General features: G+C 33.5%; 48 protein-coding genes and 9 pseudogenes (2 of these 57 cut by a window edge). 35 read left to right on the top strand and 22 right to left on the bottom strand.

From position 1 onward, the window contains the following. The 5 genes in view from AB1284_RS25475 to AB1284_RS25455 are tightly spaced (at most 59 nt apart) and all read right to left on the bottom strand, a layout consistent with a single transcriptional unit that may run on beyond the window. Nucleotides 1-339, bottom strand: the 5' portion of a protein-coding gene (locus AB1284_RS25475; protein ID WP_429761978.1) for a hypothetical protein. Its footprint begins 144 nt before the window's first position; 339 of the gene's 483 nt are visible here — the first part of the coding sequence; it begins with the start codon at nt 337-339; its stop codon lies off the left edge, out of view. Then, entirely contained in the window at nt 326-2,881 is a 2,556-nt protein-coding gene (locus AB1284_RS25470; protein ID WP_429761977.1) for an ATP-binding protein, read from the bottom strand. Before AB1284_RS25470 ends, AB1284_RS25475 begins: the two co-directional genes overlap by 14 nt. A 59-nt stretch (nt 2,882-2,940) precedes the next feature. Next, entirely contained in the window at nt 2,941-3,345 is a 405-nt protein-coding gene (locus tag AB1284_RS25465) for a TcpE family conjugal transfer membrane protein (RefSeq protein WP_429761976.1), read from the bottom strand. A 31-nt stretch (nt 3,346-3,376) separates the two neighbouring features. Continuing rightward, nucleotides 3,377-3,667, bottom strand: a complete 291-nt coding sequence (locus AB1284_RS25460; RefSeq protein WP_429761975.1) for a hypothetical protein — start codon at nt 3,665-3,667, stop codon at nt 3,377-3,379. Nucleotides 3,668-3,669: 2 nt separating this feature from the next. After that, the gene (locus AB1284_RS25455; RefSeq protein ID WP_429761974.1) at nt 3,670-4,776 is read right to left on the bottom strand and encodes a conjugal transfer protein; all 1,107 of its coding nucleotides are present in this window, start codon (nt 4,774-4,776) and stop codon (nt 3,670-3,672) included. 510 nt (nt 4,777-5,286) lie between these two features. On the opposite strand from AB1284_RS25455, the gene AB1284_RS25450 reads away from it, so the two are divergent. The 4 genes and pseudogenes from AB1284_RS25450 to AB1284_RS25435 form a co-directional block, all read left to right on the top strand. Further along, nucleotides 5,287-6,684: a hypothetical protein gene (locus tag AB1284_RS25450; RefSeq protein WP_429761973.1), complete on the top strand. Its 1,398-nt coding sequence runs from the start codon at nt 5,287-5,289 to the stop codon at nt 6,682-6,684. A 975-nt stretch (nt 6,685-7,659) separates the two neighbouring features. After that, entirely contained in the window at nt 7,660-8,808 is a 1,149-nt protein-coding gene (locus tag AB1284_RS25445) for a hypothetical protein (protein WP_429761972.1), read from the top strand. 624 nt (nt 8,809-9,432) lie between these two features. After that, nucleotides 9,433-9,837, top strand: coding sequence for a hypothetical protein (locus tag AB1284_RS25440; protein ID WP_429761971.1), 405 nt, complete (start codon nt 9,433-9,435; stop codon nt 9,835-9,837). Between the two features lie 166 nt (nt 9,838-10,003). Next, nucleotides 10,004-10,225 (top strand): annotated as a pseudogene (locus tag AB1284_RS25435) (XRE family transcriptional regulator); the annotation flags it as partial. 80 nt (nt 10,226-10,305) lie between these two features. Here the strand turns inward: AB1284_RS25435 and tnpB are convergent. Further along, a pseudogene (gene tnpB, locus AB1284_RS25430) lies at nt 10,306-11,433 on the bottom strand (IS200/IS605 family element RNA-guided endonuclease TnpB). Nucleotides 11,434-11,563: 130 nt separating this feature from the next. Here tnpB and AB1284_RS25425 point away from each other — a divergent pair. Beyond that, nucleotides 11,564-12,193, top strand: a pseudogene (locus AB1284_RS25425) (helix-turn-helix domain-containing protein); the annotation flags it as partial. 214 nt (nt 12,194-12,407) lie between these two features. Here AB1284_RS25425 and AB1284_RS25420 read toward each other — a convergent pair. From AB1284_RS25420 to AB1284_RS25400, 5 genes are all read right to left on the bottom strand, one after another. Then, nucleotides 12,408-12,866 (bottom strand): DUF2262 domain-containing protein, encoded by a 459-nt coding sequence (locus AB1284_RS25420; protein ID WP_429761970.1) that lies wholly within the window; start codon nt 12,864-12,866, stop codon nt 12,408-12,410. 457 nt (nt 12,867-13,323) lie between these two features. Then, nucleotides 13,324-14,067 (bottom strand): YwqG family protein, encoded by a 744-nt coding sequence (locus tag AB1284_RS25415; protein WP_429761969.1) that lies wholly within the window; start codon nt 14,065-14,067, stop codon nt 13,324-13,326. A 191-nt stretch (nt 14,068-14,258) separates the two neighbouring features. After that, on the bottom strand, nt 14,259-14,555 hold the full coding sequence (locus AB1284_RS25410; protein WP_429761968.1) for a hypothetical protein: 297 nt from the start codon (nt 14,553-14,555) through the stop codon (nt 14,259-14,261). 286 nt (nt 14,556-14,841) lie between these two features. After that, the gene (locus AB1284_RS25405) at nt 14,842-17,931 is read right to left on the bottom strand and encodes a type IV secretory system conjugative DNA transfer family protein (protein WP_429761967.1); all 3,090 of its coding nucleotides are present in this window, start codon (nt 17,929-17,931) and stop codon (nt 14,842-14,844) included. Then, nucleotides 17,897-19,453: a replication-relaxation family protein gene (locus tag AB1284_RS25400; RefSeq protein ID WP_429761966.1), complete on the bottom strand. Its 1,557-nt coding sequence runs from the start codon at nt 19,451-19,453 to the stop codon at nt 17,897-17,899. The genes AB1284_RS25405 and AB1284_RS25400 overlap by 35 nt, the downstream gene beginning before the upstream one ends. Nucleotides 19,454-20,021: 568 nt before the next feature. On the opposite strand from AB1284_RS25400, the gene AB1284_RS25395 reads away from it, so the two are divergent. The 3 genes from AB1284_RS25395 (at nt 20,022) to AB1284_RS25385 (ending at nt 23,091) form a co-directional block, all read left to right on the top strand. Further along, nucleotides 20,022-20,684, top strand: a complete 663-nt coding sequence (locus tag AB1284_RS25395) for a hypothetical protein (protein WP_429761965.1) — start codon at nt 20,022-20,024, stop codon at nt 20,682-20,684. Between the two features lie 523 nt (nt 20,685-21,207). Beyond that, nucleotides 21,208-21,621 (top strand): hypothetical protein, encoded by a 414-nt coding sequence (locus tag AB1284_RS25390; RefSeq protein WP_429761964.1) that lies wholly within the window; start codon nt 21,208-21,210, stop codon nt 21,619-21,621. An 18-nt stretch (nt 21,622-21,639) separates the two neighbouring features. Continuing rightward, entirely contained in the window at nt 21,640-23,091 is a 1,452-nt protein-coding gene (locus AB1284_RS25385) for a cell division protein FtsZ (protein ID WP_429761963.1), read from the top strand. Between the two features lie 35 nt (nt 23,092-23,126). Here AB1284_RS25385 and AB1284_RS25380 read toward each other — a convergent pair whose 3' ends face one another. Then, on the bottom strand, nt 23,127-23,864 hold the full coding sequence (locus AB1284_RS25380) for a terminase gpP N-terminus-related DNA-binding protein (RefSeq protein ID WP_429761962.1): 738 nt from the start codon (nt 23,862-23,864) through the stop codon (nt 23,127-23,129). Between the two features lie 1,293 nt (nt 23,865-25,157). Here AB1284_RS25380 and tnpA point away from each other — a divergent pair. The 10 genes from tnpA to AB1284_RS25330 all read left to right on the top strand — a co-directional run bounded on the left by tnpA (nt 25,158) and on the right by AB1284_RS25330 (nt 37,130). Further along, a complete protein-coding gene (gene tnpA, locus AB1284_RS25375; RefSeq protein ID WP_429761961.1) occupies nt 25,158-25,559 on the top strand; it encodes an IS200/IS605 family transposase in 402 nt (133 codons plus the stop codon). A 5-nt stretch (nt 25,560-25,564) separates the two neighbouring features. Next, nucleotides 25,565-26,644 (top strand): RNA-guided endonuclease TnpB family protein, encoded by a 1,080-nt coding sequence (locus tag AB1284_RS25370; RefSeq protein ID WP_429761960.1) that lies wholly within the window; start codon nt 25,565-25,567, stop codon nt 26,642-26,644. 1,391 nt (nt 26,645-28,035) lie between these two features. Beyond that, entirely contained in the window at nt 28,036-29,349 is a 1,314-nt protein-coding gene (locus AB1284_RS25365; protein WP_429761959.1) for a DNA primase, read from the top strand. A gap of 494 nt (nt 29,350-29,843) precedes the next feature. Continuing rightward, entirely contained in the window at nt 29,844-30,074 is a 231-nt protein-coding gene (locus AB1284_RS25360; RefSeq protein WP_429761958.1) for a hypothetical protein, read from the top strand. Nucleotides 30,075-30,099: 25 nt separating this feature from the next. Beyond that, complete coding sequence (locus tag AB1284_RS25355; RefSeq protein ID WP_429761957.1) at nt 30,100-31,071, top strand: sigma-70 family RNA polymerase sigma factor; 972 nt, start codon at nt 30,100-30,102, stop codon at nt 31,069-31,071. 325 nt (nt 31,072-31,396) lie between these two features. After that, complete coding sequence (locus AB1284_RS25350; RefSeq protein WP_429761956.1) at nt 31,397-32,941, top strand: hypothetical protein; 1,545 nt, start codon at nt 31,397-31,399, stop codon at nt 32,939-32,941. Nucleotides 32,942-32,961: 20 nt separating this feature from the next. Continuing rightward, the gene (locus AB1284_RS25345; RefSeq protein ID WP_429761955.1) at nt 32,962-35,283 is read left to right on the top strand and encodes an adhesin; all 2,322 of its coding nucleotides are present in this window, start codon (nt 32,962-32,964) and stop codon (nt 35,281-35,283) included. Nucleotides 35,284-35,703: 420 nt separating this feature from the next. Then, nucleotides 35,704-36,042: a DUF4257 domain-containing protein gene (locus AB1284_RS25340; RefSeq protein WP_429761954.1), complete on the top strand. Its 339-nt coding sequence runs from the start codon at nt 35,704-35,706 to the stop codon at nt 36,040-36,042. An 87-nt stretch (nt 36,043-36,129) separates the two neighbouring features. Next, nucleotides 36,130-36,339 (top strand): hypothetical protein, encoded by a 210-nt coding sequence (locus tag AB1284_RS25335; protein ID WP_429761953.1) that lies wholly within the window; start codon nt 36,130-36,132, stop codon nt 36,337-36,339. A gap of 422 nt (nt 36,340-36,761) precedes the next feature. Further along, nucleotides 36,762-37,130: a hypothetical protein gene (locus AB1284_RS25330; protein WP_429761952.1), complete on the top strand. Its 369-nt coding sequence runs from the start codon at nt 36,762-36,764 to the stop codon at nt 37,128-37,130. 127 nt (nt 37,131-37,257) lie between these two features. Here the strand turns inward: AB1284_RS25330 and AB1284_RS25325 are convergent. After that, nucleotides 37,258-37,341 (bottom strand): annotated as a pseudogene (locus tag AB1284_RS25325) (IS6 family transposase); the annotation flags it as partial. A 390-nt stretch (nt 37,342-37,731) separates the two neighbouring features. On the opposite strand from AB1284_RS25325, the gene AB1284_RS25320 reads away from it, so the two are divergent. After that, nucleotides 37,732-38,961 (top strand): NAD(P)/FAD-dependent oxidoreductase, encoded by a 1,230-nt coding sequence (locus AB1284_RS25320; RefSeq protein ID WP_429761951.1) that lies wholly within the window; start codon nt 37,732-37,734, stop codon nt 38,959-38,961. Nucleotides 38,962-39,195: 234 nt separating this feature from the next. Here the strand turns inward: AB1284_RS25320 and AB1284_RS25315 are convergent, their stop codons facing one another. Together AB1284_RS25315 and AB1284_RS25310 are read right to left on the bottom strand one after the other, a co-directional pair. Beyond that, nucleotides 39,196-39,405 carry a zinc ribbon domain-containing protein gene (locus tag AB1284_RS25315; protein ID WP_429761950.1) on the bottom strand — a complete coding sequence of 70 codons (210 nt, stop codon included), beginning with the start codon at nt 39,403-39,405 and terminating at the stop codon, nt 39,196-39,198. Nucleotides 39,406-39,429: 24 nt separating this feature from the next. Then, nucleotides 39,430-39,624 (bottom strand): annotated as a pseudogene (locus AB1284_RS25310) (nucleoid-structuring protein H-NS); the annotation flags it as partial. A gap of 8 nt (nt 39,625-39,632) precedes the next feature. Between AB1284_RS25310 and AB1284_RS25305 the strand changes: the two are divergent. From AB1284_RS25305 to AB1284_RS25295, 3 genes are all read left to right on the top strand, one after another. Then, on the top strand, nt 39,633-40,064 hold the full coding sequence (locus AB1284_RS25305) for a recombinase family protein (RefSeq protein ID WP_429762110.1): 432 nt from the start codon (nt 39,633-39,635) through the stop codon (nt 40,062-40,064). Between the two features lie 62 nt (nt 40,065-40,126). Further along, a complete protein-coding gene (locus AB1284_RS25300) occupies nt 40,127-40,399 on the top strand; it encodes an HU family DNA-binding protein (protein ID WP_429761949.1) in 273 nt (90 codons plus the stop codon). 87 nt (nt 40,400-40,486) lie between these two features. After that, nucleotides 40,487-41,835 (top strand): IS3 family transposase gene (locus tag AB1284_RS25295; protein WP_429761948.1). Its coding sequence is split into 2 segments (ribosomal slippage): nt 40,487-40,943 and nt 40,943-41,835, totalling 1,350 coding nucleotides; the frame shifts between segments, so codons are not numbered across the junction. 62 nt (nt 41,836-41,897) lie between these two features. On the opposite strand, the gene AB1284_RS25290 is transcribed toward AB1284_RS25295, so the two are convergent. From AB1284_RS25290 to AB1284_RS25280, 3 genes are all read right to left on the bottom strand, one after another. Beyond that, nucleotides 41,898-42,065, bottom strand: a complete 168-nt coding sequence (locus AB1284_RS25290; protein ID WP_429761947.1) for a hypothetical protein — start codon at nt 42,063-42,065, stop codon at nt 41,898-41,900. Nucleotides 42,066-42,433: 368 nt separating this feature from the next. Then, a complete protein-coding gene (locus AB1284_RS25285; RefSeq protein ID WP_429761946.1) occupies nt 42,434-42,823 on the bottom strand; it encodes a DUF2812 domain-containing protein in 390 nt (129 codons plus the stop codon). After that, nucleotides 42,810-43,130, bottom strand: coding sequence for a PadR family transcriptional regulator (locus AB1284_RS25280; protein WP_429761945.1), 321 nt, complete (start codon nt 43,128-43,130; stop codon nt 42,810-42,812). The genes AB1284_RS25285 and AB1284_RS25280 overlap by 14 nt, the downstream gene beginning before the upstream one ends. Nucleotides 43,131-43,486: 356 nt before the next feature. On the opposite strand from AB1284_RS25280, the gene AB1284_RS25275 reads away from it, so the two are divergent. Together AB1284_RS25275 and AB1284_RS25270 are read left to right on the top strand one after the other, a co-directional pair. Continuing rightward, a complete protein-coding gene (locus AB1284_RS25275) occupies nt 43,487-44,086 on the top strand; it encodes a hypothetical protein (protein WP_429761944.1) in 600 nt (199 codons plus the stop codon). Between the two features lie 109 nt (nt 44,087-44,195). Next, the gene (locus AB1284_RS25270) at nt 44,196-44,423 is read left to right on the top strand and encodes a hypothetical protein (RefSeq protein ID WP_429761943.1); all 228 of its coding nucleotides are present in this window, start codon (nt 44,196-44,198) and stop codon (nt 44,421-44,423) included. Between the two features lie 27 nt (nt 44,424-44,450). Here AB1284_RS25270 and AB1284_RS25265 read toward each other — a convergent pair whose 3' ends face one another. After that, on the bottom strand, nt 44,451-45,137 hold the full coding sequence (locus AB1284_RS25265) for an IS6 family transposase (RefSeq protein WP_429761942.1): 687 nt from the start codon (nt 45,135-45,137) through the stop codon (nt 44,451-44,453). Nucleotides 45,138-45,205: 68 nt separating this feature from the next. Here AB1284_RS25265 and AB1284_RS25260 point away from each other — a divergent pair. From AB1284_RS25260 to AB1284_RS25245, 4 genes and pseudogenes are all read left to right on the top strand, one after another. Next, nucleotides 45,206-46,784: pseudogene (locus AB1284_RS25260) on the top strand (RHS repeat domain-containing protein); the annotation flags it as partial. Nucleotides 46,785-47,286: 502 nt separating this feature from the next. Beyond that, nucleotides 47,287-48,186, top strand: coding sequence for a HEAT repeat domain-containing protein (locus AB1284_RS25255; protein ID WP_429761941.1), 900 nt, complete (start codon nt 47,287-47,289; stop codon nt 48,184-48,186). A 233-nt stretch (nt 48,187-48,419) separates the two neighbouring features. Then, nucleotides 48,420-48,527: a hypothetical protein gene (locus AB1284_RS25250; RefSeq protein ID WP_429762109.1), complete on the top strand. Its 108-nt coding sequence runs from the start codon at nt 48,420-48,422 to the stop codon at nt 48,525-48,527. Between the two features lie 186 nt (nt 48,528-48,713). Next, nucleotides 48,714-49,184 (top strand): annotated as a pseudogene (locus AB1284_RS25245) (WD40/YVTN/BNR-like repeat-containing protein); the annotation flags it as partial. Between the two features lie 65 nt (nt 49,185-49,249). On the opposite strand, the pseudogene AB1284_RS25240 reads toward AB1284_RS25245, so the two are convergent. Further along, nucleotides 49,250-49,642, bottom strand: a pseudogene (locus AB1284_RS25240) (Tn3 family transposase); the annotation flags it as partial. Between AB1284_RS25240 and AB1284_RS25235 the strand changes: the two are divergent. From AB1284_RS25235 to AB1284_RS25220, 4 genes are all read left to right on the top strand, one after another. Next, nucleotides 49,567-49,986 carry a hypothetical protein gene (locus AB1284_RS25235; RefSeq protein ID WP_429761940.1) on the top strand — a complete coding sequence of 140 codons (420 nt, stop codon included), beginning with the start codon at nt 49,567-49,569 and terminating at the stop codon, nt 49,984-49,986. The pseudogene AB1284_RS25240 and the gene AB1284_RS25235 sit on opposite strands and share 76 nt — an antisense overlap. 66 nt (nt 49,987-50,052) lie before the next feature. Continuing rightward, complete coding sequence (locus AB1284_RS25230) at nt 50,053-50,841, top strand: Imm26 family immunity protein (protein WP_429761939.1); 789 nt, start codon at nt 50,053-50,055, stop codon at nt 50,839-50,841. Between the two features lie 938 nt (nt 50,842-51,779). Further along, nucleotides 51,780-52,163, top strand: coding sequence for a glyoxalase superfamily protein (locus tag AB1284_RS25225; RefSeq protein WP_429761938.1), 384 nt, complete (start codon nt 51,780-51,782; stop codon nt 52,161-52,163). Between the two features lie 425 nt (nt 52,164-52,588). Beyond that, nucleotides 52,589-53,059, top strand: a complete 471-nt coding sequence (locus tag AB1284_RS25220) for a hypothetical protein (RefSeq protein ID WP_429761937.1) — start codon at nt 52,589-52,591, stop codon at nt 53,057-53,059. A gap of 191 nt (nt 53,060-53,250) precedes the next feature. On the opposite strand, the gene AB1284_RS25215 is transcribed toward AB1284_RS25220, so the two are convergent. After that, nucleotides 53,251-53,766 (bottom strand): DinB family protein, encoded by a 516-nt coding sequence (locus tag AB1284_RS25215; RefSeq protein WP_429761936.1) that lies wholly within the window; start codon nt 53,764-53,766, stop codon nt 53,251-53,253. Nucleotides 53,767-55,002: 1,236 nt separating this feature from the next. Then, a complete protein-coding gene (locus AB1284_RS25210) occupies nt 55,003-55,965 on the bottom strand; it encodes an AraC family transcriptional regulator (protein WP_429761935.1) in 963 nt (320 codons plus the stop codon). 296 nt (nt 55,966-56,261) lie between these two features. Between AB1284_RS25210 and AB1284_RS25205 the strand changes: the two genes are divergently transcribed. The 3 genes and pseudogenes from AB1284_RS25205 to AB1284_RS25195 form a co-directional block, all read left to right on the top strand. Further along, a complete protein-coding gene (locus tag AB1284_RS25205; protein ID WP_429761934.1) occupies nt 56,262-57,293 on the top strand; it encodes an SDR family oxidoreductase in 1,032 nt (343 codons plus the stop codon). 33 nt (nt 57,294-57,326) lie between these two features. Beyond that, nucleotides 57,327-57,383, top strand: a complete 57-nt coding sequence (locus AB1284_RS25200; RefSeq protein WP_429762108.1) for a hypothetical protein — start codon at nt 57,327-57,329, stop codon at nt 57,381-57,383. Between the two features lie 145 nt (nt 57,384-57,528). Then, nucleotides 57,529-57,671: pseudogene (locus AB1284_RS25195) on the top strand (hypothetical protein); its annotated part runs 70 nt beyond the window's last position; the annotation flags it as partial.

Here is a 57,671-nt window from a genome sequence, read left to right as displayed (position 1 = left end):
TTTAGGGGGTTTTTTTGAGATAAAGTTATACATAATTGTATCTTTATCAACTACATACTCTTTTACTTTATAATCTTTGTAAGATAAATTATTTTGTGGACCTTGATTTCGATCTAGGATAGTATCTTTATCACCATCAACTACAAGCTTACGTATTGTTTTATAATCATGTTGTAAGTCTGCTTTTACAAAGTCGATCATCACTTCTCTTGGTGTATGACCATTATTATCTTTTTGCTCCCCCATAGTTTCCACACTCTTTCCACATGCTGCACTCAACATAAGAGCGCCAGCACATAGACTAGTAAGTAATAATTTTTTAATATTAAACTTCAGCATATAAACTCACTCCCGCATTTATTTTTTCTCCCCCTTCTTCGACAAAGGTCGCATCACCTTCCTGCTTTTCATCCTTTTTCAAGCTTCTATAATTCTTTCTAGCATTCGGCCTTGTATCAAATGCATCGTATAGATCTTTGAATACAACATCCATAGTTACAACACCAGTTCTACCTTGAATGTCTTGGAATAAACATTGCCCTGTCTCAAGATTTGCGATAATTGCATGATTCTCTTCATTGTCTGGTAATCCAAAGAAATCCAATATAGATGAAATTTCCTTACTGTCTGTATTTCGGAAAGAAAACTTCATACCAATATTATTTTTAAATGTTTCATCACCTAAGTCACTCGCACTTTGTGTAGCAAAGTAAACCGCTGAGTTTAAGGCACGTCCTTCACGAACTAGCTTACGAGCCAACTCACGACCTTGGGAAGTTCCCATGATTGCCCACGCTTCATCAAGTAATACAATTTTGAATTTCGTTGGGTCCTTTTGAAAGAATTTTCTTGCAAAAGAAGATAGAGACATCAGCATACTAACTGATAAGTTTTCTTGTAATGTGTAATCTTTTGGGTCTTTACCGATATCCGGCATATCCAGATGTTGAATTTGAATAATGTTAACTGCAGTATCTAGTTCAATATCTCTATTTGTTCCATCACCGAATATTAGATGTGCAAATGACAGGTTTTCAAACGCTTGAATATGAGCTGCTAACTGATTATCGACTTTATCATCACTTTCTTCTAAATATTGAGATACAGCTGTTAAACAAGGTTCTTCCATTCCAGCTACAAACTCTACCGCTGATGCTAAACGAGGGAATTTTTCTGAGTTATCAGGTTTAATCCCCGTAAGGAATGTAAGAATCGTCATTGCTAGTTCTATTGCATCTTTCCGGCTATGTTTATGAATAATGAATGGATCCAGCTTTCCTTCATCTCGTATATCTGTTCCTAATGTAATGACATTAACCTTACCTTCTAATCCATGTAGATCTTCTGTCCAGTTACCACGTTCACCCTTAGGGTCAACGATAAGTGTTTGAGCCCCTCCAAGTACAGCAAGGTAAACGATTAAGTTAGTACCAAACGATTTACCTGAGCCGGTACTTCCAGTAACAGCAACTGAAAGTGCACTTGTTTTTTGATTGGCTACACTATTTGTTGCTGCTAGAGAAGGTGTCATATATACCGCCTTATTCAAAATACCCGTTGTTCCAATATAGAAACCAACGCTATCACCTAAATCTTGAGTTGCCCCAAACATTCCTGCTGCTAATACTCCTGGTTCCATAAAGTGTATATAGTCATTTACCAATCTTTTTGAACCAGGAATATGTTCATTAAATAACAAAAACTGATCCCCATATGGTCTAACAAGTTCAATCATCATTTCCCTATAGATTGAAATAAGTGAATTGGTATTTCGAAGCATTGTATCTAAATCTTCAGCGCATACACAAAAAGAAACGGATGTTTTCACTAAAGGCATACGTGTTTTTTGTATAAGTGCTTGTAATTCAGTAGCCTCTTGAACACCTTCATATACATTTAATCCCGCAATTTGAGCATTTTCCCTTGCATGTTGTTCTTGGTCTTCAAGATCCTTTTTCTTCTTATTTAATTTTGATAAAGCTTTACGATGATTGATGTTCTCCGTTCGAACACTTAGTTCAATTGGAAAGTCAATATTTTGAATCATGTACATCCATTCTTGATCTGGAAACTCTAGTGTATATGGTATCTTTGAAGCAGATAAGAAACTCATATATGCTGGGTATTCTAAACCATCTGTACCAATTTGAGACATTTCGATATGTCTTCCTTTAACGTCAAGTTCTGCTTCAGATAAACGTAGTAGACTTTCTTGATTCGGTAATATAGCAGAATCATCATCCATTATTGGTGGTGTCCACCCAGAAGTAACTGGTGCTTCAAGTGTACGGTAGAAGTTTCTCAATATAATCCATTGTGTCTCATTGGTTTCTAGACTTCTTACACTTAAGTGTTTTCTTATTTTATTTTTAAAGGCACTTGCTTCCCTTTTAAACATCTCTAAATCTGTTTTTAATATTTTGGTATCCCCTAACAGGCCAAACTGTTCTGCGGTGTTTTTAAAGGTGTGAAATGCGTTGTACAGCATTTCTTTAAACCCTTCTTGAATATGCCTGACTTTTAGTTTTATGCCAATAAAGTATCTATACTCTACAGCGTTTTTACCAAATTTTCGTTCTAGCTCATATACCACATCATCTGTATGATCAATTGCAAGGTCCCTTAATTCTCCGCTAACCGTTTCTTTAAATTCATCAGCTTTTTCTTGAAAATTTTGATAAACAGGAATCATTAAGAGATGTTTTTCTTCATCATAATTCCAAAATAAACCGAGTTGTCTCATGAATAACGTGTTCTTATCGTCATCTCCCCTAAATTCATAAGGGATACCATGTGCCTCGTAATACGCCCAGCAAGAACCATCTTGGTTAAAAATCAAATTATCATGAAAATACTTGACCGGAAATTCAACCTGATTCATTTGTTCCTCCTTAAAGAAGAATACGAATCCAAAATAATTCTTCTGTATAGATTAATTAATTATTTTTCCTTAACCGAATCATCCTTGAATCGTATTAAAGTTTTATATTGATAACTTCCGACATTACCAGTTGTATCTTTATAACGACTTATCTTTTTACTTTCAAACATAAAGACGAAAAATCGAAAAATAAATTTATGTGGGCTTTTTCCATCTAACTCTACATTTCCAAAGAAGTATGCAATTCCACCAGGTATAATTAGATATTTCAAAAAGACATTACTTCCTAATGGAATAATTTGTTCTAAAATGAAAACAAGAATTAAAGATCCAACAAAGAAGCCAAGTTGTCTATAGGGAACTGGGAAAGGGAGTGTTATATCCCTTATCCCATATAAACTTTTTGGTATATCCCATATAGAGTTATATGTCCTAACTTCCTTTCGAGTCGGTTTTGGATTCATTCATACCAACTCCCTTTTAAAAATTTTAGTTTTATTTAAATACAAGATTGTATAATTTTGTACCAAGATCTTTGATAATATCTGGTGTAAACACAAATACCGATAAAAGTGCGCCAATAAAGATCCAAGAAATTAATCCTGCCATCTGTCTTTTCACTGCAAGAAAGATAACCCCGATAATGAATACAACTAAAAAGATTGGACCTAATTGACCAACCAACCAGTTTTTAATGTTTTGTCCAAAGTTTATACTTCCCAAAGTCAGTGCATCCGAGATTCCAGGTAAATGTTGTGCTACTGAATCTAACCCCAAAAGTTCCATGATTATTTAACCTCCACTTTTTCTAATTTATTTTCAAACTGCTTCATAGAGCTGATTGAAAACTTCCCCTCTTTGTTTACTAAATTTAGATCATAGGTATATGTGTACTCTAAGCTGCTGTCATTATCTTTTAATCTTACATCTACTAAAACTTGATAACCTTTATCTTTATTTTCATAGATACGAAGGTTCTCTAATTTATTAAAAGTCATGATACCTTTTAACCCATTTGTTATATTGCTTTTTTCAAAGTAATATGCAATTTCTTCTGGAGTGCCTTCTGTGTAAACTTTGAATACAGAGTGTAAAAATTGCTCTACTTTTTTCACTTCTGTAGCATCAGTAATTTGTTGACCTTCTGGTTTAAACGTAGCTACTTTATATGCTGCTTTAACTTTCTCACCGTGAACAATAGTAGGATTATTAGGAACTATCATCTTTCCCTTTTCCATTAAAATTGGAATAGAAAAGTAACGTGTTACTTCCTTTGGTTCTTTTGGTGTATCAGGGGCTTGAGCTGTATCAGGAAGAGGATTATTTACTGGTTCCAGCTTTTGAACAATTTTTAGTGTTACCTCTGCTTGATTTCCTTTTTGACGAACCTCTACTGCTTCTGCTTTCACTAAAGTACTATTAACATTTTTAAGAGTATCTTTGTTTAGTCCACCTTGTTCATCTGATCCTTCTGCTAAATATTTTTCTAATCGTTTTTTACGAGCATCTGCTATGTTCATTTCTACTTTCCAATTAAAATAATCACTTGCGAAGCTATTGGCATAAGAAATTAATTCTGCTTCAGAAATCTTTATTGTTTGTGGATCTTCTTTTTTCTCTTGAACAGCAACTGCTCTTGGTGGACCAGCAAGCTGGATATATGAAAGTGAGCTTCCTAAGAACATAAATCCCATAGCAGACCAGAATGATACTTTGCCTATTTTTTTCCCTGTAATAGTAGGTACTTTTTCCCGTTTTTTGCGTTTTTTCTTTTCTTTAAGTGCTTCAGAGTTTTCTTGCTGCATATCTAATATTTCAGTTGTTTTACTTTTTGCTTTCTTAAAAAATTGAAAAGTCTTTTGTTTCGAATTCTTGGGAGATCGCTTTTTAACCATTGGTTCACCTCGCTTTAATGAATAATAGTGTTCATTTTATTTACTAGAAAACCATAAAATGATTTATCTACTTTAAGTATTATTTACTTTTCATGTAAATCTAAGGAAAATGAAAAAAATTTATATATTTTTATTAGTTGTTTTTTGAAAGTACTGAAGACATGAATGCAATATGTGTTTGATAAATAAAAAAAACCAATCTCATATCAAAATGAAATTGGTTTATACGCAAGAAGAGTGCTCTATATTAAATATAAAAAGAGACCTATAAACGTAGATACAATCAGGGGTCTGGAGAAATAGAACCATAAAAAAAGGTAGTTTCATGTAAATATTGTCTTGTTGCAAACATTGTAACGATTTAAGTTGTAAATTCTATGAGCTTATAGAAAATTTTTAAAAACGCTATTATTGGGCCGTTCCTTTTCATCTTCTTTCATTTCGAGTAAAATAATTGAATGGTATAATGCCGGAAAGAGGTGTTTAACATTGAAGGAGATAACATTACCTGTGCAACAAATTATTGATCAAATTACAAAAATGAACTTATTTAAAGTAATTGAAAAATATATAAGTATAGACTTGGAAGATTTAATTAATATAGTCTTCGAAAAATACTATAAAGATAAAGATATCAAAGACACACTTAATAAGTTAAAGCGAGACGATTTAAATCGCACTAAAAAAAGATGGTTTACCAATGCCATAAAGAATTATGAAGCAGAAAAAAAGAAAAAAAACCGAATAGAAATAGACGGTGAGGCTGAATTCTTATTAAGATTCTATGAGCAATATGGAGAAAATCTATTCGAACAGGAATTTAGTAAGTATAAATCACCTGAATCCATCATTTCATCACGTATTGCGGAAATTAAAGAATGGAGCGAGTCGGAAACCAAATTTCTAACTGATTATAGATATATAAATCAAAAAACTAAACTTCAAATTGAAAAAGCAATTGAAATTGACATAGCCATCTTAATCGGCAATTATTTAAAAAAAAGTAAAAGTAGTGGAGCGCAGGTATACGAAAACTCATTAGTAGACCTTGCTTTCTTCGGTAATACTAGAGGTAAAGTAAGCTTAGAGGAAGAAACCTATATGAATGAAGATAATGAGTACTACAGGCATAAGTATACACCTGATAAAAACATGGAAATTAATGTATTGGTAGACAAAGACTATGTCATGTCTAAGGAAAATAAAGTAAGTGACCTTGATCCAATGGATTATAAAATATTTTTAGAAGTTATGCGCCATCGCGATGAATTATTTGCAACACAAAAATTAATCATCGTGAAAATTGGTGATTTAGTAAGTAACATTTATAGTTCAGGCGGGATGAAAAACTATATGATAGTCGAGGAACGTTTAAAAAAAATGCGCCATTTTAGTATAACCAAACAAGATAATAAAGGTAACTGGTCGGCAATTGGTATATTTTCTGATGTAAATGTAATTGTTCAACCAAATGGTACTAAAGTCGCAGAAATTTATGTAACTGAAGCTATCTATAAAGACTACATCCAAAAACAAACAGTACGAATTTACAAAGAAAAAGTAGATAACCTAACTCAAAATACATCCCAACATCTAATTTTTATTATGCAAAAAGAACGTTTAATTTGTTACAAATCAGAAACTAATTATGCAGTTACTCGTGACTACACCTATTTTGCTGGCAAAATCCGATTTAAAAAGAAACGAAAAAACGAAAACCTTAAAGAACTTGAAGCAGCTTTGAGTGAATTAGTAGAACAAAACATTGTAGTAAAATCCTATAAACGTATTGGTGAAGTATTCCAAATTCAATTCCATCCTATTAACGAGCAAGAAGTACAAGATTTATTGGAAGGTAATTATGATTACACTCCATTAGAGAACTACTCAAATACTTTAATTAACTAACCATTTTACGATAGCTTAAAGTTTTTATTATCAAAGGGTATTATGTAAAAGATTTTTCAACATAATACCCTTATAATTTATAAAAATATCGCTATAATCTTTATATAATAATAAAAAGATTATATTTGATATTAATCAAAATTCATATAAGCTCTTCATGATAATAAATAACTATTTTATATTTTATATGGAATTACTCCTCAATACCTCCAAAATGATACCCATGCTTACATATGCTTTAACAAATACAAAGGCTATATCCTATTGTTCTTTTTGCACATATTCTTCGTACTCAAAATACACCAATTAAATGCTCACATCTCCTCTTTTTTAGAAATCTATGATTCCTTGTGAATTGGACACTATTTTTTGCACATAACTTTCGTACCCAAGGCGCTTTTTGCACATAACTTTCGTACCTACAGCACATTTTCTTATCTTTTTCGTAAAAAATAGCTAAAAACAAGCAAACTTTTTTCATTCTTTAAACAACACATAAAAAAATGCATGTTTTTTTGTGAACGTTTTGTGAACGAAACTTTTTGATTTTATGCTTTTTTGCACATATTCTTCGTACCTATAGTACTTTTTGCACACAACTTTCGTACCCAAGGTACTTTTTGCACATAAACCTCGTACTCACAGGACATCTTCTATAAAAATTTTATGAAACTTAAATTAAGAAATCAAATTTATTAAGTACACTCTTTCCCATTTCTTTTAGATTTACTATTAAAAAGACCTTTAAATCACGTTTATTTGCTCTTTTTGCACATAACTTTCGTACCTACAATACTTTTTGCACATATTCTTCGTACTTCTAGCACATCTTGAAACAATTCATCAAATCCTTTGATATACATGGTTTCTACAAAAAATTGCACATATTCTTCGTACTCACAGCACATTTGTCATTGTTTTCCTAGCTATTTATACTAATAGATAGAAAAATGTAGAAGAAAGGAGTGTACGTACATGAATAAGAAGATCCGCTGTAAAAGACATATCCTTATATCCAATAAACTATTAGCATTATTCTCTGGATTAAGCCGTAAAACAAAACATGAAGACGGTTACTTCTATGAGAAGCATGCTCTAGGGCTTGCTGATAACTTTACTAGTATTAAATGGAGCGCATCCTTAATCAAACAAATGCTTGCTTATAGCGCTTCTTGTGATAGTAAAGGTGAAATTACAATTATTTCTGAAGCAGAATTAGCATATACGATTGGTTGTTCTGTACGTACAGTCCAAAACAACAACAAATTATTAGAAGCACACGGGATTTTAACTTGGGATCGTTTATTCGATAACTACATTCAAGTTTCACTTTGTGATTACTTAGAATGCTTCTTAGACTTACACAAAAAAGAAGAAGCAGCAGAGCAACAAGCTTCTGCTACTTCCAATCAAGAAGATGACTTCTATGAAAACCCTGAAGTCTTAGAAAAGTATACTTCTAAAGCTGGTTATACATCTATTTCGGATGAGGTAATATACTTGTTATTCGAAGTAAAACAAGTTAATGTTTTACGCTTAGCAGCAAGAGCATTATACCTTTTCGAAAAGGAAGTAAACGTAAAGAAAGAATGTGAAGCACTTATTTCTTATAGTGAGATTAAACACATCCTGCCAAAATATATAGCATACAAATCAGCAATTCGAGATATGGCAAAGAAACTTAATAATGTTTTTCGTATTGAAGTATTAGAAAAAGCGGACTGTGTTTCTACTTTAGTAGAAGAAGTAAAACCAAAAAAATCCATTATCGAAAAAGTTCAAGACGGATTTGTACTTTCTTTTGATTTAGTAGGTGCATTTAATAGTAAAAAACATCAAGAGTTAGAAAAAATATACTCAGAGCAAGCTCTACGCAATTTTTCAAATTCTGTTAAAAAACATGCTGATCTTACTCTGAAACCATTCGAATTACATAGCCTTGTATATCAATACGGATTATCAATTGTGGAAAAATCTATGCAAGTTGTAGAACAGGAAATTGAGAACTGCTTCCACTCTGATGTACATGTATATACTTCTCTTCTTCAAGAGTTAAAGAATGATTTAGCTACATATATCCGAAAAATTGCAGCTGGGTATTATCAGGCGAAATTTGCAGCTTAGAATACCCCTGCTTTCTTATGCCCTTTTTTATTGGGCATTTTATTTTTGTTAATTTTTTCAATAAATCACCCATTTTTACTACTAAAAACCAATTTTAAAATCCTATTATTGATAATGATTATCGTTTTCGTGAAAAAAATCAAATTTATGCTGAAAGAAAACAAAAAATTTCTGAAAAAATTTTACTTATTTAGATATAAACAAAATTCCTAAGAACTTTTTATTGTTTATAATTAAAAAAAATCATGTGAGTTTCCGATATTTTTAAGTAGTCAAAAACAGCTTAAAACCCTTGATATATATAGGTTCATCAGCTACTGGATTTTCACAATGTTTTTAATGTCTTCAATGGTTATTTAATTATATTTTAATATTTATTAATTTTAATTAATCTTTTGCTCAAAACATAAATAAATTTAACCACCTTTGATAAGAATCTTTTTAATTCTTTCTCAGTTTCATCTTTTTTATTATTGCTCTTGTAGCATCTTTTACTTTCTTAAACTCTATTCTTTGGCTCGCTTTCTATTATTATTTCTACGTCTCTTAATTTATTGATAGAATAATATTATTTATAGTCAATTAATAATAGATATAAATATAAACATGTAATGAGGTGATTTCATGAATCTTACACCAGAAGAGCGCAGAATAGTCTTTGAACAAGAAAAAATGAGAAAAGAAGAAGAAATGAAAGTAAAACTCAATGCTTTAACAGATGATGAAAAAGAAAAAATCTTTAATGAGGAATTAGCAAAGAGCCAAGTATTTCTTAATTCAAATTCACTTAGGATACCCCTTTGTGATCAAAAAGCGTATTGGGTTATATGCGGTATACATGGCATTATATTTATGTTATTTGGTTTAGCAGCTTTTATCGTTGCTTTTATCTTAACAGCTATAATAGGTTTCTTTTGGGATCGTAACAGCCCCAATGCAATTATTAGTTATAAAGCTTACTTCTATTGTCCTAATTGTAAAAATAGCTTATGGATTATTGTGGCAAATACAAAAAAGGAACTTGATTAACCAATTGATTATCAATGGAATTGTGTTCACTGTAACCAGCCATTGGATATTCATTATAAAAAATAATTTTGACCATTATGTTACTACTGTTCTATTAATATAATTGGACAAAAAATAACCTGCTCCTGTTTTATATAAGTCAGAAGCAGGTTATTTTTTGTTTTGCACAAATGAAGCAGAAAGATCGTCAATTCTAGTTGATGGTGTAATAAGCAATATGGATGATCTTACAGCAGATTGTTTAGATACAATTACAATACAGTGGTTGAATCAAGCGACATCTCCGGATGATTTTATTGATTTCAGCTATGAAGATGTGCTAGAGATGTGTAACCTACCAAAAGCGAAGGCCAACGGTATAGAGTACTATCGTGCAGAGGATAAATTGAACTACTCACCACTTAACGTCCTTCGGACTGTTTGAAGTGGGAGATTCCTAAGTACAGAGTTCTATCGAATTCTAATGGATTAGGCTATCCCCGTAGTTCCTACGGTTAAGAGACGAATTGCTTCGTTTCTAAGATTGAGTGCTGCATTCTGATCTCTATCGTGATGTGTACCACAAGAAGGGCAATCCCACTCACGAATTGTTAGATTTTTAACATCTTTGTTTTTGTATCCGCAATTAGAACATAACTGACTAGAAGCAAATGTTTTAGATACCACAACAACTTATTTGCCATACCATTTTGCTTTATATTCCAACATCGTTCGAAATTGTGACCAAGATACTTCACTAATCGCTTTTGCAAGCTTTCCATTTTTGAGCATGTTACTGACTTGTAAGTCTTCCATACTGATGACATCGTGGTTTTTGATGATCTCAGTAGAGAGTTTATGTAAGTAATCCGCTCTGGAATTTGCAATATGTTCATGGATCCGTGCAACCTTTACACGCTGTTTATTCCAGTTCGAAGAACCTTTCGTTCTTCTGGAAAGGATACGCTGTGCCTTCGCTAACTTTTCTTCTAATATACGAAAGAATTTAGGGTTCTTGTATGTTGTGCCATCAGAAAGAGTGGCAAACTCTTTTAATCCAACATCAATTCCACAAGTGGATTCGGTTTTAGGCATTTCTTGCATTTTTGTTTCGACAAGTATAGATACAAAGTATCTACCACTTGGATTGCGTCGAATCGTTGCATTTAAAATACGCCCTTCTACTTCACGACTTTTGGCAAAACGGACAAGGCCAAGTTTAGGTAATTTCATTTTGTTGTCTACAATTGCAATATTTCCGTTCGTTTGCTTGGTTGTGTAGGATTGAACTTTATTCTTTTTAGACTTGAATCGTGGAATATCATTCTGTTTCTTAAAAAAACGTGAAAAAGAATCTGCGAGGTTTTTCAATGTTGATTGAAGAGCGATACTATCTACTTCCTTTAACCAAATCGTATCATGTTGCTTCTTTAATTGAGTTAGCTCGGCAGAGCAAGAAGGATAAGTTAGTCCTTTTCCTGTTTCTTTATAGGTATTATTCCAACGAGCAAGAAAATGGTTAAATACAAAGCGGCTGCAACCAATCGTTTTAGCAATTAATATTTCTTGTTCCTTATTTGGATAGATACGAAATTTATAAGCCTTATTTACTAACATGGGTTGCACCTCACTTTTTGGTAGGATGCTTAAAGTATACTAAAAAATGTAGGCTTACGCCTACCGACATTCATTTCTCACCTAAAATTGGTGTTTCACACCTTCACATTTTTGAGGAAGGAGTCTTCTGTCAAAAAATGATAAATTCCATAAGCGCTTGATCCGTTATTTATCATGACAATGGAGAATTCGCCAACAGTACAGTAACTTAAGAAGACCATATTCAATGGGTGGAGAAAAAGGCTTATTATCTGTAATGGGGATCAACGTGGATTCTGGACGTCCTCACCGTATTCGTGAACAATTAGAAAATGTTCTTATTGATTTAGAAAAAGAAAATGTCATTTCAAATTGCGCCTACGCTGAGGAAATTGATGAAGTAAAAATTGGGGAACGTAATTGGTTTAAGAATTACTACTCCAAATTAGGAATCATTATCTTACCACCTAATGAGCTAATGAGTAATATTGGTAGTTTAGTAAAGAGAAAACCAATTGATACATTGGAAAAGCAAGAAAATAATTTGAATACACATGTAGAAATTCAAACTACAGAAATCGCTGAGGATTTAATTAGAAATAAAATTTTGCACCAACATATGCAAAAAAATAGAACAATGCGCGAAATAGCAGATGAGATTGGATTATCTCCTGCCACCCTATCAAGATTTTGTAATAAGAAAATGAAACGTATTTCGAACAGTGTTAATGAAAAATTAACCAAATGGTATGAAAGACAAATGATAATTGAGTCTATGTAATTGGTAGAGATAATAATGTTATTCTTCTTTCAAAAACACAAAGGAGATACTACATTTCACGTAGTATCTCCTTTTAAAGCTCTTTAAAAATATTCATTTCTGCATAATTGTAGACATTGAAACAGATAATAAAGAATTGTATTTGTTACATATAACTAAAAGCTATGAATTAACGTAATCCCGCATTATTCTCGCAACTTTTCTCTAATTAATACTAGACCTCTGCACTTAATAACTTGTAATCATTATCAAAATAGGCATGTATTCTGTGTCCACCAAATAAATCTCCATCATGATATTCACAGTATATATCATTTGCTCTAATTTCGATGTCATAGAGAGTAATTGCTTTTTCAAAATCTTCTTTAGTTACATCATATTCTCCTGCATCTACAGCATCCCAATTTAAATGTTCATCATTCTCATCATACTCAGGCCAAAAATCATTTTTGTAACCAATCAATTTCTCTGCTATGGCTACTTTAGCCTTTTTATCAAATTCTTCTATGCATAAAAAAAGTTTTTCAGCTCTTTTTATCAGCTCATTAACATCTACATATTCATTTCCAATATCCAATTGCCAATGTATTTTCCCCTTATTTTGCTGATATGCTTTACAAGCCGCATTCAAGGTGAACACTCCAATTAATTCACTTTTTATTGATTCTTCCATCTCCTAATTTCCTTTCTATTAATACAATCTTCCAATGATTACATCAACATTTCCTTGCCTTTTTATCTCTAATTTGTTATAGAAACTTATTACTCTTTCTAAAACTAAACTGCATGTTAGTTTAAGAGAAACTTTCACAATTTCACTTAAACTTTAACATAGATATCCAATTTTCTTAAAAGGGATTGCTCAACCAAACAGCCTTTTAACTAAATAACATGACTGCTGTTTTTAACAGCTTTATTATCACTTAATATGTAAATAAAAAAGCAGAATACCTCAAAATGGTTTCCTGCTTCTTTTTTATTTAAAAAGGCTCATTGTTATTGGCATTTTCAATATATTGAGCGAGCTTCTTTCTAATCTCTTCACTTTCAGGTGTTACTTCTGCCACTTTTCTCCTCTGTAATCGAGTTCCCTCACCCTCTTAAAAGTGTCATAAACTATACCTTCCACACTAGCAACATTGCCAATCATACACTGCTTTTGAAAAATCCTTATTCTTCAAAGCATCCTTTGGAATAGAGAAAACACAGTTCCCAGAATCTCCAAACATAATGCCACATTCATCATCTATATCTAGCTGCAATAAAAGGAAATCATCATCATCAAAACCCAAATAATCATTCTGAACAAAATATGGATAACCACCAACTCTGCTATCACAACTATAGCAATCATCACTCAGTTTCTCATATTCTTCTTCTGAAAGCTTATTCTTAAAAATTTTATCAAATGAATCTAATGAAGAAGACATAGGCATTTCCCTTGTTTCAAAATACATTTTTCCATTATGTGAAAAAGGGAGGTTTCCCTTATATTCTTCATCATTTTCATAAGGATTTTTCTTTATTAAATGTTCTTCATTTTCTTCATAATCTTCTATATATTTTACTACAATAGGACTTTCCAAACCAAACATATCCTCATTTACTACAAAAAACTGCAATAACCCCGTTTGGGGTAAATCATCTAGTTTTTCAAGGTCTGTTAGATTTATCTGTGCTAAAAATAACATAGGTCTTCCATCTTCATCTACTGGATATTCTTCAATGTTTTTTAAATATGGACATCCACCTAATTTACTCTCCCATGGTTTTGTTTCTTCACATTTAAAACTTATCTCATTACTATATCTAAAAGTTCTTTTTATTATATTTTCATGTTCTTTTAAAATCTCAGGAGTTTCATATTTAATCAATTTATATCCCCCCATATGATAAATGTCCCAAACTCTTTCCTTTATCTTAGTACTCCGATGATAAATCTGAATCACTATCTCCAGACTTTTTTCTTTCACTCTTTTTTCTGTACTATAACTGACCCCATTTACTACAACAACATTTTTAGTACCTTATTAAACTAACTCATGAACTAATTTAACAACCAAACTTAATTTTTTATGGATTTTTCAAAATAGAACCCTGTCCCATTTTCTTGTGGAACAAACCCTTCTTGAGCGGAACTATTTTCCACCATATCTTGCTCTTCTGCTGTTATAACAGTAGTAACATCTTTCCCTTCTACTACCGTACTTTCTCTTTGATCTTGTTCCTCTTTAGTAACAAGTTTGTATTGATCTCCATTAGTCTGTGCAAATACCTTAGGACATTGAAAGTCTCTTGCAAATCCGATTGATAATGCTAAAGCACCTGAAAAACCAATAGATAATACTAATTTTCTTTTCATAAAAAACCTCCAAATACTTTTGGTAAATTGTTACATCTAGTTTGCTATGAATATAATACCATAAATTATAACTTTGAAATAAAGTTTGATTAAGAATAGTCCACAAACCCTTATTCTATGGCATATAAAACGAATCCGTTTTGAAAAAAAATCAATCAAAATGGATTCGTTTCTTTTGGAATGAACATTCCATTTTATAAAAAATTTTGATTAAAACTCATTTAGAATTCTTTAATCAAAAGGGAGCAAAACGGTATGACTTTTTTATAAATATTGTAACTTTATTTTATAACCGCAAATGCTCATTGTTATTATCATTTTCAATATATTGAGTGAGCTTCTTTCTAATTTCTTCACTTTCAGGTGTTACTTCTGCCACTTTTCTCCTCTGTAATCGAGTTCCCTCCCCCTCTGCAATATTCTCAGGAGACATATCACGTTCACTTTCTTGAACTGCAGCCGCTGCCATTTGCTGTTGTAACCATTGCATTGTTAAGTTTGTAGTTGTACTTTTACCGTGTATTTCAGCTTTTCTTTGAATTTCTTGTTCCTGCTGAGCATGTGTAACTGTAGAAATATAAGCAGGTTCTCTATATTGTGGTGTATGCTTTATTTTTGTTTCTTCTACAAAAGGCTTTTCGGCTTGCTTAACTAAAATGTTTGATTGAACAGGTTCTCTATGGATACGTGGACGTAAAGCATTTTCTTTCTTGCTATTAGCATCATCTTTCTTCTCTATAAACGTTTTATTGGTAGCAGAATTGATACTTGTATCAGTTTCCCTTTTTAAAATAGGAGTAGCTGCCATTTGCTTGTTTGATTTAGGATTATCTGTTTTTTCCTCTTCTGTTACTTCATCGTCGCTACCATAGTGATTATAAGTATCAGGGTTCAATGTCTGTAACCAATTTTTAACTGCGGTAGGAGCAGCTGTCTGTGTGCTTAAATCTTCGATTACTTGTTCTTCGCAATCAACGTCCGTATCTTTTACGTAATCTTGGTAAGTGATTTCATTATTCAATGACTCTGCACGTACCTTAAGCCAATAATTTGCTGCTTCCTCATTTACTTGTACCTTAGCCTTCACATATTCTTCATCTGAAACAAAGTTTGCATTTACTTGGATACCTAATTGAGGTGCATTATCTTTTACTATTTTGGCAGCACACTGGAATGCTTTTTGAATTAAAATATCATTTTCAGAGAGAACAGGTACCTCTTTTTTTGAATATGAGTAAGAGGTTCTGCGAGTACTTTGTGTTTTCGTTTCTGCAGTTACCATATCTATTTCTTGATCCCCTTCGCGGGCTTCATAAATAGTCTTTGTCCCCATAATTTTACTAAATAATTTAGCATCCTCAGTAGTTACGTCACCATATACAAGTTTATTTCGGAATGTACCTAAAAGAATATCCATAAATCTTGGCCCATGTTCAATTGCTAATTGACTAATTGTTTGTGCAATTACAATAAGCGGTGCTTTATATTTCCGTGATTGAGCAGGAAAACTTTTAAATGATTTATAAATATAGTCAGCGAATTCATCTACAATAACCGGATGATAAGGAGAAACATTTGGTTTACGTCGGAAAACCGCATTTTGCACAGCATATAAGCATAATTTACCGAAAACATCGGATAAGTCAGAGAGTTCTCCTTTTGCTGTATTGATTAAAAGAATTCCCCCAAACTCCAAGTGTTTTTCAAAGTCAAAATTAGATGAACCACATAATACACGACGAAGTAGAGGTTGAGCAGAAATATCATTCAAAGTATTTCGTAAACCACGAACGAAGGTTTCTTGCTTATCGATAATTTTAGGTTTGCCATAGTATTTGCCTTCCGTATGGTATACAACTTCTCCCCCGCCTCGTCCTCCAGAAATTTCAGGTACATAGTTTAAATCAAACCACTCATCCACTTGCTTTACAATGCGCCAGTGATTCCGCTCATCTCTGTCAGTAATTGCCTCAATGTTATTAGGAAGACGGTCTTTTAATTTTAAATGCATTTCAAAAACAAAATTAGCATCATTATACATGTCAATTAAATGCTCAAACTTTGCTTCAAAATTTGGGTCGTGTAGTTTTAATAAATAAATATGCTGTTTAAGGTGGGAACGCTCCGATTGCACAAAGAATGGGTTTCCTGCACCATTATCAGAAAGACCAGTTAATACAGAGCATAACATCTCAGCCACTTTATCTACGGGGCCTCGCACAAAGTTAATTGAAGGGGTATCAGGATTAGTTGGATCTAAATAAAAAATTACACTCTCAGGAATTTTGTGTGCTAATACTAATTTATATACTTTTTCACAAAAGTCGTTGGATGGTTCTATGACCGTAATACCGTTTACCAGTGTTCCTTTTACCTTCTCAGTGTGATAATCCTCTCTTTCATACAAAGCTTTAAAGTTATTAATCATAGAAGCCATGTAATCAAGTAATTGATTCGCAATAGGCAAACCTAAAGCAGCTGATTTACCAGTACCAATGTTACCGATAATCATAACATTGAGTGTTAATGATTTCCCTTGAATTACTGCCATCTCCCGAGTATCACTATTAGGACCAAGAAATATATCAGGTTCAGGTAGCTTAGAAGGGTTTTTTTCAGTAAAAAATCTGTGTAAAGCAGTTGCAAGTTTACGTTGACGGTCATCACTCAAAAAGGATAGTATCCAACCAGGTAATTTAAACACGTACTCCCACTTCTTGAATTCTTCTAGGAGTTCTTTTTTGTGTTCGTAAAAAATCTTAAAAAGCCATAGGAGCACGAGGATTACAATAATTACTGGGATTGAAAAGACTAGATACATTACGTTACTAAAATTAGAAAGCATTGTATCTTCTAATCCCTTATCATTTAGTGAAACCTCTCCTGCCTTAGAATTTAAAAATGGAATGAATATTTTCGCTAAGGGAACACTAAATGCCCATAAATATTGCATCACTATTCCTATTAACATCATCGCAAAAATAAACCATCTTCGTTTTATCTCTTGATAGGTCTTAATCTTAGTTGAAACTTTCCAAGTATAAATTAAAATCCAAAAACTGAAGAAAGTCTCGATGTAATAATGTGTATCAAACGGATTACCAAAAATACTTAGGATGGGTAATGGAACTCCTATTTGAATTGACCAGAAGAACAGATATTTGTAAATTCCCCTAGCAGCAAAATACCAGGCAAGAAGCAGAAGCAGCGTTACTACGTAGTACGAGGCTCTTGCTGCTAATCGATATTTCCAACTTTTTGTAACATCAATGGTCAATGTAATTGATTTGTTGTTATTCTTCAGTGATTTTGACTTCCCCGTTTTTTTTTCTGGTGGTGGGTTAGCATCGGTATTCTTTTGAACTGTATTCTCCAAATTCTTGTTTCACCCTCTCCTTTAATGAGTAGAAAGTTGCGGTGAAATTAAGCAATTCGGCAGAAGTTGCCAATAAAACATTTTCTTGTGTAATGGAGTTGTGAAATAAATCGTTGTTAATGGCCTGCTGCCCATGCTCCAATTCATCCGCTTCATAAACTCCCAAAATTTTTATAGGATTTAGTTTTCGGTGTTGATTTTGCACGGCCAACAATCCTGATAATTCGTGTAATCTAAGGTGTGTATTTACCTCCCCTACTTTAAGTATGGTTAAGATACATATGATTTCTAAGAAATCTGAAGAAGTTTTTCTTTCATCCACTGATTTTTTTTGTAAAACCATAATGCTATCTGTTAACTCAAGTAGTTTGGCATGTTGTATCCCTTTTGATTTCATGAGTTGTTTGTTATTTATCCATTTAGCAGAGTATGGAAATGAAGAGTTAATTTCTAAACGATCAGTGATTTTTTTGAAAAGGTGCTGAGTATCCTGTTTATCAACTTTACGAATCTGTTGAAGAATATTATTAATTACAAGTGCAGAACTTCCCATGTTACAAACACAGACATTTAGGTTGGCGACAACTTTTAGACGTGGAATATTACCAAAAGCTTTTTTTAAGTTTGTTACGCGTGTTGTTCTTTTTTTGTAAGAAGAAATGGTATGGTAAGAATCATCAATGACTGAGAATAATACAAAATAACTTTTAGAGGGATTGGAAGCAGCAATATCGAGATATTTTCTTAATTTACTTTCTAAAAATGGAATGTTCTCTGTACCTGTATCAACTTCAATATTGATTATGCTCTTGTTACAGGTAATTACCCAATCGGGAATGATTATAGGATTACCTTGTGAATCAGGATAAATGTCTTTAGATGGTCGAAAAGAATATACGAGTTGAGGTAAGTCTTGCTGAAAGGAAACTGGTCGAAGTTCTGGTTGAATCATTTCACGATATTCTTCGTCCTCATATAAAAAGTAAACATCTTTTGAGTCTGAATAAATAATATTAGACAGCTGGAGGTTCTGTTTCACTATGGGGTTTAATGGGAACAAATAATCACTATTGCCACCCACAACTGCACCGGTATGTTCGTTGATTGATTCTAATTCAAGAAGGTTAAGAACAAACTGCGTAATTGCAGTATTGTGCTCATATTGCCTTTTAGAAACAAATGAGGTACTACTGTCTGAAATCAATTTTAATCGATAAAGTAATTCTGTACCTTTTGCGGTAATAGAAACAAAATCTAATGTAAAGCCACGTTTTTTTCTAACGCTAATATTTTCTTTTTTTATTAATCGCATTTTAGCCCACTTAGATAACTTTGAAGTAAAAGTAGTACGACTTATCGGTTCCCCGTTTACCAATTCATAAAATTTACGTAACTGTATTTGAGAGACAGTTCGTTGTTCATATAAAAATAAAACCGTAAAGATGTCAGAACGATTAAAATAGGCCCCTCGATCATTTTCCCCTACGATATATTTAACGACATGATTAAACGATTTTTTCAATTTCTAACACTCCTTCCTTTAGGAAAAAATATACAATAACTTGCATAAAACCGGTAGCAATCATTGTGTTAATAGTATAAATTTACCATTTAAAAGCTGGATTGGAAATATTCGATTTTATTAAAATGTATTCTAAATGAAATTAACAAAAAAGTAATCTACTATCACCTATGGACTATCGGTTTTGCATTAGCGATTTATTCTTCAAATGTGGAGAGAAAAGTCTAGTTATCTATAGGTTTATTCTTTCATTAGAGTTCGTCACTTATTGTTCGACACAAATTAAAGAACATATGACGAAAGCATCTCCCCCTTTTAGAATTCGTCACTTGTAATACGTCAAATATATATTAAGTAGTCAAAAAGATAGTTAAATTTTACTGTATGTTTTTTGGTATAAATAGAAAAAGTGAATTACAAAAATTGTAATTTGTTTAGTGTATAGTAGATAAATGTCAGAAGGGAAAAATATATCATATCAGAAATATGCAAATATTTATGATGAATCGAGTGAACATTATGTAAATTTAATATTTTGCATGCTAGAATATTCTTGAGGGGTGAAAAAATGTGGAATGAGAAAGCTGAGTATAACTTAATAAAGGATATATTACATGTAGAATTTGCTTCAGACTTCTTATTTGTGCAATTAAAATCTGTAATAAATAATGAGATTGAATTAGTACCGATACAGTTCGCACAAATAGATCCATATAGGAGTTATCGAACTTCACAAGCAAGTAAAATTCTAGGTATAAAAAGCAATAGAATACGTTATTTTTTAAATAAGTATAATAACTATATTCAAGCTAGAAAAATAGGCCCTAAATATATATTTTCATTTAGAGCAATATATAAAATTCATTTAATAAATCTTTGTTTCATAAAGAATATAATAAGTTTTAGTCAATTTAATATAATCATGTCCTTACATGTTAGTTATAACGATTTTGTAGATATGAGATTAACAAATTTTACGAATAAGTTTGAAGAACTTAATACTAAAGATGTTGAGATAGATTCCAATGAATCATCTTTTTATGTCCTGTATATGCAGTTATGTGAGATAACAATGGAACTAATCAAAGAAACAAAACAGCATAACATGACATTGATAGAAAACCCTTCATCAGTAGATGAAGAAAACGGAAAAACACTGTTAATAAAGAAAAAAGCGCAACAGAATCTTTTTAATAAATTGGAAGAATCATATCAAAATATTTGCTATTAAAAAGCAATACTTTATAAAGTATTGCTTTTTTGTTGTATACCTCTTGTTTACACACCTTATATATACGACTTATATATACAACGTACATTGGTCATTGGTATAAATATTGTTGATATGAAATTGATATATGAGTAACAAAATGTTTATTTACAAGCGTTTATATATACGCTGTATATAAACTGCCTATATATAAGGTGTATAGAGTGTTTGTAAGATAATTTGTTCTCATACATGTTTGTTGACAACATATTTTATAGGAGATTGTGTGTGGAATAGATAAAAAAATAATAAAATAATATCTTTTTAGAGTGTTTTGTTAATAACATGAAATATATAATCGATATATAATATATACGACTTACATACACGTCTTATATAAAGGTGTTTTTATATCAATACTTTAAGTCATTTTGTTTATATACGCTTTACATATACGATTTATATATAATGACTTGATATACGCTTTATATTAATGTAATATGGTTGTAGGAATAATTAACCAACTTTTTGAGGGGGGGACAACTTGAACGAGGTATTAAGCGAAAAATATAAACTAATTAAATTTCCTGATGAAGTTGTGAATATGTTTGCAGATATTCTAGAAGAAGACGAAATACTATACAATGTATTTCATTACATAGGATCTGAAGTTAATAAACAATACCAAGAAACGAAATATATGAGAGGTATCTCAATAAATGAAATAGTTGAAAGTGTTGTTATTGATAGGAGAGTAAAGAAATTAAAGGGAAAATCGTACTCGTTAGAAGTTGAAAGAACCAATATTTCAAGAAGATCAGCTGAAGTAAGTGTAAGTACATTATCCTCAATGTCATTAATAACTGAAAAGATTATGCACCCTTATAAATTTTTAATTTCAACAATTAGAGGACAGCAAGTATTAGTTGAATTAGGAAGACGTAAGCAAAAAAAATAATAAAGGAGCGATAAACGAATGGCAAAAAACTTTCTAAAAAATGAAGTAGCAGTAAAAATGACTATGGTTGGTTTTGGTCAGGCTGGAACTAGAATGGTAGATAAATTTGCTGAATATAAGCATACAGATGGAACTGCAGTATATAATTGCCTTGCTTTAAATAGTAATGATGGTGATTTAGCTGAATTAAAGAATGTACCAAAAAGTAACCAGGTTTCATTAAAATTAGGTGGCTTAGGGAAAAACCCAGAACGTGCTGTTAAAGTATTAGACTCAAATGATGAGGCTAAAGAAAAATTAAAAGAATTTATAACTGAGCGTGTAAGACCGACAGATGAGCTTGTTCTGTTTTTTGCAGGATTAGGTGGTGGAACAGGTACTTCTACAATTATCAAAGCCATAGAAGAATTTTCAGCCTTTCACAATAAGCCGGTTATCGGCCAAGAGCTAAAAAAAATAGCTCAACAAGTCCCTAGAGAGGAATTATTAGCTAACCAACAAAAGTATGCGAAAATTGCCTTTAATAATGCGATTGAACGTAAAGACTTTATTAAAATGGGAATTGTAGTAACACTTCCTGTAAGAGCTGATGGACCTGATGTATTAAGACAGGTGAATAAATTCTCTCAAGAAATTTGGAAGTTAGCAAATGATCCAGCAAAAGGTGTTGCATTTGTTATTTTCGCAGATAATCAACACTTCTATGATGAGTTTAAAGCACTAAATGAAAATGAGAAAAAGGGTATTGCAAATTCACGCGATTATGCTAACCAACGGATAGGAGAAATTATTCACGAATTAAATACAGCTGCAAATGGTTCTGGAACATCGGTTATTCTAGACTCTCAGGACTTTAAGCGTATTCTTTTAGAAAAAACGGGTTGCCTTGTAATTAATAAAATTTCTCGTAATATGAATCAAATTGAAAATAGTAAAGAAATTTTAGATATGTTCTCAGAATCATTGGAAGGTAGCTCTTTCCATCACCCTATAGAATTAATGAAAACGAACGATGATGGTGAGCTTGAGGCTTCTAAGGTACATCACTTTGGAATGCTTGCAATTCTAGATGAACAAAAAAATATTGATGACTCATTTATGGATGATGCAAAAGTAGAAGTTGCAAATAAGCTGCCAATCAATGGTACAGTATTTAATGGTTACTTAGTAAGTAAAAACGATTTTATGGGTAGTGTGTATACATTCTATAAAACTGATGCATTACCTTCTCGTTTGTCAAAAGGTCTAGTTGAAGAGTTTAATGAGTTTAAAGAAAAGCAAAATCAAATCCAATATAAAAAGTCACAAATTAGTTCAATCGAAGCACAAGAACAAGATGATGACTTTAATATTAACTTCGGGGATTATATCGATATGGGCCCAGTTAATGAAGAAACAACAGTTAATACTGAAAATGATGAGGAATTGGCTGCATTTATGGATCCAGATAAAATGTTTGGCACAAAATAAAAAAAGAAGACTGGGAATTTGCCAGTCTTCTTTTTTTATTCCTTATTCATTATTATTTTCATGTATTCTATCATATTTTCATTTAGATAATTTTCTATAAAGATTTGCTTTTTAGCTAGATCTTCTTCTTTCTTAAACCAGCCAACTTTTTTTATGCGAGCTTCTTCAGGTTGTTCATTCCAAAGTTGTTCTGCCCTTTTTCTTAACTCCATACGTGCCCTATGCTCAATTATGATATTATCAAGTCTTTCTTGTCTTTGTCGTTCTTTTGTTGCTCCTGGATCTTCAGGATGTGGTAATGTTTTTAATACATTTTCAAGTTTTTCCTGGTACTGTGTTTCAATGTTTTGTAAATGTGCTTGAAGCTTTTGTTCCACTAGTTTTTCAATTGTAGCAGCTGCTTCTTGGAAATTTAACTGAGACGATATCTCACTAAATTGATTCTCGGGAGATACTGGCCTTAGCTCAAATTGATGTGGTAACAGTTCTATTATGGCATCAAGTGACCATTTCTCGTCTCTTTTCTGTTTTATAAATAATGCTATTTCTAAGTCCAATGAGTTGTATAGCTTTTCATTTGTATTGTTGGTTCTAAGAGTTCCATGCAACCCTTTTTCTTCTAATGTATTGAACCAATTATAAACAGTATTATGATGACGTCCTACTAACTTAGAAAACTCAGTTATTCGCCATGCCTTTTCAAAAACATCTTCGTTCATTAGGTTTTCATCATTTAAACTTGCTTGCTCTGACTGGTTTTCTGGTTTAATCATAATATTACCCCCTTATCATTATGTAATTCTGGCAGAAAATGAAATTAACATGAAAAGTGAGATTGACATGTTAAGTATTTTTCGGTGATTTTAATATAAATACCTTCTTTTAGTGACATTAACATAAAATACGTTATTAACATGTAAAGAACTTGGTGTTAACAAAACATCAACAATGAGAAATACATCGCGATTTAATGTTTTGTTAACCAGATGCACTCGATTGTTAATGTTTTGTCAACTAAGTGCAATAAAATGTTAGTGTCATATAGGATTTTTGAAATCACTTGTTGTTAGTAATCTCGCTAATTGTTGCTATGAGATTGACATTTTTATTCATATATTATTAATGATAAGTAAATACAAATGATTTGTAAACAAATTATGAGGATATAGCATTTGAGTTTTAGAAATTTAAAGGAGATTCATGTATAAACCATATAAGAATAGCCCATACTATTTATAAAGTAGCACGGGCTATTCTTTTTGGTTAACATTAGGCAATGTCAGTTGGAAATCTATATAATTAATTGGTTGGAGCTGTTTTTTTTAGTTGACTCCGAGGTTAATATAGTAGTCTTCGTGGACAATATTTCTAGCTATTAAATACGGCGGATATTTGTTCTAAGGCCCCTAAGATCGTTATTTCATCATCACAAAACACAATCCGTTCAATAGTTTTTATTGTGTTTGTAGCTATAAAACGCAATTCGTTATTGATGGTTATAACTTGAATACTGTTAAGGATTAGTTCTTTTTATTTTTTCTTACGATTTCACAACTATAGATAAATTTCAGTATGCATATTATTTTTCCTCTAACAAAACATGGATATGTTAATGTTTTGTTAACGTTTTTAGAATGAATATGACAAAACAGTTGACATGAAATTGACAATAATAAGCGTTCTGTGTCTTAACATGTCAGTTCCATTTGATATGTTAATTTCAATACATCTGTCTAATTTAGGGTTAAGTTTATAAATGTTTACATGAAATTGATATTTACGCATTAAGTATCCGTTCTATAATCTGAATTTTTGATTGTATAGTAGTCTTCGTGGACAATACTTCTAGGTATTAAATCAGATGGATATTTGTTCGATGTCGATTACAGCCCTTTCTGAACGGGAAAGTCCATAGCCTTTAGGCATGGGATGAAAGTGAGGTTGGATACGGAGTACCACTGAAATCGCAAGATTTGTGGTGCTTCAAGTATCCAAAATATTGATATCTTTTATTTTTTTTTAATCTTTTTGTTGCAGTTATATAATTGAACTAATACAATGTAGGCATGATGAATGATTATAGAAAAACTAAAACAACCGTTTCATTAATTAACTATCATTTTGTGTTTTGCCCACGATACAGAAGAAAGATTTTTCTTAACACAAAAGTAGAAGAACGTTTCAAAGAGTTGATTCAAGAAATATGTGGCGAACTGGATATTGCTATTGTCGCAATGGAATGTGGTAAAGACCATGTTCACTTGTTCTTAAATACACTACCAACTCTTAGTCCTGCTGATACAATGGCAAAAATTAAAGGGGTGACATCGAAACGCTTGAGAGAAGAGTTCCCACATCTCATGCATTTGCCAAGTCTATGGACACGTTCCTATTTTGTTTCTACTGCTGGAAATGTATCAAGTGAGACAATAAAACATTATGTTGAAAATCAAAAGACGAGGGGGTGAAACTTGTGTCACAAACTATAACAGTCAAAGTTAAATTGCTTCCAACAAAAGAACAAATCCAACTATTAGAACAAAGTAGCCACGAGTATATTAAAGTCATTAATACACTTGTATCTGAAATGGTTGAAACAAAGAAAAGTACTAAGAAAAGTACAAAAGATATTAAAGCTAATATCCCAAGTGCGGTGAAAAATCAAGCAATTAAAGACGCTAAGAGTGTTTTTTCTACAAAAGTGAAGAAAAGCAAATATAAAATTGTACCTATTCTAAAGAAACCTGTTTGCGTATGGAATAATCAAAATTATTCATTTGACTTCACACATATTTCAATTCCGTTTATGGTAAATGGAAATTCAACTCGTTTAAAGGTTCGTGCTTTATTGGTTGATAAAGACAACCGAAACTTTGATTTGTTGAAACACAAATTAGGTACACTTCGTATCACGAAAAAATCTAGTAAGTGGATTGCACAAATATCTGTGACGATTCCTACAAATGAAAAAACAGGAACGAGGATTTTAGGAGTAGACTTAGGTCTCAAAGTTCCTGCGGTAGCCATCACAGACGATGACAAGGTTCGTTTCTTCGGAAACGGTAGACAAAATAAGTACATGAAGCGTAAGTTTCGTAGTGTTCGTAAGAAGTTAGGAGAAAACAAGAAGTTGAATGCCATTCGACAACTTGATGATAAAGAACAAAGATGGATGCAAGACCAAGACCACAAATTAAGTCGTGCAATCGTAAATTTTGCAACAGATAATAACATTTCTGTCATTCGTTTAGAACAACTAACGAATATTAGACAGACGGCACGAACAAGCCGTAAAAACGAAAAAAACCTACACACTTGGTCATTTTATCGCCTATCTCAATTCATTGAATACAAAGCGAATTTAGTTGGTATTAAAGTTGAATACGTGAACCCTGCTTATACAAGTCAAACCTGTCCGAAATGTTCTGAAAAGAACAAAGCGCAAGACAGAAAATACAAGTGCCGATGTGGATTCGAGAAACATCGTGATATTGTTGGGGCGATGAATATTCGCTACGCAACTGTGATTGGCGGTAACAGCCAATCAGCCTAAGATGCTATTATGCACTGTCTTAGGAGGGGCAATGAGATGCCCTCATCTTGAAGGCTGTTCAAAACAGAAATGGACTGCGAACGTTTAGTCATTCAAGAATCCCACCCGTCACACCGTAAGGTGTAGGGCTTGCGGTTTTAACCGTGGGAGTCTCAATTTGATTGAATAAAGTTATTAGTAATAGTACATTAAAGTCGTATTCCAAAGATAGATCCTCTGGTTTAACGTTATGATTAGGGGGATTGATATTTTCATTTGGAATTGTTATTTGTACGGTATCAGCCGATTTCTTTTTATTTTCAATTGTGAGGCTATGTTTTGATAAAGTGAAGATACCTGTAGGCTTGCTTCCTCCAAAAAGGATTACTTATTCTAAGGCCTCTAAGATTGTTAGTGCATCATCACAAAGCGCAATCTGTTCAATAGTTTCTATTGTGTTTGTAGCTATAAACGCAATTTGTCATTGATGGTTATAACTTGAATGCTGTTAAGGATTAGTTTTTTATCTGTTCTTGTGATTTCACAACTACAGATAAATTTCTGAGTAACTTAGACTAAGAGATTTCAATATGCATATTATTTTCTCGTTAACAAAACATAGATATGTTAATGTTTTGTTAACGTTATTAGAATTAACAAGAAAAAACAGTCAACATGAAATTAACAACAATAAGCATTCTGCATCTTAACATGTCAATTTCATTTGATATGTTAATTCCAATGTATCCGTCTAATTTAGGTTTAAGTTTTTAAATGTTTACATGAAGTTGATATTTACGCTGAATTTGGTTTCATATAACCAACAGTAGATTTGAAATCACATTGATTAGGGGTATTTGGTTTGTTATTTATCTTTGTACTTAAGTTCGTCTTGCTCAAGAGAAGCTAATAATACGTCGTGTACTTCATCTAATTTCTTTTTTTTGAAACATGTTTTTTTCGCCTTGTTTTAAAACACTAAAAGCCACATTTCTATGTTTCGCCAAAATTAAAAAAGTGTGTCTAGTAAATGAATTATAGAATTTAGATTTAGTAACACATCCAGTTAAAGTGACTGATAATGCATCGGACAGTTTGAACGCCTATTTACAAAATATAATTATTGTTAACAAGAATGCAAATAACAATAAGCTCATACTAGAAAGTTATGACTATTAGTCTAGTGAGATAAGGAGAGTTTGAAGTATATTAAAGAAAAATATGATTAATCTCTAGTTTGTGTTAGTAAAATTTGGTATATTCATTATATAAACTATATTTGTCTTTTTATTTTCCTAGTGATTATTACAAGCCCTTCGGGTTACGGATTATATTGCACATTGATGTGTAGTGTTTAATTTCCGTATTCCGAAGGGCTTTTTTATTTCTGTTAACGAAAAGGAGCGATTACGATGTCAGTTGAAAAATTAGCATCAAATAGAGTTTTAAGACCGGCACGTAGTATGAGTAAAGGGAGTAATGAGAGGTGGTTTGAGTTTTATAGAACTACATGTCCAATATGCGGAAAGCAAGGATGGTGCATGGTAAATGATTCGGAGACGAAAATAATATGTGGACGAATACCTTCAGAAACAAAATTAGGTGAAGCTGGTTATTTGCATTTAATAGCTGAAAATGAAAAAAGGGGATACGATTTTTCTCCAGATCAAATGGTTAAAGAACATAAAAAGAAAAATGATTACACTTTAGATATCATCTACTACATGTTCTTGCAGCATTTAGAAGTTCGAGATGAACATATTGAAATGTTAACTGGACCAAATAGAAAAATTCCCAAAGAAGCTATAACTATTAGAAATTATAAAAGCTTTCCTGTTAAACCATGGGAAGTTACAAGAGAGTTAATTAAAAGAGCAGGAGGAAAAACAGGTTTAATAGTTGGAATTCCAGGTTTTTATGCTAAAGAAACAGAGAATGGGAGGTATTTTACTTTTTCAGGAAGGAGAGATTCTTTATTAATCCCACAACGAAATATTTATAATCAAATTTGTGGGTTTCAATATCGAATCGATAAACCTAAATTCGTTACCATCGTTAGAAATAATAAAACGGGATTTAAAGCTGAAGTTATCGAACAACCTAATATTATAGAAGTATCATCTTATATAAATGGGAAAAAAGAAACAATCTATGAAGGAAAAGTTGATGTGAAGAAATGGTATGAAATAAATTATCAAGGTGACAGGGTAGGTGAAGTACAGCTTAAGTTGGAGAGTAAATATGTTTGGGTAAGTTCAAGTGGGAAGTTTCATGGTACTGGTGTTGGGAATCCTCTACCTATACATGTTGCTGTACCTACTCGCGAACTACAAACGTGGGAAAGAGGAAAGCTCTTACAAAAAGAAAATATATGGATTACAGAAGGTAGCTTAAAATCGGATATTTCGGCAGATAACCTTGATGAGCTCTTGACAGAAGAAGAAAAATTAATGTATGGAACTACAGTTGTATCAATACCAGGAGTTAAGGTTTGGAGAATATTGGTAGGACCTTTAAAAGAAATGGGAGTAAAACAGGCAACTTTCGCCTTGGATATGGATATGATTGCTAATCCGGATGTCCAAAAGACTTTATTAGAATGTGCGCAAGCACTGTATCAAGATGGGATAAGTATCAACTATGCTAGTTGGGATATAAATCTTGGAAAAGGACTCGATGATTTGTTATTGCAAGATTATATTCCTAAAATTGATAGAGTTAAATAAACCTTATATTATAGGATTTTATGAATGAATAAACTATAAATTTATTATACATGAAGAATTATAATTCATCAAAATATTCATTCGAAGTAAATCATTTTTAACTTTTTCTTTATGGATGTTTTGTAATTTGAAATTGTAAAATATCCATTTTTTATGGCCATTTAATAATTAAATATTCTGCTCGCCATAATCATCAAGCTTATATACATTCTATTTAGGATTTAATGATTGTGGAGACATACATATAAGCGATACATGACAGTAGTTTATATTTAAGTATAATTTAGGAATCTTAAAAAAATAATAATTTATTCCAAACTCTTAATAATTTTTTCTAATTTTTAGAAGATTTAAATTTACATTTTTTTATAATCCTATATCATAGAAAAAAGGGTATATTTGGGAAAAGGTTTTTGGGGTTAATTTCGTATCTATGTAATATCGACAGTAGTTTTTATAAACTAAAATTTATTCATTTATACGGGGTGATTTAATTGGGGAGAAAATATAGGGGGAAAAAAACAAAAGAACAGTTTTTGTTTGAGAGAAAGAAACAATTAGAAATCATGGAGGGTATTACCTGCATCTGTAAAGGATGCGATAAATATAATGAACTAAAAAAAACAAAATCTCATAAGGAGGTAGCAAATGCATGTGCTAAAAACTGTAAATTAATTAATAGTTTACAGGAAGAAACAAAACAATTTTTAGAAGCAATTCGATAATAGTAATGTGAAGGGAGGATAGGAAATGAAGCAATCATATACTGCTTTGAAACGGAGAGAATCATTAAATGAATTAAGTATTCATGGTTCTACTGTTAAAACTATTGAAGAATACGACATTATAAATGAGAAAACTAAGGGTGAGTATTCTGAGATAGGCGACTATAAAATTCTTTCAAAAAAAGAGAGCTTAGATTTATTTCGTCGCTATAGATACGGTGAAACGGAATTAAGAGATTATTTGTTCATTAAGAATGAAGGATTGGTAAAAAATATAGCAAATAGATATAAAAATAATCACCCAGAAGTAGAATATTTTGATCTAGTTCAAGAAGGTAATGAGGGAATGCTAAGGGCAATTGAAGATTTTAACCCAGATTTAGGATATTGTTTTTCGACTTATGCATACTGGTGGATAAAGAACAATATTCTTGCTTATATATATAAAAGAAAAGCTAGTCTTTTTAAAATACCATATTATGTGAATAGTTTTAATATGAGATATATTGAGCTTGAAGAGAGATTTTTACAAGAACATAATAGACCACCCACTATTGAAGAAACTGCACGGATATTAGAAGTTTCGAAAGAAATGGTAATTCGATATAAAATTTACTATGAACAGGTAACAACAATTGGGTTAGATAGTGTGGTAAATGCTGAAACGAAACGTTTTGAAATTAGTGAAGAAGATTCTATGTTTCCGACTACAAATGAAATATTATTAGAAGAAATTAATTATGAGATTTGGGTTATATTTAGTAATGTATTAAATCCAAAGCAAAGAATGGTACTTAATTTATGTTTTGGCCTTATCGAGGAAAAAATTTATTTGCATAAAGATATAGCTAAAGCATTAATGATTACAACTGAAAGAGTATCGCAGATTAAAGATGAAGCGATTAAGCGTTTGAAAAAGTGTGAATATAAAGATGAGATATTTAAGCTGCTTCATGAAAAACTAAGAATTATGAATGATCTTAATAAGATACAATAAGGAGTTAATATACATATTCATTTGATGATACCGTATAATGCGATTATATATTCTTTTTATTTGATTAAATCAATTTTCAAAATCGCCCCTCGGGTAACGTGAATTACAAATTTTGCACTTCAATTTGTAATCATACGCTATCTCGAGGGGCTTTTTGTGTCTCAAAGGAGAAATCTTATATTTTTTTGTAGTTAGCAAAAAAATATAAGAATAAGTTTCAAATTCCTTAGATTTTAAACAAAAATACCACATGATTAATATGAAGGGATAAAGTTAATTAACCTCAAGTAGGAGGTACCGATAGAAAGGAGGCTTTGACTAGTTTATGCAAAATAAGCGAAAGCAGAATTTAATAAAAGAAAGAATCAGAAAGGAGAAAGAACGCCGAGAAAGATTGTTAGCTGAAGAAGAACGGTATTATGGTGCTCATGAGGAAGAAGCAAGTGAAGAAACGACGAATGAGTTAGAAAAGATTAAAATCGAAGAACAATCAAATTCTACGAGTGAAAATATGACTACTAATCCTGCGCTTGAATGGATAACTACGATTCAACAGCAGTCAAGTATAAAGAAAGAAAATGCAGAAGAAGCGGAAGCGCGCAAACGAACAGAGGAAGAAGCAAGAAGACATCGAGAAGAAGAACGACAAGTAGAAGAAGCAAGAAGGCGTCGAGAAGAGGAAGAACGACAAGCGGAAGAAGTAAGAAGGCGTGAAGAAGCGGAAGCGCGCAAACGAGCGGAGGAAGAAGCAAGAAGGCGTGAAGAAGCGGAAGCGCGCAAACGAGCGGAGGAAGAAGCAAGAAGGCGTGAAGAAGCGGAAGCGCGCAAACGAGCGGAGGAAGAAGCAAGAAGGCGTGAAGAAGCGGAAGCGCGCAAACGAGCGGAGGAAGAAGCAAGAAGGCGTGAAGAAGCGGAAGCGCGCAAACGAGCGGAGGAAGAAGCAAGAAAACGTGAAGAAGCGGAAGTGCGTAAACGACTAGAGGAAGAAGCAAGAAGACGTCGAGAAGAGGAAGAACGACAGGTAGAAGAAGCAAGAAGACGTCGAGAAGAGGAAGAACGACAAGTAGAAGAAGCAAGAAGATGTAAAGAAGTGGAAGCACGTAAACGAGCAGAGAAAGAACGACATAAGGAAAGTGAAAAAAGACAATTTCGATCCCAGTTGAGAAAATCTAAAAGTAAATTTGAAAATATGGATTTAGAACAAAATGAAAATCCTGCAAATGATCCAAAAAGAATCTTGAAAAATTTTAAAAAATATAAATACATCGTAATAGGAGTTGCATCAATCTTTGTAATAGTGGTAGCTGGTTTGGTATTTACTTCATTGAAGAATTCTAAGGCAGCTACAACAACTGGTGCTAATATTGTTGAACTTAACACAAACCTAGTAAATGGTCTAAGATTATCAGCTGTTCAGAAGTATCAAGATGCAGCACTCGAATTTGATAAGGTTGATTATAAAAAAATAGGAAAAGAAGATAAAAAAGCGGTTCTGTTTACTTATTTGCTAAGTGGAAAAGCACAGAAAGCAATTGATTTAGAAGAAGATTTTGCTGAATCGATAGTTTCATATTATTTAGCGATTGATAACTTGAAAAAAGTGAAAGAATTAAAAACCAAAAATCCATTAATTAATTTTGAAATCGCAGCTTTAGATGAGAAACATGAAGAGATTATTAAATTAAAAGATAAAATCACTCTTGATGGAAGAAGAGAAGGCATTATTGTAAATAGTTATTTGAAATTAAATAAAGCTGAGGAAGCGAAAAAATTTGCCCAGAAAGTTGGGAATAAAGATTTATTAGAAAAAATCAACGAAAAAACATCTAATAATTCTGCTGCTTCGGTAGCAGCCAAAAATGCTAGTTAAGAAATGAGGAGGAATAAGATATGCCAATAGATTATTCAAAGATGTTTAAACAGATCTTACTTGCAACTACTGCTACTACTTTAAGTGTGGGTGTACTTTCCGGATGTTCTTTAATTTCTTCAGATAAAAAGAGTAGTAAAACTGCATCTGTTTCTAAGAAAGAAAATGAAAGTGAAAAAAGTAAAAAAAAAGATGAAAATAAGAATGAAGTTAGTGAAAAGTTAGATACTAATGATTTTAATGAAATTATTGATAATGTAACACGTAGTTCAGACCAAAATTTTGCCGGAATAATTGATAATAATAAGTCTAAAAAACGATTCAATGATTTGAATGATTCATTTGTTATAGCGGCAAATACCCCTTCTGTTTCGTATAATAAAGATAATAAAAACTTTGTATTCGGTGGAGATTTTGGTTCAGATTATGGTGTGGCTATTGCTGATAATTCAATGCCTAAGACTCCAGTTGGTGGAGAAAATAATACTGGTGGCGGCACAAAACCACCAACAAGCGGGGATGGAAATGATGGTGGCACAAAACCACCAACAGGCGGGGATGGAAATGATGGTGGCGGCACAAAACCACCAACAGGCGGGGATGGAAATGATGGTGGCGGCACAAAACCACCAACAGGCGGGGATGGAAATGATGGTGGAGGTACAAAACCACCAACAGGTGGTGGAGGAAATGATGGTGGCGGCACAAAACCACCAACAGGTGGAGACGGAAATGATGGTGGTGGTACAACAAAACCTGAAGAAGATACAGAAGCACCAGTATTAACACCAAAACAAGGTGTAATGGTATATGTAGGAGATAGTTTGAATGCAGGAGATTTAGTAGAGGTAAAAGATAATAAAGATCCAAATCCAGTAGTAAGAGTAGGCGCATACGATACAAGTAAGCCAGGAGAAATTCAAGTGAAAGTAACGGCAACAGATGTATCAGAAAATAGTTCAAGTGTAACGGTAACAGTAAAAATAGTAGGAAAAGGGGAAGAAAAAGATACAGAAGCACCAGTGATTACACCAAAACAAGGTGTAACGGTATATGTAGGAGATAGTTTGAATGCAGGAGATTTAGTAGAGGTAAAAGATAATAAAGATCCAAATCCAGTAGTAATAGTGGGCGCATACGATACAAGTAAGCCGGGAGAAATTCAAGTGAAAGTAACGGCAACAGATGCATCAGGAAATAGTTCAAGTGCAACGGTAACAGTAAAAATAGTAGAAAAAGGAGAAGAGAAAGATACAGAAGCACCAGTGATTACACCAAAACAGGGTGTGACAGTACATGTAGGAGATAGCTTGAATGCAGGAGATTTAGTAGAGGTAAAAGATAATAAAGATCCAAATCCAGTAGTAAGAGTAGGCGCATACGATACAAGTAAGCCAGGAGAAATCCAAGTGAAAGTAACGGCAACAGATGCATCAGGAAATAGTTCAAGTGTAACGGTAACAGTAAAAGTAGTAGAAAAAGAGGAAGAGAAAGATACAGAAGCACCAGTGATTACACCAAAACAGGGTGTGACAGTACATGTAGGAGATAGCTTGAATGCAGGAGATTTAGTAGAGGTAAAAGATAATAGAGATCCAAATCCAGTAGTAACAGTAGGCGCATACGATACAAGTAAGCCAGGAGAAATCCAAGTGAAAGTAACGGCAACAGATGCATCAGGAAATAGTTCGAGTGTAACGGTAACAGTAAAAGTAGTAGAAAAAGAGGAAGAGAAAGATACAGAAGCACCAGTGATTACAGCAAAACAAGGTGTAACGGTATATGTAGGATATGGCTTGAATGCAGGAGATTTAGTAGAGGTAAAAGATAATAAAGATCCAAATCCAGTAGTAACAGTGGGCGCATACGATACAAGTAAGCCAGGTACAATTACAGTGAAAGTTACAGCGACGGATAAAGAAGGTAACAGCTCGACGGCTACAATAACTGTGGAAGTTATTGTAAAAGAAAAAACTGAGATACCAGAACAAAGGCCCGAGAAATCAGAGCAAGAACTAGAACAAAAGCCTGAGAAATCAGGGCAAGAACTAGAACAAAAGCCTGAGAAATCAGGGCAAGAACTAGAACAAAAGCCTGAGAAATCAGGGCAAGAACTAGAACAAAAGCCTGAGAAATCAGGGCAAGAACTAGAACAAAAACCTGAGAAATCAGGGCAAGAACTAGAACAAAAACCTGAGGAATCAGGGCAAGAACTAGAACAAAAACCTGAGGAATCAGAGCAAAAACCAGAGCAGAAGTCAGAACAAAAACCTACAAATAATGAATTAGAGAACACAAATAAAGGATTAATTGTTTTAAATCAAGGTGGAGAAGTGATATAAGGTTCAGTTAAGTGTGAATTTTTTAGGGGAAATTGAAAAAATAAGGACCTGTAGAGGTTCTTATTTTTGTTAGAGAAAAATAAAAATAAATTTGAAGAAAATATTGTATAAATTAATAATATCACAATAATAAATAACGTAACATTCTGAATATTTTTGAATTTACGGGTGTCCTTTGCTAAAATAAATATATACTTTTTTTTATTTTCTTTTTTTATATCACTAATCACTTATAACCCTTCGGGTTAATGAATTTATACACTAAGAAACATTAAGTTCTCTTATTCAAGTGTGTAAACAATTCATTCTCCTGAAGGGTTATTTCTTTTTGCCTGAAAGGGGTGATGTATTGACTTAGGTATCATTATGTATTTTGAAACTGCTGCTGCAAATTCTAATTTTTTAAAAGGGGTGTATATTATGATGGTCATAACTGTTGCTGTTGTCGCTGGCATGATCTCAGGATTGGCTAGCCATTACATTACAAACAAAAAGTTTCTTTTGCCTCGTAAGAGCAAGCTTGCATTTCATCCTGGTTTTTTGGGGGAAATGTTTGTAGGTAGTATCGCTTCACTTGTTGGGGTAGCAATGTTTAATCCTGAAACAATAATGGATATTCTAAAAGTTAGTATCCTTGCTGGTGTTTCAGGGCAAACGTTTTTGCTGCACAATCGCTTGACAACTGAGCAAGAAAAGAATCCTGAAATTCAGTCAATTTCAAAGAAGTTGAATGAACTTGAAAAGAAAAATAAGGAATAAAGAAGGATTAATAGGTTAACAAATGGAAATAGAGAGCTGAGAAGATTTGGTTGTATTATAAGACCAAATTGAGCAGAGGTGGGTCTAATGTCTGAAAAGGAAATTTTTGATTATTTAACAACTGAAGAAAAAAAAGACTTAGTAGAATTTTTCGAAGAACTTAAGAATGCTCAATCTACTAAGTCAGTCAGAATGTACTCAAGTAAGATAAGAGAATTACTAGATAAGATTGAGCAACGGATGTTACATTCTCGTGAAGAAGCGGCTACAATTGAAAATGCATCGATTAATTCGTAATAATCGATAATTGCAGCAAAAGCTGATGGTTTTACTCATCAGCTTTTTTGTGTTTTACCTTAACTTTAATAGGTCTAAAGGTAAGGACATAACAAAACTTTTGATGTTATCTATAATCCAAATTCTTTTTTTCAGCCTGTAGCTTACGGAATAAAGAGTTTCTTAGCTTGTTGGCAAGGGCATGCTACCCAACTAAAAAAGCAAAGAGAAAGTTGATTTCACCTCGCTTTTCATGTCTATATATTAATAATTTCACGTACCATATTTATAATATATTTTATTAAGAATAATAGTTAAAGAATTAATGCATGGGGTACGGTTAGAGAAATGTAAACGTTAAACATGATGAATATGTAGAAGAAATTAAAAAGTTATTAATCAAAGTAATTGACGCATTAGAAATAGATTTCAGTGTCGTTCATATGGAAGTATTCCGTACTAACGAAGGGGTACTTATTGGAGAAATCGGATGCAGACCAGCAGGCGGTTTAATCTCTGGGGTTGTCAAAAATCAATATGGAATTAATTTATGGGATCATTATATGGCATTAAATATAAGAGAACCACTCGAACCAATTACATTGAATGAATCTGATAAATATCAAGGTTGGTTAGGTTTAACGTGTAAAGAAGGAAAAATAACTCGTTTAACACCTTCAAGTGAGTTGTTAGAAATTGAAGAAGTGAAAGAAGTAATAGACCTTTATAATGAAGGGGATTATGTAGATCCACGTTGGAAAGGTTCAACTATCTTCTTTAGTAAATTAATTTTCTTTGAGCTTAATAAATAAGAAGAATTAGATAGTCTTAGAAAAAAATTATCGGAGACTTATCATATTGAGGTAAGCCCCTTAGTTAAAGGGTTCTGGTGCTAAGTTTGAAAAAAGCATAAACAGGTTGGTAAATAAAGAACAATGTTTAGGAAGTAGCTAGTAATTGTTGAAGTTCATTGTACGTTGAAAAGGCGGAGTCTCTTTGAAGACTTCGCCTTTGTTTATATAGTAACAAGACAAGGAACCACCAGTGCCTGTTTCATACTAATCATTCCCACTCTCCTCTAAAATAATATGGAGACAAGTACATATACGACAAATATTGGAAAATACCTTTAAAATCCTCATGAAAAATCAAGATACAAGTACATCCGTACCTTCCTGTAAACGGACCTTTATTTAATACTTAAATTATCATTCCGATTTTTACCACAAATTATTTTTAATTGTATAGCAGGTGGGAATTTTCTGTACTTATTTCGTTTTAGCTTCCATACCTTATGTATGTAGTGCATTCTTATCAATTTTCCCCATTACTTTAACTCGTAGGGGCATTAACTTTAGAACTCTGCTAATGGATAAGCAAGTTAATAATTGTACTTGAAAATGGAGTGATACGATGAATAAGACGTATGATGTCATCATTACCGGTGCTAGATGTGCCGGCTCTACCCTGGCAATTTATCTTGCTAAGGCAGGTTTCCATGTGTTGTTAGTGGACCGAGCGAATTTTCCAAGGGACACATTATCAACCCATACCTTTTTCAATAATACTGTCGCTCTTCTTCGAGAAACCGGTGTCCTGGACAAGTTATTGGAAACAAAAGCACCGCCGGTACGGGATATTAAATTTCAATTTGAGGATACCGTGATAGAAGGTCTCATCCCTGAAGTTTACGGAGAGGAAAGTTGTTATTGTATTAGAAGAACTTATCTCGATCATATTCTACTTGAACAAGCCAAATCCCAAATGAATGTAACTGTTTTAGAAGGATTTCGTGTGACGGATGTCATCCGTGATGACGAAACAGTGATAGGCGTGAAAGGTTTAGACGGCGACAACGAGAAACAAGAATTTTTAGCTCGCCTGGTAGTCGGGGCAGACGGCCGATCCTCTATTATTCGCAAGCTGGTAAAAAGTGAACTCAAAATAAGTATTCCGGCAACAGTCGGCATCTATTTCGGGTATTTCTCTGGATTTCGCCACGATAATGTCCCTAAATTTGAAGTATACAAGATAAAAGATAACACAGCCATTCTCTTTCCGACGAATGATGATTTATATGTAATTGTCGGCATTTTCCCATTAGAAAATAAGGAATTGATAGAACGGTTGAAATTAAATCCGGAAAGCTGTCTACCCAATTTCTTTACAGATAACTTTCCGAATACAACAATTGGGGCGCGCTTGAAAAATGCAGAACTAGTAGAACCGGTCAAAGGCATTCTCGGATATGATAATTACTGGTATAAAGGAATGGGAAAAGGATGGGCGTTGGTTGGAGATGCAGTTTGTTTTAAAGATCCTGGCATGGCGCAGGGTATCCATGATGCTATATGTGGAGCACGTATATTATCCAATATTCTATCAAAATATAAGGGACAATCCGATCAATCAAATCAAATGTCTGAAGAATATCAAAAGGCAATAGAAGATGAGTTTATGGTTCGGTTTCACATGGGATGCCAAATTTCGAAGAATGAACGCATATCTGAACAACAGGATGCTGTCAACAAGCTAATCAGTTCCCATCCAGAGGCTATAGAGAAGTTTTTAGGGATTTACAATTATGCAAACGAGCCCGCTGCTTTAGAAAAAGAACTCGCACGAATTATACAATCGATCTAGCAATGATTTTAGAGATTAAGTGATTTAAGTACAAAAATAATTCGCTATGAACCTCCCCCACTTACTCGCTTCCGCTTGAAGTGGGGATTTCTTAGCATCAACAAAGACAAGGTCCCATGAGAAGCGGATTTTCCATCTCCTCTCTGCACCTATGCAGGGACTCCTTTTCTTCATTTGACTAAGCAACTTCTGCACATGCAGAAGGGTGGGAACACACCGTCTACTACTTTTTGCTTACGCAATCCACAAATACTTTCTCTTCGTTTCTTCCGGGATATGACACATCTTTCCGTACAGTTCTTTTGCCAAAATGTTGCGGGCACCGTGAATGTCCCAGTGTTCTTCGTAGCCGCACACACAAACGTAGTTACGTGTCTGCACTTTCTTTCTTCTTTGGCAACAAGGGCATGTTTGAGAAGTGTATGCTTCGTCTACGAGAAACAATAGAGGTACCTTTAGCAATCTAACCTATTTCGATGCTGGAGCCAGAGTGACTTCGGGTGATGTTACCTTGTCATAAAAATCTACGAATTTGTCACGATCGGCGCTATCACGGTAAGCCATGGCGACACGTGGATGTTCATTAAGTACACCAGAGATCATGTAAGGTATGATATAGCCTCACTCCCACTCTTGTCGCATTTCTAACATGTGCTTTTCAATGTGAGCGTATTTACCAGGAAAAAGTATCAGGTGCTCAAAAGAATCGACAAGAATTACAAATAGCTTTGGATATGCTTCGCGAGGGAGATGTATTTGTAGTTTATAAGCTAGATCGATTAGCCCGCTCCGTTAAACATCTATACGAGATCATGGATATCATTCGTAAAAAAAATGTTCAATTTATTTCTCTTAAAGATAACATCGATACCTCTACAGCTTCAGGAAGAGCCATGTTCGGTATGTTTGCTGTTTTTGCTGAATTCGAAAGGGACATTATCCGTGAAAGAACACTTGCCGGATTAAGTGCGGCTAGAGCAAGAGGAAGAAATGGTGGAAGACCTAAAAAAGATGAGAAGAAAATTCAACAGGCAATCGAACTATATCAGTCTAAAAAATTTACCGTTAAAGAAATCAAGGAAGTTTTCTATATATGTTATTAATTGCAGCAGGAGTATAGGCACGTTATAATGGTTACCTAATTATATGTAAAGAGGTGCAGAAAATGAATAAGACAGAATTAACAAAAGTAGTAGCAGAAAAAGCAGAACTTACACAAAAGGATGCAGCTGCAGCAACACAAGCTGTATTAGACGCTATAACAAATGCGCTTGCAAATGAAGGGAAAGTACAGATTCTTGGGTTTGGTACATTTGAAGTGCGTGAAAGATCTGCACGTACAGGACGTAACCCACAAACAGGTGAAGAAATGCAAATCGCTGCTTCAAAGACACCTGCTTTTAAAGCTGGAAAAGAATTAAAAGAAGCAGTGAAGTAATTATACATAGTGAAAAAGGATCTGATATGAATTGAACTGCACCCCAATTGTTAGACACAGTCTAACAATTGGAGGTGCAGTTTTTTTATGGCCAAATATTCTTTAGAAATAAAATTAGCAGCAGTTCATGCTTACCTGAGTGGTGTGGAATCTTTTAAAACAGTGGCTGAAAAATATAGTGTAAATATATCAATGCTAAAGAAATGGGTAGCTAGGTTTAGAGAACACGGATTGGAAGGTTTTCCAAAAGCGTATACAAATTATTCAATTGAGTTTAAAATGGACGTACTTAATTATATGAACGAAACGGGAGCGTCCATTTCAGAAACTACTACAATCTTTAATATTCCTGGCTCTAACACTGTTTGGGAGTGGAAGAGTTTATTTGATACACAAGGCATCGACGCTCTTCAATCAAAGAAAAAGGGGCGTCCATCTATGAACAATAAAAAAGAAAACAATCACTTAGTCGAAGGATCAGAAGAAACATTACAAGCTGAAGTTGAGCGATTACGTATGGAGAATGCGTATTTAAAAAAGTTACATGCCTTAATTCAAGAAAAGGAAAAATCACCGAGAAAGACAAAGCGCAAATAATTTATGAATTAAGGTACGAATTTAAAGTCATTGACTTAGTTAAAGTCGCTGACATTCCGCGCAGTACGTATTACTACTGGACAAAACGACTAAATCGCCCAGATAAATATAGTGAAGTGAAAGAAGTTATTCAACGTATATTTCATGAACATAAAGGTCGATATGGCTACCGCCGTATCGCATGGGCATTACGTAATCGTGGCATGGTACTAAACCATAAAACAGTACTTCGCCTAATGAGCGAGATGAACTTGAAATCTCTTGTCCGTATGAAGAAATATCGTTCTTATCGTGGGAAGGTTGGTAAAATCGCACCGAACATTCTAAAGCGCGATTTCGAAGCTACAAAGCCAAATGAAAAATGGGTAACCGATGTGACAGAATTTCACTTACACGGGGAGAAACTATATTTATCGCCAATACTTGATTTGTATAACGGAGAAATTATTGCTTATAACGTGGAGAAACGCCCTGTCTATTCACTTGTATCAAAGATGTTGGATAAAGCTTTTGAACACTTAAAAGACGGAGATACACCTATCCTTCACTCGGACCAAGGATGGCATTATCAAATGAAACAATACCAGCACACACTGAAAGAACAAGGAATTACGCAAAGTATGTCTCGGAAAGGAAATTGTTTAGATAACGCAGTCATTGAAAACTTCTTTGGCTTATTAAAGTCTGAATTACTTTATTTACAAGAGTTTGAAAGCATGGAGCATTTTACGTTGGAATTAGAACAATATATTCATTACTACAATAACGATCGAATTAAGACAAAATTAAAAGGTATGAGTCCTGTACAATACAGAACTCATACCTCGCAAGCTGCTTAAAAATATGTGTCTAACTTTTGGGGTTCACTTCAAATATCAGATCCTTCTTCTTTAGTAACCTATTATATTTGCTTATCATGTCTGTTTAACCACAATTTAGAAACTTCTTGTTCTCCAGATACTTCAATCTTAATCTCACCATTTTCTTTGTATATCCGTTCAATGATTGGTACAGTCACCATTTGTTTTTCTTTCTGCTTTCGAAAAGTATCCAAGTTGATAATGGTCATGTTGTACTCTCCTTTAATGATTTCTTAAGAAAAAGGCACCCGTTAACTTAAGGACATATTTCCGCAAACTTTACTGTTACCATGCTTTAGTTAAAAAATATTCTAGAAACCGAATACTTCATAAACGCTTTCTTATGTAACATTCATTTGTTTCGACTTAAGTTAATTCTTTCTTTTTCTTATTATATTGTGAATAGGAATATAGGAAGGAAAGGCATGCAATGATAAAAATCCATGGTGCTAAAAAGCGAAACATCGCAAATGGAGTTTCAAATAAAAAAGCACTCCAAAATGCTGTCCCATCCTTTCCCCATAATCCCTCTGTTAAATAGCTTGCTTTAGGATTTAACAAATGAATAAACGAATGGTCAACTAACGTGGTTGTGTATATAAAAAAACATCATTGCAAGCATAAGCGAATAGTCCGACAACCGCTTGTAAAACGCGGCTTGAGATGTTTGATCAGAGAACATTTCATCACGCCCATCCTCTTCCTTTTGCCAATAGTGTATGCTACCGAAGCGGTTACCATAAACATGCTCCCATCCAAATTCTTCGTGTGCTACGATGTATTCATCATACTTTTCCTTACTCATATAACCTCGATAGTCAAGGCGCATTACTTTTTTAATAGCCGTTTTTTCAAATGTATATCCCAAAAACAGATTGACATGGGTACATGTATAGGCTTGAGCAAGCATATCGTTTAGCCAAACTTGTTCGTTTAAAACATTTGCGAATAGCTTATATTTCTTCATCGAACTCCCTCGTTTCATAAAGTGATAATATATGCTGGAATCGTCTTTTTTCTATTTCTAAAATTTCTTCTCCTGTATGTGTAATCTGGTATATTTTGCGTCGCCCTGTTTCACTTGGTACCGGTTCGATCCAACCTTGTTTACTTAAGTTTTCGATTGCACCATAAAGTGTACCAGCTGCTAAAATTACATCCCCGTTACTCATTCGTTCTATTTTTTGCATAATTGCATAGCCATGTAACGGCTCTCGTAACGCTAATAAGATATAATGCATCGTTTCGGATAACGGCAGTAATTTATGCTTCATTCACTCACCTCCATTTATCAAGTTCAACTATACATTTCAACTGAATATTTGAATTACACAAAAAAACATGCACTAATTTCGCTCAGTGCATGTTATAACTAGAATTTTTAAAAATAAAAAAAGTATATACAAGTGATGGCGTAATAAAATCCATAAAATGTAAAATGATATTGAAAGTTTCTTTATATAAGTTGATAAATACAATTATTGAGAAGTAGATGTAAAAAAGTTAGGGAATTATCTTAGTTATTTAATTGATTGTTCTTATACTTAAATTAGAGACTATTTTTTATCGGATTTAAGTACTTTATAGATTTATAAATTTGTGGATTTAATTTAGAGGGGGTATGTAATAAATGATTCCAATGACTACTTACGTGGCTAAATGGGTATTAGATGATTTAACCTTAGAGTCAAAACCGGTAAAGGGGATTAAACTTGGTACATTTAAAAAACTAGAAAAACTCTATTTAGAATATAAAGAAATGATTGAAGAGGGAATGAGTATTGAAATAACACACTATCTTTTAGAATTCATTAATCCCTACAATCTATTTGTAGTAAGAGAGGGATTTTATATATTTGATCATAAAGCAATGGAATTTATTAATATATCGAATGATATTCAATTTGCAAATCAAAATTTAGCATATTGTAATGCTGGGATTTCAGTTAACTTGATAAACGGTAAAATGAATTTTATTGAGGGACAGTATTATAAAGTAAAAACTTCATATGTTGATTTACTAAAAGGTGAGACAATTCCAGTTATGGTTCTTAGCCACATGGATAATGATGTTGGGGTTTCAGTTCCCTTATCAATGTTTAATGAGGAAAATGCATTTCATATTACTGAGAGTTTTATAGTAGATCTTTCCCAAAAGAATTATAAACAAAAGACAGAATTTGATTGTAAAGAAAATGTTATACAGCTTCCAAAGCCATCTATAGTTTAGTTGAATAGGCTTCTGGTGCTATAGTCTGCTACTTCCTTACTTTGTAATAATATACTGAATTAAAAAGGTGGAAAATTTACAAAATTTCAAGGAAAGGTAAGTAAATTTTATGATGTATAGAGAGCAACAGCTACTTAATCATGTAAGAGAAGTTTTAAAGGTAGAAGATAATAAAACAGCAGAGATATACGACGAAAAAAAAGGTGAACTTCACTACACAAGTGAAACATTACGTAAAAAATTTAATATGCCTTTTCCTAAAATTGTTGTAAAAGCAGGATTATATGATTTAAATAATCATTTAAAGGGTTCTGTTGCAAAGTTTCCGAAGATATAAAGGGATGGGGAATGTTATGGACCAATTTTATGAAACTATTAATAATTCATGTAATGCGTTATACGTCGAAAAAACGAAGTTTGGTTGAGGACTTCGTTTTTGTTTGTATATAGCATGAACAGTTTCTATACCTTTAATAGTACGTGAGGCATGGCGAAGACTTTGAAATCCTAAAGAACGGGAGAATCGACGTTTCACATGCCGGTGATCTTGCTCAATGATATTATTGAGGTACTTGATTGTACGATGAAAGGTATTTTTGTAAAGACCTATCTCTTTTAATTTTTTGAATGCGGAAGCTAAAGAAGGGGCCTTATCTGTCGTCAGAACCGTTGGTTCTCCAAAAGATCGAACAAGTCTTTTCATAAAAGCATATGCTGCTTGTGTGTCCCGTTTTTGACGAAGTTGAATATCAAGTGTTTGTCCCTCTTTATCAATTGCTCGATATAAATAACACCATTTCCCTTTCACCTTGATATAGGTTTCATCCAAACGCCAAGATAACAATGTGTTTTTGTTTTTCTTTTTCCAAATTTGATAGATAAGTTTTCCATATTCATGAACCCAGCGCATGATAGTTGTTGGATGAATAGAAATACCACGTTCTTTGAGAATTTCAGACACATCGCGATAACTTAAAGAAAAACGACAATAGTAGCCAACGGCTATTAAAATAATATCCTTCTTGAACTGTTTTCCTTTAAAATATCCCATCTGTGATTCTCCTCGTTTTCTTTTTCGAAAGTGTAGCTTAGTTTAGAAAACTTTGCAACAGAACCGCAAATAATACATCAGTATCTTATGAGTATGATGATAATGGGAATGTGACGAAAAAGCTGATTACAGATGCAAGTGGCAAAACGCAAACTGTCACGTATGAGTATGATGTAGATAATAAGCCTACCGTTTTCCAAGATGCGCTTTTACGAAAAATTCTACATACGTATGATGCAAATACGAACTTAATTAAGACAGAAATGCCAAACGGTAGCATCTTAGAATGGTCCTATGATAATGCGAATCGGATTACACAAGCGAAGCGAAACGGGAACGTTGCATTCTCCTTTGAGTACGATCCGAATGGAAATGAAACGAAGGTTACGGATTCTGTAAACGGAATTACTCGTCAAAAAACGTATGACACAGGAAATCGAATTACCAGTATGACAGACCGAGGTGGCAGCGTAGCTTGGTCCTATGTGCCACAAACAGAAAAATTACAAGATACTACAGTCACACAAGGATCCTATACGAATAAGACAAGTTATGAGTATAATAGCTTAAATCAAAATACAAAGGTAGTAGATGGAGGAAACTCTTATTACTTTGATTATGATGAATTTGGAAATGTACGTACTTATACAGCAGGAAATCGTGCAGGGTCTACATTCCACTATGACCATACGAACAAGATTGACAGTCTGACAGTCGGAACAGGCCAAGGCAATATCTTGCTGTATGAGACATATGGATATGATGCAAATGGAAACAGAACTAGTATTAAACGTCAAACGGACAGCAGTACACAAACCATTTCGTATGAATATGATTCTATCAATCAGTTAACAAAAGAAACCTTAGCAGATGGTACAATTAAAGAGTATGGTTATGATGGATTCGGAAATCGCAAAAGTGTGAAAGTAACGCCTCCATCTGGTACAGCAACAACTACAACGGCACAATTTAATGATGGAAATCAACTTGTCCAATTCGGAAATGAGTCTATTTCGTATGATGCAAATGGAAATCGTACAGCGGATGACAAGTACACGTATACGTGGAATGAAGCGGATCAACTGACTGCCATTACGAAAAAAGGTGAGAACCAACCATTTGCGACGTATAAATATGATGATGATGGTCGTCGTATTGAAAAGAATGTGAATGGACAAATTACGCAGTATCACTATGATGGTGACAGTATTAACGTTTCTTACGAGACAGATGCGAACGGAACTGTATTACGTCAATATGTATATTCGGTTGCAGGTACACGTCTTGCGATGAAAGAGCAAGGACAAACAGTATACTATCATTACAACGCACATGGTGACGTCATTGCGATGACGGATCAGAATGGAAATGTTGTAGCACAGTACGAATATGATGCGTGGGGAAATGTATTATCGAACACTGCGCAAGGTATAGCAGCTGATAACCCGTTTGGATATACAGGATATATGTATGATAAAGAAACAGGGTTATATTACCTCATGGCTCGTTATTATCATCCAACCCATGGTGTATTCTTATCTACGGATCCAGATCCGGGAGATAATGACGATCCAATCACGCAAAATGAATACACCTATGCAAAAAATAATCCAGTTATGTTTAATGATCCAGATGGTCACTTTGCATTTTTAATACCATTGGCTGAATTGGCTCTTGATGCTGGCGTAAGTTACGGTGAAAGAGTAATTGCTAATAGAATAGTAGGTAACACTGCTAAGAGGTATGTAGCAGGACTATTAAATACGAAAAAAATGGAGAAACATGTTGCAACACCTTATGGCTCACGTTTTATTGATGTTGTTAAAAAGAAAAGTTATCATGAGGTTAAAGTGGGCAGAGTTTCAGCTAGTCGATTTGTGAGGAACCAAATTAGAAAAGATGCTTGGATTTTAAATAATAATAAGGCTAGTCGTGTCCACTGGCATTTTTATACTAGCTCTCATACCGGAAAAGTAGGACCAACAAGAACTGTACAAAGATTATTAAAGAAAAATGGGATTTCTTATAGTATTCACCATAGAAGCTTTTAATGTGAAAATATTAAGCATTTATTACCTAGAGTATATTATCTCTAATACTGAAAAATCATTTAAGATATGTACAGGTTTCAAGTGAAGGAGATGTTAATTTGAATCAACAAGAATTGGATAAAATTATAAATGGAATAAGAGAGGGAGAAGAATATAGTCGTTTATTACCCAAGAAAATTAATGACGCTACGCTTGTACCTTATTTACAATCTCTAGTAGTAAAAGAGAAAAATATAGAAGTCAAAGAATTTTTATATACGCTTTTGGGTATTGGTGCAGTTTCTCTTAACAACACAAGTATTGTAGAATTTTTAGCAGAACAACTGGAGCATGAATCTAATCGTTATGTTTTAGAAAGTTTATTACAATGTTTGAATCAACAAGTTAGTATAAAAAATTCTACCTCTCTTATTAATTTTGTTAGGGATAAGAGGAGTGAAATTAGACATGAAGCAATTCTAGCCTTAGGAAAATGTTCTCCTAAAGAAGTAGAAGATATCCTTATTGAAGTAATTACGTCTTCTAATGACCAATATGACTTAGTATATGCTTGTGCATCTCTAAGGCAAATAGGGACTATGAAAGTTATTCCTTACCTTACTAAGTTGATTTATCATGATAAGGATGATGTTAGATGTGCTGCGATTTATGCATTAAATGAATTAGGAGATGTTAATCATACTCCTGTCTTCATGGAAGCTTTAACACATCGTTCAGCAAATACAAAAGCATATGCTATGAATGCGCTGAAAAGACATGGGGATGAAAGAGCACTTACTATTGTTTGTGAGTATGTAAAAAAGCTTGTAATGCGTAAAAGAAAAGTACAAATGGAACCTTCTCCCTTTGTAGACGCAATAAAATTTCTTTTGAAATTTTCTGATTCAGAAGAGGTAAGAGAAGTTTTAAGGTTTATTCAAAAAAAGGAAAATAATCTACTTACAAGTGAAAAGCATTGGTTGTATAAGAAAGTATTAGACAAAATTAATCTTGGATAGAGTATTGATATTGTGTAAATAAATTATAAATAGATTTGTATTTAATATCCCTTTGGCCATAAAAATGATTACAAAAATCTTGGCTAAAGGGATATTTTTAGTTGTGATGGGGTTCAGTCAAGATACGTGCAAAATTAGGTTACAGGGATACACCATTTATCAGAAGTTATTTTCCGAAGATATTTGTAACATAAGCGTTGGTTTTTGTTACGTTTTGTATTTGAAAATATGAAATTGTTAGTACAGGAAAAGCAAAGGGATTTGTTGGACACCATATAAACAGTGTTAAAGGATACCCTAGGTTAGCTGATAGGCCTCACCATACATGCCCATCAACTTAAGAAGGTTAACTGCCTTCAAGTGTAAAAGAACTTTTTCATTTGCTTTTCATTACTATATCAATTCCGATTACTTTAACTTTCGTTCGTATGTAATTAAGTAATAGGATGATTAAAGGATTATACAAATATTTGGTAAAACGAAGTATACTTTATATGGATAAATATAATTAATAAATTTGATTAGGAGTGATTTACATATTTAGGGGAAATGCAAAAAGGATATTTATATCATTATTAACAAATCCAATATTAATAATTGGATACTGGATTTTTTGTTATGAGTTAGCTTCATTCTGTAAGTATGGAAGAATGAATTATAATATTTACATTTTATTATTATGTGTAGTATTTTTTATATCTATAACTACATTTACTACAATTCGAATCATAAAAGATAGAGAATATGAATCTAAAAAATTAATTAATTTAACTGCATGGAAATACATTTCTATTATCATTATTGTTGTAATCACATCATTTTATGGAGTACAGATTTATAAAAGTGCAACAAATTATAATGGCAAACTTGCATGGTTTATAGAAAGGTTAAAACATGAAAGGTCAGTTAAATTTAAACATAATAATATATATGAATATAGAGTAGAAGGTATTTTTGAAGATATAAATAAAAAATATTCTTTGCCAAAGAAATTATATAGGGTATTTTTACCCATCCCCCGAAAAAGGGGAATAAGACAAAATATACCAAATTATATTTTGTCTTATTCTTCTTCAAGTGAACGCTCTTGCGCCAATCGGGTTAAAATATCATCTTCATTGATGCCCTCAAAGATTGTCTCTAAATTTACTACTGTTGGGGATTTGCTAAATTCATAACGGCCATAAAAATTGATATGTTGCCAGGCGACCGGTGAAATATACTTTAGTATGTTCATCTCGATACCTTTATTCTGAGATTTTGTTGATAAATTCGATAATATGCTCGCATTGTAGTAAATAATACAATTGGTTAGCAACCTACTACATTCATTCCAGATCTGCTGATCTTGTTCAGTCTTGAAACGAAGTTTCCCAAAGTTTGCAAAAGAGACAGTCCGACGTAATTTATGATAACTTTCCCCGCGGTTTAGCGCCTTTTGAACATTTTGACGTAATTATTGCTATAAGTTATGCTGAGCGTTATGCAGCCAGAAAAGTAGCTCAAAAAAGTGCAAGAACAGCTGTAGTTTATTTGAGGAAAAATTTAGACACAGGTAAATTGTATGTAGGAAGAGCAAAATCATATGAAAGATATGTGAAAAGACAGGTAGAACATGCAAAGAAAAATCAAGCTAACTATGAGTTTCGCGTTTTAACGCATGTAAAACCAGGAAGACAGGCACGAAGGTATGAACAAAAATGGATTAACAGGTTAGGGGGCATTCAACGCCACGGGGGGAGACTAGAAAATTCTAGATATGAAATAAGCCGTAAAAAATGGAAGAGATATAGAGTTTAATTTATTATTTGGATGATTGCATAGAATGCAGGGGAAATGCAATATATAATGTAACCGAGGTGGATTATGAGTAAAATAAAATTTGGAGCTATTGAAATTCAATTGCCAGATGCAAGTATTTCATACTTTTTTATTTCTGAAGATTTTGCTGAGTTATTAGGAGTGGAAACAAATGCTGAAGCTAAAAAAATCTTGCAAAAAGAATTGAAAAGCTATTTAGATCAAAAAATGTATAAGAGAATTAGCTTCGACCAAGAGAGTAACTATGTGACTATATCGATTAGTAAACCGGACTTGATGTATATAGTCGCTGAATACATTAACCAATTAATAAATTGTCCTATATCAGAGGATGATAAAAATTTGATTCAAGATCAGTTAATTTCGTATAAACGTCCAAAAAAGCAAAAATGGAAAATCGGTGATGTGTTTGTTATAACACTAACAGATGGAAGTTATACATTTGGGCAAGTCTTGTCGAAGGAATACAGCTTTCCAACTTGTACGTTATTTGATATAAGAACTACAGATATACTTTCACCCGAAGAGATTGTAAATCAGAGGAAGATTACATTACTTACAATCATTCCTATACACTTGGATAGTCATAAATGGAAGATAATAGGTAATGAAGAAGTGAATTGTGCAATACAACCTATAAGTTCTGGAAGTTTTTCATCAGGAATATTAAATGATTTAGCGGAAGCATATTATGGATTACGGCCGTGGAATGTTAATCCGGATCCTAGTTATTTAGATAAACTTCTCCAACCAGAAATTAAAAGACCTGATAAGGCTATTGTATTAAATTCAGAAGAACGATTAAAATATCGGAAGGAACAAGGGTGGGAGTAACTTTACTGAATCTGGTGCAAAAACATTTAATAAAAATATAGAACTATTCAATTTTTTCAATTTGAAGTCCAGAAGTTAAAATGAATAGTTTATGTAGGAATCCTTTTTGATTTTAAGCAGGTTTCACTTGTTGCAGGTGAGCCTGTTTTTTTATTAGCATGTCTAGCTAAGCTGGCCACTGTTTGCTGGTAAAAGTCCAATCTGGGGTACGGCAACCATTCCTTCTTTTATGAGCCACTCGGCAATTTTCATAGCTTTTAAGGTGTTTTGCTATACCGAATATGAATTCGGTATAGTTATTCAATAAAAAGTCAGTAGTTTTCTTTACCGAACACGTAATTTCTAACTTTAATTTCACTTTACCGAATACAAAAAACTAAAAAAGTAGGCTTATTTAGTACATTTTTTGAGTGGCTCCAAAAGTAACGAATGGTTGCCGTATGCCTAATTTAGTTTTTTCATAAGAATAAATATAAAATTTCACTTACCGTATTTATAATTAAAAATAAATTAAACGAATTTAGGGGTTTCCTTGCTTTTTGTTTGGAGTGCTGGCTCGTCGTGTGGGGACGAAACCCCACGTACTAAACGTATCAACATTTTGAGTAAGAACTATTTTTGAACGAATGATCTAAGCGGTTCGGCTCGTATAATTGCTAGTCCAAGTCGAGAAACATTGCTTTGCTTTTTGTCCTTCGGCTTGGCGAAAAAAGCGAATCGAGCCGAAAAAAGTTTTGCAAGGATTGTTTTTTACTGCAGTAACGAAGTGGAGCAGTAAAAAACAAAAGGTGGAGATTTTTTGTGTAGGTATGGAACAAAAAATACTACCTGTTCCTTGCGGAACTTTTAGCTTTTTCAGGTTTAGGAACTAATGCTATAAAATAGTTAATAAGTAGTAATTTAGTATTAAAATAAATATAGAAAAGAAGGTGTATAAAATGAGCACATCTAAAATAACTATGAAAAACCCTACTCCAATCCTGCGTATTTTTGATGAGGAAAAAGCTAAAGAATTTTATTTAACATTTTTGGAATTTGAGGTAGATTGGGAGCATCGATTTGAAGATGGTCTACCTTTATATATGCAAATTTCTTATGGAAATTGTATTATTCATCTTTCAGAACATCATGGAGATTGCTGTCCTGGAGGTGCTTTAAGAATTGAAGTAGAAAACTTAGAGTTACTCCATTCAAACCTTATATCAAAGAAATACAAATATGCTCGTCCTGGCATCGAAACAACCCCTTGGAATTCTTGGGAAGTTTGCATTCGCGACCCATTCGGAAATAGAATTGTCTTTTTTGAGAACCTTCAAAAATAACAAAGCTAATTTTCGTTGTACATATAGGGGTCACTATATCATTCTGGGAAAATTGTACGTTTAGACATATTTGTCCAGAAAATCTTATGTTTATGAATAGAGGATGAAACTCAATAATATCAACGTTTTCTAACTATAATCGTGTTCATAAAGTCTGTAAATAAATCAATGTTCAATTAAACTTGGATTTTTATCTTTCTGAACATGTATTTATCTTTGAGAATCCTTTAATGATAAGGTTTTGTAGCCTTTAGCGTACAATTTTCCCAGAATGATATGGTGACCCCTATAAGGCTTTCAAAAAATGCTTAATTCTTGATGAATAAGTACTAGTCTCTTTGTTTACTACGTATAATGAGATATTATGTTCACTTCACATGAGTACAAAATTTTATACTTTAGTTCCTAAAATAAGGAGAGAAAGAATGAAAAAAGCCATATGTTTAGGTACGTGTTTTGTGCTATCTATAAATTTAATGGGTTGTACTAAAAAAGAAGATCAGGTGGTTTCTTCAAAACCATCTACATCTGAACAGCAAAAAGCAGAGGTACATGCTGTAATATTTGAGAACAAGGACAAAATTACAGTAATTGAGTTAAAAAACCTAAGCAAAAACGATGTTTTCAAAACAACAAATAAAGATACGATTAAATCTGTTGTTTCAGCAATAGAAAATAGTAAACCAATGAATATACTATTGGATCAAAAAACTAAAGATGCAATGAGATCGCATATGATTGTTAATTTTGAAGATGGATCAAAAGAAACCTTCTTTGTGTGGGTTGAAGAAGATCATGAAATTATGATAGCAGAAAGTACAGATAAAACTCATGCTATAGCTTTAAAGATAGACAATACAGATTTTAAACAAGCAATTGATTTTCTTAAAAGATAAATTTAACTTCTGCTTACGAAATTTTTTGCTAACAAAAGGTATTTTCGCGTATGGAAAACACCTTTTCAGTCTACAACTATTTTTTAACAGTCTAATACTTTTTTCTGTGGTCTAAAACATTTTTTTATAAGACATTTATCACTCTAAACCTTGATGCTATCCCAAATCGTTCGAAAAATAGACAGAGATTTTCACATTCCAACTTCGCAAAGTAATTTTATTTCTTTTATTTGTTCTATGTGACGCTGTTCATGCAAATATATCAGTTCTATCCATTGATCAAGAAGTAATTCTCCCAGAGCAAGGTGCTTCACTGATTTTTTCGCTAATATGGATACATCTTCTATTGTACTAAGAAAAGTCATCAATTTTTTTCTCGAATCGTTTAACAAATCAATCATTTGCTGAACTTCAAATGGTTCTAAGCTTGGTTCAAGGGTTTCCGGAGCTGTAAATTTTTTCGTTCTATCTAATAATATAGAGTGAATTTCTTGACGCTCTTTTTGGGTACTATCAATCTCTTTTAATCCAGATGAAATAACTTTTATAGCTCTCTCATCTAATAAGACTAAGTGGTGACAAACTTGTGCTATACTCCATTTATTCATATCTGGCTTACTATTGAATTGAGCATCACTCAATAAAGTAATCTCCTCTAATAGGTTATTTCTGGTTTCATAAAACTTGTCATTTACAAATTTATTCATGAGATTTCTCCCTTCACCTGAAAGTACATACTTAGATTCTTATTCTGTATATATTTCCTACGATACAAAGTTTTTTTCTTCACCACTTCACGTTAAGGTGGGTAGTACCAGCTACCCTGTTATCACCCCTATTTATTAGTTCAATAGGTCGTATGTTGGAAATAAAAGTAAGCCTATGACTTATTTTTACACCTATCTCGGCTGTATCCCTATAACGACCATGAGTTAAGAACAAGCCGCAGTAACTTATGTATTCATCACCTTTTGAAGCCTGTTGTACGACAATACGATGGGCTTTATTCATTTAATAAATCGATTGTACTACACTCAAAATCAATGTGTGAAGCTTTACTACTTCAACTTCTGCTTTAGTATACAAATTACATCTATTTTTTCCAACGAAATTGATTCTTTAAAAATAAAAAAGGCCCCGTTATAGAACGGAGCAAGAGAGAAAAAAGATGAATAGATTAGCAATACAAATATATCGCTAATCCACTAACTAAGCAAGAAGATAAAATCCCCTTTTCTCTTTAACAAAATGACATTTTTATGTAGCTTTGAAATAAAGTTTGATCAAAAATAACTCGCAATCCCCATATTTTACGATAAATAAAAAGAAGCCATTTTGAAAAAAGAATAACTAAAATGGCCTCTTTTCTTCTTGAATGAACATTTCGTTTTATAAAAAAGTTTGATTAAAACTCATTTAGAATTCTTTAATCGAAAAGGAATAAAACAGTGCAACTTTTTAGTAAACGGTATAACTTTCTTTAAAACGGTACATCTTTTTTATAAACAGTACGACTTTATTTCAAAGCTACACTAAGAATCTTTTTAAACGTCTTAATATAGTTAATAACAAACAAAATGGAGTTTAACAAAAAGAACTTGTAGCAATCACTACAAGTTCTTTTTGGGATACTGATGGCAAAGCGCGTGCTCAGGATATTCATCCGAATTTGCACAAGATTGTCCCTACTGATGGTGCAATCAAAATCATGGAGGGATATTATGGAATTTATTTTGTGTTTTATTTGGGATTACTGTTTCTTATAATCGGCACTGCAATATTCGTAATTATCAGGGCTGATTCACCAAAAATTAAGGCTGAAAATCTGTCATGTTAAAAGAAAATAAACCACTAGACTGAAAAATGAAGTATTAGACTGGCGATAGCGTTAGACTAACGGGAAGAATAGCTTCAAGATAACGCCTCAGCGGAATGAACCCGGTTCACCATATTCGATTACTCCCTTCGCTGGCCTGTCGTTTCACCTCTTTGACATCTTGCAGGGGAGAGAGACCAAACAGGCGGCGGTATTCCCGGTTAAATTGCGAGGAGCTTACGTAACCTACTTCTAAAGCGGCATTGGTTACATTCATTTGGCCGCTGATCAGCAGCCGTCTAGCTTCCTGAAGTCGAAGCTGCTTCTGGTACTGCAGCGGCCCCATTGAAGTAACGGCTTTGAATTTGTGATGCAACCCGGACACGCTCATGTTGGTGGCATTAGCGAGCTCTTCCACAGTAAAGGAACGGGCATAGTGGTCCTTGATCCAGGCGATGGCTTTGCCAATACCTTCCGCTTGTTGGTCAAAGAACACCTGTTGAAAGAATAGATGGCCGTACTCGCCGGTCAGCAGCTTAAAGATCATTTCCTGTTTGATCAATCCTGATAAGAAGATTGTTTCTTCTTCGGGCTTGTCGAGAAGCATCAATAGCCGAACAAACAAGGCGAGCAATTCCGTGTCGGCCCTTCCGATAAAGGCTGCATTCGAATGCTTGTCGCGCAGCCGAACTCTCAATCGGGATTCCGTGATGACGGAAGCTAGTTCTTGAATCGTAAGATCAATTCGCAAGCCGATATACGGTTGTGTATCTAATGTGTCTGCATTCACTTGCGCTGTTGTCGGCAAAGCGATGAGGGATGTCAAAAAATCGCATTCCCTTGCAAAAAGAATATGCTCCCCGGAATGGATTTTTTTGGATCCCTGCAGGACCAGACAAAACGAAGGATTCAAAACGACGGGAATCGGCGGTGTCTGACGGCTGTATCTGCTCATGGTTAAATAGGGAATTTGTGTTTGATATCTGCAGTCGGTACTAATTCGGTTCGTCGTCAGCGCCTTAACCTGCTCCAGCAAATGCATCCGCAGCTCTTGATGCCCATCTTCGTCTATAGATGCGAAGTTAACCATCTCGTGCACCTCTCTTTGAATTTGCAGGATTGGGCAATTTTCCTGCAGGAATCATCAGGTTTTTATCTTTATTGTAAGATATAATTACTTCAGCGGCAAACCATGAAAGGACAATAACAAGATGAATGAGGCTTAGAAAAGTTGCTTGTTGTCATCATCTAGGGATTCGCATGGCTAATTGTCTCTCACTTATTTCAATCCGGAAATGCCGGATAGGAGAAGTGTTATTGAAGCGATGTATAAGCCATTACATGCAGTATGATATTTAAGGGAAACGAATCAAGGAGGATGTGGGTATGAAAGAGCAAAATAAACAAACAGTTTTAGTTACTGGCGGTACTGGTTTTGTGGCGGGATGGGCCATTTACGAACTCATCAGACGGGGATATAAAGTACGGACCACCGTAAGAAGTAAGGGAAAGGAACTGTCGGTTCGTAATATGCTTTCGAGTATAGGAATAGATACCTCACCATTATCTTTTTATATAGCGGAACTTACCAGCGATGAGGGTTGGAACGAGGCGATGGCAGGAGTGGATTACGTGCTTCATATCGCTTCTCCGCTTGTTGCGGGAAATCATGATGACCTGAACTCTTTCGTGATCCCAGCTCGCGATGGGGCACTTCGTGTACTTCGGACGGCGGTTAATGCCAATGTCGAACGTGTGGTCATAACTTCTTCGCTCGCTGCGGCAACCCCTGATATTTCCAGCGAAGACCAGCAAGTCAACGAGTCGTTTTGGTCCGATCCGAACGACAAAAATCTGAATGCTTATCGCAAATCGAAAGCCATCGCCGAAAAAGCTGCTTGGGATTATATGAAGGAGCACACCAGCAAAACGACTTTAGCGACGATTCTTCCGGGAGCTATATTTGGTCCTATTCTTTCTGCTCCCGTTCCGAGTTCCATCGAAGTGATCCAAAAGCTGGTACAGGGGGAAGGGCCTGGTCATCCCAATATCGGATTCGAAATCGTTGATGTACGCGATTTGGTTGATCTTCATATTCGGGCGATGATTGAGCCGAAGGCATCTGGACAACGGTATATTGCTAGCAATGGATATATGAGAATGATCGATATGGCCAAGTTTCTTAAGCAAGAGTTAGGAGAAGCGGGAAAAAAGATTACGACCCAATCTATTCCAGATTCTGTGCTAAAGAGCGCCGCTAAATCCAATCCGTCCCTAGCCTCTTTAGTGCCAATGCTGGGACGTAAATTCCGGTACACTTCGAAAAAAGCAAGGTCGGAGTTGGGCTGGAGTCCTCGTCCAGCGGAGGAGACCGTTTTAGACAGCGCAAAAAAACTTATCGATTCTCATTTAATATAATTGAGTATTACTTGATCGAGTAATGACATTGACATGATTGAGTTCGCAGGATTAGGAATAGCGATGGGAAACGCACTAGGTGAGAATTAAAGAAATAGCAAATGATATCACATTATCGAATGATGAAGATGGGGTTTATAAAGCATTAGAAAAGCATCTTTTTCAATAGTTCGTTAAGCTAACGGATACGTTAGTCGAATGACAACAGCGGTAGTCTAATACTTTACTTTCACCGAACATGTCATTCGTAATGATCGGTTTAGGGATAAATATACTCGCAAGTCCAATGGCTTTTTTTATCGGTGGGATGGCAACAGATTCTCCAGACAGTACTGAACTTGATTTTTGGAAAGGACTTCTCTTTATTTAGGCAATACC

Origin of the sequence: Bacillus sp. S2(2024) (assembly GCF_050474045.1) — a bacterium.
GTDB lineage: Bacteria > Bacillota > Bacilli > Bacillales > Bacillaceae_G > Bacillus_A > Bacillus_A yunxiaonensis.
The sequence above is the reverse complement of the archived record's forward strand: the minus strand, read 5'-3'. Positions and strand labels throughout refer to the sequence as shown.

Coding starts and splice junctions, on each gene's coding strand:
- AB1284_RS25470 (WP_429761977.1), bottom strand. CDS start 2,881: ATGAATCAGGTTGAATTTCCGGTCAAGTATTTTCATGATAATTTGATT.
- AB1284_RS25465 (WP_429761976.1), bottom strand. CDS start 3,345: ATGAATCCAAAACCGACTCGAAAGGAAGTTAGGACATATAACTCTATA.
- AB1284_RS25460 (WP_429761975.1), bottom strand. CDS start 3,667: ATGGAACTTTTGGGGTTAGATTCAGTAGCACAACATTTACCTGGAATC.
- AB1284_RS25455 (WP_429761974.1), bottom strand. CDS start 4,776: ATGGTTAAAAAGCGATCTCCCAAGAATTCGAAACAAAAGACTTTTCAA.
- AB1284_RS25445 (WP_429761972.1), top strand. CDS start 7,660: ATGAATAAGAAGATCCGCTGTAAAAGACATATCCTTATATCCAATAAA.
- AB1284_RS25440 (WP_429761971.1), top strand. CDS start 9,433: ATGAATCTTACACCAGAAGAGCGCAGAATAGTCTTTGAACAAGAAAAA.
- AB1284_RS25420 (WP_429761970.1), bottom strand. CDS start 12,866: ATGGAAGAATCAATAAAAAGTGAATTAATTGGAGTGTTCACCTTGAAT.
- AB1284_RS25410 (WP_429761968.1), bottom strand. CDS start 14,555: ATGAAAAGAAAATTAGTATTATCTATTGGTTTTTCAGGTGCTTTAGCA.
- AB1284_RS25395 (WP_429761965.1), top strand. CDS start 20,022: ATGTGGAATGAGAAAGCTGAGTATAACTTAATAAAGGATATATTACAT.
- AB1284_RS25385 (WP_429761963.1), top strand. CDS start 21,640: ATGGCAAAAAACTTTCTAAAAAATGAAGTAGCAGTAAAAATGACTATG.
- AB1284_RS25380 (WP_429761962.1), bottom strand. CDS start 23,864: ATGATTAAACCAGAAAACCAGTCAGAGCAAGCAAGTTTAAATGATGAA.
- tnpA (WP_429761961.1), top strand. CDS start 25,158: ATGATGAATGATTATAGAAAAACTAAAACAACCGTTTCATTAATTAAC.
- AB1284_RS25365 (WP_429761959.1), top strand. CDS start 28,036: ATGTCAGTTGAAAAATTAGCATCAAATAGAGTTTTAAGACCGGCACGT.
- AB1284_RS25355 (WP_429761957.1), top strand. CDS start 30,100: ATGAAGCAATCATATACTGCTTTGAAACGGAGAGAATCATTAAATGAA.
- AB1284_RS25350 (WP_429761956.1), top strand. CDS start 31,397: ATGCAAAATAAGCGAAAGCAGAATTTAATAAAAGAAAGAATCAGAAAG.
- AB1284_RS25345 (WP_429761955.1), top strand. CDS start 32,962: ATGCCAATAGATTATTCAAAGATGTTTAAACAGATCTTACTTGCAACT.
- AB1284_RS25340 (WP_429761954.1), top strand. CDS start 35,704: ATGATGGTCATAACTGTTGCTGTTGTCGCTGGCATGATCTCAGGATTG.
- AB1284_RS25335 (WP_429761953.1), top strand. CDS start 36,130: ATGTCTGAAAAGGAAATTTTTGATTATTTAACAACTGAAGAAAAAAAA.
- AB1284_RS25330 (WP_429761952.1), top strand. CDS start 36,762: ATGGAAGTATTCCGTACTAACGAAGGGGTACTTATTGGAGAAATCGGA.
- AB1284_RS25320 (WP_429761951.1), top strand. CDS start 37,732: ATGAATAAGACGTATGATGTCATCATTACCGGTGCTAGATGTGCCGGC.
- AB1284_RS25300 (WP_429761949.1), top strand. CDS start 40,127: ATGAATAAGACAGAATTAACAAAAGTAGTAGCAGAAAAAGCAGAACTT.
- AB1284_RS25290 (WP_429761947.1), bottom strand. CDS start 42,065: ATGACCATTATCAACTTGGATACTTTTCGAAAGCAGAAAGAAAAACAA.
- AB1284_RS25285 (WP_429761946.1), bottom strand. CDS start 42,823: ATGAAGAAATATAAGCTATTCGCAAATGTTTTAAACGAACAAGTTTGG.
- AB1284_RS25280 (WP_429761945.1), bottom strand. CDS start 43,130: ATGAAGCATAAATTACTGCCGTTATCCGAAACGATGCATTATATCTTA.
- AB1284_RS25275 (WP_429761944.1), top strand. CDS start 43,487: ATGATTCCAATGACTACTTACGTGGCTAAATGGGTATTAGATGATTTA.
- AB1284_RS25270 (WP_429761943.1), top strand. CDS start 44,196: ATGATGTATAGAGAGCAACAGCTACTTAATCATGTAAGAGAAGTTTTA.
- AB1284_RS25265 (WP_429761942.1), bottom strand. CDS start 45,137: ATGGGATATTTTAAAGGAAAACAGTTCAAGAAGGATATTATTTTAATA.
- AB1284_RS25230 (WP_429761939.1), top strand. CDS start 50,053: ATGAGTAAAATAAAATTTGGAGCTATTGAAATTCAATTGCCAGATGCA.
- AB1284_RS25225 (WP_429761938.1), top strand. CDS start 51,780: ATGAGCACATCTAAAATAACTATGAAAAACCCTACTCCAATCCTGCGT.
- AB1284_RS25220 (WP_429761937.1), top strand. CDS start 52,589: ATGAAAAAAGCCATATGTTTAGGTACGTGTTTTGTGCTATCTATAAAT.
- AB1284_RS25215 (WP_429761936.1), bottom strand. CDS start 53,766: ATGAATAAATTTGTAAATGACAAGTTTTATGAAACCAGAAATAACCTA.
- AB1284_RS25210 (WP_429761935.1), bottom strand. CDS start 55,965: ATGGTTAACTTCGCATCTATAGACGAAGATGGGCATCAAGAGCTGCGG.
- AB1284_RS25205 (WP_429761934.1), top strand. CDS start 56,262: ATGAAAGAGCAAAATAAACAAACAGTTTTAGTTACTGGCGGTACTGGT.